58 protein-coding genes and 1 tRNA gene (2 of these 59 cut by a window edge) are annotated in these 55003 nt (G+C 62.1%); 27 read left to right on the forward strand and 32 right to left on the reverse strand.

What is annotated here, in order from left to right; translation table 11 throughout:
• On the reverse strand, window positions 1–14 hold the 5' portion of the coding sequence (locus AK829_RS08770) for a UDP-N-acetylmuramate dehydrogenase (RefSeq protein WP_408606255.1). Its footprint begins 1048 nt before the window's first position; 14 of the gene's 1062 nt are visible here — the first part of the coding sequence; the start codon lies at window positions 12–14; its stop codon lies off the left edge, out of view.
• Between AK829_RS08770 and AK829_RS08775 the strand changes: the two genes are divergently transcribed.
• The 3 genes in view from AK829_RS08775 to AK829_RS08785 are tightly spaced (at most 18 nt apart) and all read left to right on the forward strand, a layout consistent with a single transcriptional unit that may run on beyond the window.
• Window positions 1–467, forward strand: the 3' portion of a protein-coding gene (locus AK829_RS08775) for a DUF2505 domain-containing protein (RefSeq protein WP_052205507.1). The gene continues 25 nt to the left of window position 1, outside the view; only the last 467 of its 492 coding nucleotides appear in the window; its start codon lies off the left edge, out of view; its stop codon occupies window positions 465–467. The genes AK829_RS08770 and AK829_RS08775 overlap by 39 nt on opposite strands.
• 18 nt (window positions 468–485) lie before the next feature.
• Complete coding sequence (locus tag AK829_RS08780) at window positions 486–1295, forward strand: methyltransferase domain-containing protein (RefSeq protein ID WP_052205508.1); 810 nt, start codon at window positions 486–488, stop codon at window positions 1293–1295.
• A 5-nt stretch (window positions 1296–1300) separates the two neighbouring features.
• Complete coding sequence (locus tag AK829_RS08785; RefSeq protein ID WP_052205509.1) at window positions 1301–2089, forward strand: LmeA family phospholipid-binding protein; 789 nt, start codon at window positions 1301–1303, stop codon at window positions 2087–2089.
• Here AK829_RS08785 and AK829_RS08790 read toward each other — a convergent pair.
• The 7 genes from AK829_RS08790 to AK829_RS08820 form a co-directional block, all read right to left on the reverse strand.
• The gene (locus AK829_RS08790; RefSeq protein WP_083279003.1) at window positions 2058–2372 is read right to left on the reverse strand and encodes a DUF2516 family protein; all 315 of its coding nucleotides are present in this window, start codon (window positions 2370–2372) and stop codon (window positions 2058–2060) included. The genes AK829_RS08785 and AK829_RS08790 overlap by 32 nt on opposite strands.
• Window positions 2373–2382: 10 nt before the next feature.
• A complete protein-coding gene (locus AK829_RS08795; RefSeq protein ID WP_052205510.1) occupies window positions 2383–2916 on the reverse strand; it encodes a CGLAU_01105 family protein in 534 nt (177 codons plus the stop codon).
• Window positions 2917–2939: 23 nt separating this feature from the next.
• Complete coding sequence (locus tag AK829_RS08800; RefSeq protein WP_232305712.1) at window positions 2940–4220, reverse strand: DUF445 domain-containing protein; 1281 nt, start codon at window positions 4218–4220, stop codon at window positions 2940–2942.
• An 89-nt stretch (window positions 4221–4309) separates the two neighbouring features.
• Window positions 4310–4681 (reverse strand): hypothetical protein, encoded by a 372-nt coding sequence (locus tag AK829_RS08805; RefSeq protein WP_052205512.1) that lies wholly within the window; start codon window positions 4679–4681, stop codon window positions 4310–4312.
• A 119-nt stretch (window positions 4682–4800) separates the two neighbouring features.
• The gene (locus AK829_RS08810) at window positions 4801–5550 is read right to left on the reverse strand and encodes a succinate dehydrogenase/fumarate reductase iron-sulfur subunit (protein ID WP_052205513.1); all 750 of its coding nucleotides are present in this window, start codon (window positions 5548–5550) and stop codon (window positions 4801–4803) included.
• Entirely contained in the window at window positions 5550–7622 is a 2073-nt protein-coding gene (locus AK829_RS08815) for a fumarate reductase/succinate dehydrogenase flavoprotein subunit (protein WP_083439808.1), read from the reverse strand. Before AK829_RS08815 ends, AK829_RS08810 begins: the two co-directional genes overlap by 1 nt.
• Before the next feature lie 22 nt (window positions 7623–7644).
• On the reverse strand, window positions 7645–8418 hold the full coding sequence (locus AK829_RS08820) for a succinate dehydrogenase cytochrome b subunit (RefSeq protein WP_052205514.1): 774 nt from the start codon (window positions 8416–8418) through the stop codon (window positions 7645–7647).
• Window positions 8419–8676: 258 nt separating this feature from the next.
• Here AK829_RS08820 and AK829_RS08825 point away from each other — a divergent pair, with 258 nt between their 5' ends.
• Complete coding sequence (locus AK829_RS08825) at window positions 8677–9147, forward strand: SRPBCC family protein (RefSeq protein ID WP_052205515.1); 471 nt, start codon at window positions 8677–8679, stop codon at window positions 9145–9147.
• Between the two features lie 230 nt (window positions 9148–9377).
• On the opposite strand, the gene lpdA is transcribed toward AK829_RS08825, so the two are convergent.
• Complete coding sequence (gene lpdA / locus AK829_RS08830) at window positions 9378–10790, reverse strand: dihydrolipoyl dehydrogenase (RefSeq protein WP_232305713.1); 1413 nt, start codon at window positions 10788–10790, stop codon at window positions 9378–9380.
• Window positions 10791–10930: 140 nt separating this feature from the next.
• On the opposite strand from lpdA, the gene AK829_RS08835 reads away from it, so the two are divergent.
• From AK829_RS08835 to AK829_RS08860, 6 genes are all read left to right on the forward strand, one after another.
• A complete protein-coding gene (locus AK829_RS08835) occupies window positions 10931–12406 on the forward strand; it encodes an alpha/beta hydrolase (protein ID WP_052205517.1) in 1476 nt (491 codons plus the stop codon).
• A 289-nt stretch (window positions 12407–12695) separates the two neighbouring features.
• Entirely contained in the window at window positions 12696–13853 is a 1158-nt protein-coding gene (locus AK829_RS08840) for an alpha/beta hydrolase (protein WP_180950505.1), read from the forward strand.
• Between the two features lie 61 nt (window positions 13854–13914).
• Window positions 13915–15174 (forward strand): M1 family metallopeptidase, encoded by a 1260-nt coding sequence (locus AK829_RS08845; RefSeq protein WP_052205518.1) that lies wholly within the window; start codon window positions 13915–13917, stop codon window positions 15172–15174.
• Between the two features lie 14 nt (window positions 15175–15188).
• Window positions 15189–16406: a hypothetical protein gene (locus tag AK829_RS08850; RefSeq protein ID WP_052205519.1), complete on the forward strand. Its 1218-nt coding sequence runs from the start codon at window positions 15189–15191 to the stop codon at window positions 16404–16406.
• Window positions 16407–16412: 6 nt separating this feature from the next.
• Window positions 16413–17405 (forward strand): dTDP-glucose 4,6-dehydratase, encoded by a 993-nt coding sequence (gene rfbB / locus AK829_RS08855; protein ID WP_052205520.1) that lies wholly within the window; start codon window positions 16413–16415, stop codon window positions 17403–17405.
• A 150-nt stretch (window positions 17406–17555) separates the two neighbouring features.
• Window positions 17556–18908 (forward strand): sugar nucleotide-binding protein, encoded by a 1353-nt coding sequence (locus AK829_RS08860; RefSeq protein ID WP_083439809.1) that lies wholly within the window; start codon window positions 17556–17558, stop codon window positions 18906–18908.
• Window positions 18909–19040: 132 nt separating this feature from the next.
• Here AK829_RS08860 and AK829_RS08865 read toward each other — a convergent pair whose 3' ends face one another.
• Window positions 19041–20519: an HNH endonuclease signature motif containing protein gene (locus tag AK829_RS08865; protein ID WP_052205521.1), complete on the reverse strand. Its 1479-nt coding sequence runs from the start codon at window positions 20517–20519 to the stop codon at window positions 19041–19043.
• A 369-nt stretch (window positions 20520–20888) separates the two neighbouring features.
• Between AK829_RS08865 and AK829_RS08870 the strand changes: the two genes are divergently transcribed.
• Genes AK829_RS08870 through AK829_RS08890 form a run of 5 tightly spaced genes read left to right on the forward strand, consistent with a single transcriptional unit; the run spans window position 20889 to window position 24092 of the window.
• On the forward strand, window positions 20889–21323 hold the full coding sequence (locus tag AK829_RS08870) for a hypothetical protein (RefSeq protein WP_052205522.1): 435 nt from the start codon (window positions 20889–20891) through the stop codon (window positions 21321–21323).
• A gap of 13 nt (window positions 21324–21336) precedes the next feature.
• Window positions 21337–22212: a glucose-1-phosphate thymidylyltransferase RfbA gene (gene rfbA / locus AK829_RS08875; protein WP_052205523.1), complete on the forward strand. Its 876-nt coding sequence runs from the start codon at window positions 21337–21339 to the stop codon at window positions 22210–22212.
• An 11-nt stretch (window positions 22213–22223) separates the two neighbouring features.
• Window positions 22224–23021, forward strand: a complete 798-nt coding sequence (locus AK829_RS08880) for a glycosyltransferase (protein ID WP_052205524.1) — start codon at window positions 22224–22226, stop codon at window positions 23019–23021.
• 22 nt (window positions 23022–23043) lie between these two features.
• Window positions 23044–23751, forward strand: a complete 708-nt coding sequence (locus tag AK829_RS08885) for a glycosyltransferase family 2 protein (RefSeq protein ID WP_052205525.1) — start codon at window positions 23044–23046, stop codon at window positions 23749–23751.
• Window positions 23748–24092 carry a DUF2304 domain-containing protein gene (locus AK829_RS08890; protein ID WP_052205526.1) on the forward strand — a complete coding sequence of 115 codons (345 nt, stop codon included), beginning with the start codon at window positions 23748–23750 and terminating at the stop codon, window positions 24090–24092. Before AK829_RS08885 ends, AK829_RS08890 begins: the two co-directional genes overlap by 4 nt.
• Window positions 24093–24097: 5 nt before the next feature.
• Here the strand turns inward: AK829_RS08890 and AK829_RS08895 are convergent, their stop codons facing one another.
• Window positions 24098–24958, reverse strand: coding sequence for a GDSL-type esterase/lipase family protein (locus tag AK829_RS08895; RefSeq protein ID WP_052205527.1), 861 nt, complete (start codon window positions 24956–24958; stop codon window positions 24098–24100).
• Between the two features lie 67 nt (window positions 24959–25025).
• Between AK829_RS08895 and AK829_RS08900 the strand changes: the two genes are divergently transcribed.
• Entirely contained in the window at window positions 25026–26693 is a 1668-nt protein-coding gene (locus tag AK829_RS08900) for an AMP-binding protein (protein WP_052205528.1), read from the forward strand.
• Window positions 26693–27847: an MFS transporter gene (locus AK829_RS08905; protein ID WP_052205529.1), complete on the forward strand. Its 1155-nt coding sequence runs from the start codon at window positions 26693–26695 to the stop codon at window positions 27845–27847. Before AK829_RS08900 ends, AK829_RS08905 begins: the two co-directional genes overlap by 1 nt.
• Window positions 27848–28014: 167 nt before the next feature.
• Here the strand turns inward: AK829_RS08905 and AK829_RS08910 are convergent, their stop codons facing one another.
• From AK829_RS08910 to AK829_RS08920, 3 genes are all read right to left on the reverse strand, one after another.
• Window positions 28015–28293, reverse strand: coding sequence for a hypothetical protein (locus AK829_RS08910; protein ID WP_070494224.1), 279 nt, complete (start codon window positions 28291–28293; stop codon window positions 28015–28017).
• A gap of 120 nt (window positions 28294–28413) precedes the next feature.
• Window positions 28414–28486 (reverse strand) — tRNA-Thr (locus tag AK829_RS08915).
• 98 nt (window positions 28487–28584) lie between these two features.
• The gene (locus tag AK829_RS08920; protein ID WP_052205531.1) at window positions 28585–29799 is read right to left on the reverse strand and encodes a DNA polymerase III subunit delta'; all 1215 of its coding nucleotides are present in this window, start codon (window positions 29797–29799) and stop codon (window positions 28585–28587) included.
• A 36-nt stretch (window positions 29800–29835) separates the two neighbouring features.
• On the opposite strand from AK829_RS08920, the gene AK829_RS08925 reads away from it, so the two are divergent.
• On the forward strand, window positions 29836–31362 hold the full coding sequence (locus AK829_RS08925; protein WP_052205532.1) for an adenylate/guanylate cyclase domain-containing protein: 1527 nt from the start codon (window positions 29836–29838) through the stop codon (window positions 31360–31362).
• A 14-nt stretch (window positions 31363–31376) separates the two neighbouring features.
• Here the strand turns inward: AK829_RS08925 and topA are convergent, their stop codons facing one another.
• Window positions 31377–34259: a type I DNA topoisomerase gene (gene topA, locus AK829_RS08930; protein WP_052205533.1), complete on the reverse strand. Its 2883-nt coding sequence runs from the start codon at window positions 34257–34259 to the stop codon at window positions 31377–31379.
• Window positions 34260–34422: 163 nt separating this feature from the next.
• On the opposite strand from topA, the gene AK829_RS08935 reads away from it, so the two are divergent.
• The gene (locus AK829_RS08935; protein ID WP_232305714.1) at window positions 34423–35046 is read left to right on the forward strand and encodes a DedA family protein; all 624 of its coding nucleotides are present in this window, start codon (window positions 34423–34425) and stop codon (window positions 35044–35046) included.
• 337 nt (window positions 35047–35383) lie between these two features.
• On the opposite strand, the gene AK829_RS08940 is transcribed toward AK829_RS08935, so the two are convergent.
• Entirely contained in the window at window positions 35384–35587 is a 204-nt protein-coding gene (locus tag AK829_RS08940) for a cold-shock protein (RefSeq protein ID WP_052206482.1), read from the reverse strand.
• A 175-nt stretch (window positions 35588–35762) separates the two neighbouring features.
• On the opposite strand from AK829_RS08940, the gene AK829_RS08945 reads away from it, so the two are divergent.
• Complete coding sequence (locus AK829_RS08945; RefSeq protein ID WP_052205534.1) at window positions 35763–38162, forward strand: DEAD/DEAH box helicase; 2400 nt, start codon at window positions 35763–35765, stop codon at window positions 38160–38162.
• Here AK829_RS08945 and AK829_RS08950 read toward each other — a convergent pair.
• The 7 genes from AK829_RS08950 to ssd form a co-directional block, all read right to left on the reverse strand.
• Entirely contained in the window at window positions 38159–38464 is a 306-nt protein-coding gene (locus tag AK829_RS08950) for an Rv3654c family TadE-like protein (protein WP_052205535.1), read from the reverse strand. The genes AK829_RS08945 and AK829_RS08950 overlap by 4 nt on opposite strands.
• On the reverse strand, window positions 38461–38733 hold the full coding sequence (locus AK829_RS08955) for a hypothetical protein (protein ID WP_052205536.1): 273 nt from the start codon (window positions 38731–38733) through the stop codon (window positions 38461–38463). Before AK829_RS08955 ends, AK829_RS08950 begins: the two co-directional genes overlap by 4 nt.
• Window positions 38734–38752: 19 nt before the next feature.
• Complete coding sequence (locus AK829_RS08960; protein WP_052206483.1) at window positions 38753–38944, reverse strand: DUF4244 domain-containing protein; 192 nt, start codon at window positions 38942–38944, stop codon at window positions 38753–38755.
• Between the two features lie 72 nt (window positions 38945–39016).
• Entirely contained in the window at window positions 39017–39595 is a 579-nt protein-coding gene (locus AK829_RS08965; RefSeq protein WP_052205537.1) for a type II secretion system F family protein, read from the reverse strand.
• Window positions 39592–40356, reverse strand: coding sequence for a type II secretion system F family protein (locus AK829_RS08970; protein ID WP_052205538.1), 765 nt, complete (start codon window positions 40354–40356; stop codon window positions 39592–39594). The genes AK829_RS08965 and AK829_RS08970 overlap by 4 nt, the downstream gene beginning before the upstream one ends.
• Window positions 40353–41492: a TadA family conjugal transfer-associated ATPase gene (locus AK829_RS08975; RefSeq protein WP_052205539.1), complete on the reverse strand. Its 1140-nt coding sequence runs from the start codon at window positions 41490–41492 to the stop codon at window positions 40353–40355. The genes AK829_RS08970 and AK829_RS08975 overlap by 4 nt, the downstream gene beginning before the upstream one ends.
• Entirely contained in the window at window positions 41489–42496 is a 1008-nt protein-coding gene (gene ssd / locus AK829_RS08980; protein ID WP_052205540.1) for a septum site-determining protein Ssd, read from the reverse strand. Before ssd ends, AK829_RS08975 begins: the two co-directional genes overlap by 4 nt.
• A gap of 184 nt (window positions 42497–42680) precedes the next feature.
• Here ssd and AK829_RS08985 point away from each other — a divergent pair, with 184 nt between their 5' ends.
• The 3 genes from AK829_RS08985 (at window position 42681) to AK829_RS08995 (ending at window position 44854) form a co-directional block, all read left to right on the forward strand.
• The gene (locus AK829_RS08985; RefSeq protein ID WP_052205541.1) at window positions 42681–43472 is read left to right on the forward strand and encodes an HAD family hydrolase; all 792 of its coding nucleotides are present in this window, start codon (window positions 42681–42683) and stop codon (window positions 43470–43472) included.
• A gap of 77 nt (window positions 43473–43549) precedes the next feature.
• A complete protein-coding gene (locus AK829_RS08990; RefSeq protein ID WP_052205542.1) occupies window positions 43550–44080 on the forward strand; it encodes a phage holin family protein in 531 nt (176 codons plus the stop codon).
• Window positions 44081–44089: 9 nt separating this feature from the next.
• Window positions 44090–44854 (forward strand): alpha/beta fold hydrolase, encoded by a 765-nt coding sequence (locus tag AK829_RS08995; RefSeq protein WP_052205543.1) that lies wholly within the window; start codon window positions 44090–44092, stop codon window positions 44852–44854.
• Between the two features lie 16 nt (window positions 44855–44870).
• Here the strand turns inward: AK829_RS08995 and AK829_RS09000 are convergent, their stop codons facing one another.
• Genes AK829_RS09000 through nth form a run of 4 tightly spaced genes read right to left on the reverse strand, consistent with a single transcriptional unit; the run spans window position 44871 to window position 48156 of the window.
• A complete protein-coding gene (locus AK829_RS09000) occupies window positions 44871–46049 on the reverse strand; it encodes a MarP family serine protease (RefSeq protein WP_052205544.1) in 1179 nt (392 codons plus the stop codon).
• 21 nt (window positions 46050–46070) lie between these two features.
• Entirely contained in the window at window positions 46071–46751 is a 681-nt protein-coding gene (locus AK829_RS09005) for an NUDIX hydrolase (protein WP_052205545.1), read from the reverse strand.
• Complete coding sequence (locus AK829_RS09010; protein WP_052205546.1) at window positions 46752–47357, reverse strand: TlpA family protein disulfide reductase; 606 nt, start codon at window positions 47355–47357, stop codon at window positions 46752–46754.
• Complete coding sequence (nth, locus tag AK829_RS09015) at window positions 47350–48156, reverse strand: endonuclease III (protein WP_052205547.1); 807 nt, start codon at window positions 48154–48156, stop codon at window positions 47350–47352. The genes AK829_RS09010 and nth overlap by 8 nt, the downstream gene beginning before the upstream one ends.
• A gap of 23 nt (window positions 48157–48179) precedes the next feature.
• On the opposite strand from nth, the gene AK829_RS12860 reads away from it, so the two are divergent.
• Both AK829_RS12860 and glxR read left to right on the forward strand, forming a co-directional pair.
• Entirely contained in the window at window positions 48180–48302 is a 123-nt protein-coding gene (locus AK829_RS12860; RefSeq protein WP_256388253.1) for a hypothetical protein, read from the forward strand.
• A 62-nt stretch (window positions 48303–48364) separates the two neighbouring features.
• The gene (glxR, locus tag AK829_RS09020) at window positions 48365–49048 is read left to right on the forward strand and encodes a CRP-like cAMP-activated global transcriptional regulator GlxR (RefSeq protein ID WP_052205548.1); all 684 of its coding nucleotides are present in this window, start codon (window positions 48365–48367) and stop codon (window positions 49046–49048) included.
• A gap of 61 nt (window positions 49049–49109) precedes the next feature.
• Here glxR and AK829_RS09025 read toward each other — a convergent pair whose 3' ends face one another.
• The 4 genes from AK829_RS09025 to AK829_RS09035 are packed head-to-tail and all read right to left on the reverse strand — an operon-like array spanning window position 49110 to window position 50951.
• Window positions 49110–49922, reverse strand: coding sequence for an MBL fold metallo-hydrolase (locus tag AK829_RS09025; RefSeq protein WP_052205549.1), 813 nt, complete (start codon window positions 49920–49922; stop codon window positions 49110–49112).
• A gap of 10 nt (window positions 49923–49932) precedes the next feature.
• Window positions 49933–50406, reverse strand: a complete 474-nt coding sequence (locus AK829_RS09030; protein WP_052205550.1) for a RidA family protein — start codon at window positions 50404–50406, stop codon at window positions 49933–49935.
• Window positions 50406–50561: a DUF4177 domain-containing protein gene (locus AK829_RS12535; protein ID WP_198147759.1), complete on the reverse strand. Its 156-nt coding sequence runs from the start codon at window positions 50559–50561 to the stop codon at window positions 50406–50408. The genes AK829_RS09030 and AK829_RS12535 overlap by 1 nt, the downstream gene beginning before the upstream one ends.
• Before the next feature lie 27 nt (window positions 50562–50588).
• Window positions 50589–50951, reverse strand: a complete 363-nt coding sequence (locus tag AK829_RS09035; RefSeq protein ID WP_083439810.1) for a WhiB family transcriptional regulator — start codon at window positions 50949–50951, stop codon at window positions 50589–50591.
• 144 nt (window positions 50952–51095) lie between these two features.
• Between AK829_RS09035 and AK829_RS09040 the strand changes: the two genes are divergently transcribed.
• Complete coding sequence (locus AK829_RS09040) at window positions 51096–53543, forward strand: penicillin-binding protein (protein ID WP_052205551.1); 2448 nt, start codon at window positions 51096–51098, stop codon at window positions 53541–53543.
• A 5-nt stretch (window positions 53544–53548) separates the two neighbouring features.
• On the opposite strand, the gene AK829_RS09045 is transcribed toward AK829_RS09040, so the two are convergent.
• Window positions 53549–53998 (reverse strand): GatB/YqeY domain-containing protein, encoded by a 450-nt coding sequence (locus AK829_RS09045; RefSeq protein ID WP_052205552.1) that lies wholly within the window; start codon window positions 53996–53998, stop codon window positions 53549–53551.
• Between the two features lie 24 nt (window positions 53999–54022).
• On the opposite strand from AK829_RS09045, the gene AK829_RS09050 reads away from it, so the two are divergent.
• A complete protein-coding gene (locus tag AK829_RS09050; RefSeq protein WP_052205553.1) occupies window positions 54023–54913 on the forward strand; it encodes a metallophosphoesterase in 891 nt (296 codons plus the stop codon).
• Window positions 54914–55003 lie beyond the last annotated feature (90 nt).

The following is a 55003-nucleotide window of genomic DNA, read 5'->3' on the forward strand; positions in this document are numbered from 1 at the left end:
TTACCATCAACCACCCAGCGGAAAAGGTGGCCAAGGCTTACGCCTCCAAGGAGTACTGGGAGTACATTGCTGCAAAGCTCTCCCCGGAACCGGGCTCGGTCAACGAGTTCACCGGTGACACCGTTGTCCTCTTTGAGGTGCTGCCGAAATCCATCATGCCGGCAGCCGCTCAGGCCATGATCTCCCAGGACCTGAAGCTCAAGCGCGTAGTAAACATCGGCGCACTCGATGGTGAGACCGCAACCCACACCTTCACCGGTGACGTCAAGGGCACCCCCGTGGACTTCTCCGGCGAAATCGCACTCAGCGGCGCAGGCGACACCACCACCCTGGCCTATGACAATGAGGTCAAGGTAGACATCCCGTTCATGGGTGCCGCACTGGAGCCGAAGGTGGCTGAAGCGCTCGAGGAGATCGTGGCCAATGAGGCCAAGCTCACCGAGCAGTGGATCACCGAAAACCTCTAACACCTCGGGGTTTATCCTGTGCCCCACTATCACAACCTGCGCTCTACTTCGGGCGCGGGCAAACCATATGGCGTAATCACGCGCGGGACCACCGGCGTGAACCGTCTTCGACGCTCCGACCGCTGGACCAGATACAACCCGCGGGTCGGGGCGTTGCTGCGTTCCGTGGACACTCCCCTTGCGCTCGACGTTGGCTACGGCGCCTCCCACACCACAACCGTGGAGTGGGCGGGCTGGCTGCGCCAAATCAACCCGCGGGTGGAGGTTGTCGGGTTAGAGATCGACCCAGAGCGGGTACTTCCTCCTCGCAGTGGTGTGCGATTTGAGCTCGGCGGTTTCGAGCTTGCCGGCTACCACCCCCACCTGGTGCGCGCGTTTAACGTGCTGCGGCAATACGACGTGGCCGAGGTCCCTTCAGTGTGGTCGGCCGTGTGCTCCCGCCTGGCGCCCGGCGGCCTGTTCATTGAGGGCACCTGCGACGAGCTGGGCCGCCGCGCCGCCTGGGTGCTTCTTGATGCTTCCGGCCCTGTCAGCCTCACCCTTGCCTGGGACCCCTTCGACGTTGAAATGCCGAGCGACATCGCCGAGCGCCTCCCCAAAGCGCTGATCCACCGCAACGTTGAGGGCGAGCCCATCTGGCAGCTGCTTCAAGACGCAGACCGCGCCTACGCCAACGCCGCCGGCTGGGCCCCGCACGGCCCCCGCGTGCGCTGGCGCGAAGCCCACCAGGAGCTCGTTGCGCGCGGCTGGCCGCTTGCTCCTTTGAGGCGCCGCCTGCGCGACAACACCCTCACCGTCGCCTGGCCAGCAGTCGCACCCGTAGACTAGCCCCCATGAAATCAGCGTGGAAAATCCTCATCGGTGTCCTAGCTGCGCTTCTGATCCTGCTTCTCATCGCAGAAGCCGGCCTGCGCATCTTCCTGTCCAAGCAGATCGAAGACGGCTTTGAAGCCCAGTACGCGGCGCAATCCCCCGGCGTTGTCGCGGCGAAACCAGATGTGTCCTTCGGCGCTACCCCGCTGACCATTGGCATGCTCGGCGGCTCACTGCCGCACATGACAATCCAGACGCCATCCACCCTGATGATCAATGACGGCCAAATCACCGGCGAACCCGCCGCCACCATCGCCATGGACAAGGTCCGCCTGGTTGATCAGGAACCGATTGCTGATCACTTGAGCATGCAGGCAGAGCTGCCCTCTGAATTGCTGCAGGCGATCTTGAACCAGGCGATCAGCGAGCAGCTCGGCGGCAACGCCCTGCTGGATACGCTGATCACCGTCTCCTCGGTCACTACCGACCCGGAGGCAGGCACATTCACCCTGTCATTTACCCGCGGCGTGGCCAACGTAGATATCCGCCCCGTCCCCACCGCCGAGGGCGTGCAGTTTGAAACCACCGGCACCCAACTGTTCGGCTTCGACCTGCCAGGCGAGATCACAGACGCCATCACCCAATCACTCCAGGAAGGCCTAGCCAACCAGGAGGCGGGGGCCATGCGGCTTAATAACGTCCACGTCACCCCAGCAGGCCTCGTGCTTGAGATGACTGGTGAGAACGTGAACTTCTACGAGCTGCAGCAGATGTCAGTTACCAGGAGCCACCAGGCTCAAGGCCTTTAAGCTGCGGGCGCACATCAAACCAGTAAATGCCCACCGCAACGGCGCCAAACCACGCCACGAACGGGATCCGCAGCAACAGCGCGGCAGATGAGACAAACAGGATTGCCGCCCACGCCATCTTCGGCTGACGGCCAGCTGCCTCAAACGCGTCGGCGCGGGTGGTGGACGCCAACACCACGCCGACAATGCCTGCCACCCCGACAAGGATGAACAGAAGGCGCTCCGCAATCAGCGGCACGCGCATGATCATAAAAATTTGTTCAACGGTGGCAGAGTCGAGCATGCGTTACACCCTACTTGGTGGAATCCGTATCCTCGACAACCTCGCCGTCGATGACGTCGCCTGCAGCGTCCTGCACTGCTTCCTCTGCCGTCTCCTTCGCTTCGGCGAACTGCTCCTGGACGCGTCGCGCCAGGTTCTCAAAGCGGTCACGCACCTCATTAAACGCCTTCTCTGCGCCTTCGGTGTCCACGTTCTCAAGGCGCTTGTTAAAGCTCTCGCGGATATCGCCGATGGCATCCATCACGGTGTTCTTTGCGTCCTCGGAGAACTTCAGGTCACGCTCGCGGAACGAGTTGAACAGCTTCTCTGCCTCGTTGGCAAAGTTGGTGGCAACAGAGCTAACCTCACCGTCCGTGGTGGCGGTGTTCAGCGTCTCACGAGCCTTCTCGCTAGCGTTAGCCACGCGCTCCGGCAGGCCGTCTACAAACTTGCCCACGGCGGCACCCAGTGCGGAGCCGGCAGACAGCAGGGCGTCGCCGACCTCGCGCAGGTTGTCGCGGATCTCCTGGTTTTCGGTGTTGTTGTTGGTGTTGTTCTCAGTCATTGTTTCCTCCGTAGTTTCAAAATCTAGAAAAACAGCACTTGGCTCACAGTGTAAATAACCAACCCGGCCAGTGCACCGACCAAAGTTCCGTTCAGGCGGATGAACTGCAGGTCTTTGCCCACCATCAGCTCGATCTTGTCCGCGGCCTCCGCGCCGTCCCACGCCTGGATGGTCTCCGCGATGATGCCCACAATCTGGTCGGCACCGTTTTCCGCCGCGAAGTGGACCGCGGTTTCGAGTTTTTGGGTGGCGGTGGCGCGGGTCGACGGGTCGTCGGCAAGCAGCATGCCCCAGTGCTCAATGGAGCTTGTTGCTTGTCGACGCAACGCCGAACCCCCATCCTCCACCATCCCCAACAACGTGGTGGACAGCTGCTCCCACATCTGCCCGGGCGCAGCGGTAACAGCAGCCGAGGCCATTACATCGGCCTTGATGTCCTCGACGCGGCTGATCATCGAGCCGTCAAACTGCAGGTCCTGCGCGAACTGGTTGATGGTGCGGCGGATCGCGCGGCGAGCCTGGTGGTTTTCGTCCTCATCCACATCCGCCACGAACTCCGTCAGCTCCCGGTACACGCGCGCACCGACGAGGTCTTTGGCAAACTGCGGCGCCCACGTGGGCATGCGCTGGTCAATGGTGGTGACAATGGGCTCTTCCATCTCGTCGACCTTTGTGCGCGCCCACGCCAGGATGTCGTCGACGACGGGCTCCACCTTGCCGTCCGCAATAAAGCCCTCCAGCATCCTGCCGAGCGGCGGACCCCAGATCGGCTCAGCGACGCGATCCACCACATAGGTTTGCAGGAAGGCCTCCGCATCCTTCGGGTTGATGCCGCGAATCATGCGCGCCGCAAACGTGCCCAGCTCCGCACTCACCCGCTCCGCGTTCGCTGGCTGCACCAGCCACTTACCCACCCGTTCAGGGATGCGAGCCTCCATCACCTTGCTGGTAATGGTTTGGGCGTTGAGGAAGTTCTCACTGACAAACTCACTCAGCGCGTCCGCAACCTGGTCCTTCTTGTTCGGAATGATCGCGGTGTGCGGGATCGGGATCCGCATCGGATGCTTAAACAGCGCGGTGACAGCAAACCAGTCCGCCAGCCCGCCAACCATGCCGGCTTCCGCCGCGGCGCGCACGTAGCCCACCCAGCCGGGCGCGGTGCCTTGGGATTGCCACCAGGAACACGCCAAAAAGATCACCGCCGCCACCCCGAGCAGGCTGGTGACAAAGATCTTGTGGTTTCGCAGCGTCCGCCGCCGCTGAGCCTCATTGCTTGGCGACGGCATCTCCATCACATGTGACATGCCCTCGATTAAACACAAGCTCCCCGCCTCCAGGTGGAAGCGGGGAGCTGTTTTACGGGGGTTAGTCCGTGTTAGGTTGTTAGTCCGTGTTAGTTCACGCGGCCCGTGGTCTTGCGGTAGTTCTTGTAGTCCTTGCGGCCAATGCCCAAGAGCACTGCTGCGAGGATGACGCAGGCCACCATCTCAATGCCACCGAGGATCATCAGGATGGAGGAGTAATCCTGCGTCTGAGCGCCCCAGCCAACGTACTTGGCGCACAGGCCCCAAACGAAGATGCCCAGGCCGTACAGGAACGCAAGGATGAACGCCATGGACAGCCAGGTGCTGTGGCGCAGCAGCGAGGAGTGCGGAGCGCCGAGGGAAACCGGGTCGTAGCCCTCAATGTAGGAGTCCTGCAGCTGCGTCTGGTAGTCCGGGAACGACTCCGACTGGATGTCTGCAACCGCGTGCTGGGATGCCATGTTCATGTCCTTTGCGTCAGTTTTTCTGGAACAGTTTTCCAGGGGTTTCCAGGTGAAATATCACGGTTCAGTATACGGCATGCGCCCTAGGGCGCATGAACCGTAGCTGAAAGCTGTTTTTAGTCGTCGCCGCCCTTGAACGCTGCGCGTGCGCGCTCTGCGTTGATGGCGCCAACGGCATCCAGCGGGATGCCTGCCGGGCAGACATCGGCGCACTCGCCGTAGAGGGAGCAGTGACCGAAGTTGGTCTCCAGCTCATCCACCATCTTGCGTGCACGACGTGCGCGCTCCTGCTGGCCCAGCGGAAGCAGCTTGAGGTGCTTCAGCTTGGCGCCAGTGAACAGGTGCGCAGCACCGTTCGGGCAGGCAGCCACACAGGCGCCGCAGCCGATGCAGGCTGCGTAATCCAGTGCCAGCTCAGCGTCGTGGTGGTTGACGTGCAGCGTGTCAGCGTCCGGTGCGGTACCAGCGTTGACAGAGACGTAGCCGCCCTGCTGCATAACGCGGTCCAGTGCAGAACGGTCCACAGCCAGGTCCTTGATAACCGGGAACGCCCCGGAGCGGAACGGCTCAATGCGCAGCGTGTCGCCATCCTTGTAGTTGAACAGACGCTGCAGGCAGGCGGTGGTGTTCTTACCAGCGCCGTGCGGGCGGCCGTTCACGTTCAGGCCACAGGTGCCACAGATGCCCTCGCGGCAGTCGTGTGCGAAGGTGAAGGGCTCCTTGCCAGCCTCAACGTACTGGTTGTTGACGTGGTCGAGCAGCTCCAGGATGGACATCTGCTCTACAGCGTCGTCCACCTGGACAGTCTCAAATGCGCCGTCGGTGTCGGGTCCGGCCTGACGCCAGATCTCAAGTGTCAGTTTCATTACTTGTAGTTCCTTGCCATCAGCGGGATCGAATCGAAGAACAGGGGTTCAGCGTGGCGGATGAACTGGCCGTCACCTGCCGGCTCCCACGCCGACACGAAGCACCAGTTTTCATCGTCGCGCTCTGCCTCACCGTCTTCGGTGAGGTGGTCCATGCGGTAGTGCGCGCCACAGGATTCGTCGCGGTCCAGAGCGTCCACACACATCAGCTCGCCCAGGTTGATGTAATCCAGCAGTCGAAGCGCAGCCTCGAGCGTCTGGTTCATATCGTGCTGGCCGCCCGGGATGTGCAGGTTGCGCCAGAAGTCCTCGCGCAGTGCGCGGACCTTCTGAATGCCCTCCTGCAGGCCCTCAACGGTACGGGCAACGCCACAGTGCTCGTAGAGGATTGCGCCGAGCTGCTCGTGGAAGTACTCCGGGCCGTGCGGCTCTACCGGCTCGATGTTCATCAGAGCATCGATGCGGTCCTGGGTGCGGGTCAGCGCTTCCTTCACCTCCGGCGCCTCCAGATCCAGGGCTGCCTCGCCCAGGTGGTGCGCCAGGTAGTTCGGGATGGTGAACGGGAGGGTGAACCAACCGTCAACGGAAGCGGACAGCAGCGAGTTAGCGCCCAGGCGGTTTGCACCGTGGTAGGTCCAGGAGCACTCACCGGCAGCGAACAGGCCGTCGATGGAGGTCATCTCGTTGAAGTCCGTCCACAGGCCACCCATGGTGAAGTGCACGGTCGGAGCAATACGCATCGGCTCCTTGTACGGGTCTGCACCCGTGGAGTCCTCGTACATCTCGAAGAGGTTCGAGTAACGCTCACGGATCGTTTCTTCACCCAGACGCTCAATGGCGTCGGAGAAGTCCAGGTATGCGGAGTTACGCAGCGGGCCCACACCGAAGCCAGCGTTGAGCTGCTGGGAGATCGCACGGGATGCAACGTCACGCGGCACCAGGTTGCCGAACGCCGGGTAGCGACGCTCCAGGAAGTAGTCGCGCTCGTCTTCCGGGATGGTGTTCGGATCGCGATCGTCGCCCTTTTCCTTCGGGGTCCAAATACGACCGTCGTTACGCAGGGACTCGGACATCAGGGTGGTCTTTGCCTGCCAGGACGCGTTGACCGGAAGGCCGGTCGGGTGGAACTGCACGAAGCACGGGGACGCCAGGTAAGCGCCACGCTCGTACGCACGCATCATCGCGGAAGCGTTGGAGTTCTTCGCCAACGTGGTCTTGTGGTACACGTTGCCGTAACCGCCGGTAGCCAGGATGACTGCGTGGCCGGTGAACGCGGCCAGCTCGCCGGTGATCAGGTTACGGGTGACAATGCCGGAGCAGTGCTTCTTGCCGTCCTTCTCCGTGATAATCAGGTCCATCAGGTCGTTGTGGGTGAAGATCTCCACGTTGCCTAGGTGGATCTGACGCTGCAGCGCCGAAGCGGTGGACAGCTGCAGCTGCTGGCCTGTTTGGCCACGGGTGTAGTAGGTACGGGAAACCTGCACACCACCGAAGGAACGGGTGGCCAGGGTGCCGCCGTACTCACGAGCGAACGGAGCGCCGATCGCGTTCATGTGGTCGATCACGCGCACGGACTCAATAGCCAGGCGCCAGCAGTCGGACTCGCGGCAGCGGTAGTCGCCGCCCTTGACGGTGTCCTTGGTGTGGCGGTAAGCGCCGTCGTTGTCCACCTTCTTGCCGCGGGCGGAGTTCACGCCACCCTGTGCAGCAATGGAGTGCGCACGACGCGGTGCGTCGTGGTAGGTGAAGACCTTCACGTTGTAGCCCAGCTCACCGAGTGCGGCAGCAGCTGCGCCGCCGGAGAGGCCGGTGCCCACAACCAAGACGGTGAACTTGCGGCGGTTCAGCGGAGAGACCAGCTCCATGTGGTCCTTCGCGTACTGCCACATGTCCTTCATGCGCACTTCGTCACGGTTCGGCTCGTTGCTGGCCAGGATCTCGCCCGGGGTTACGCCCGGAACGACAGACTCAGGCTGGCGGAAACCCGCGTTGACGTCAGCGCCCTTGGTAGCGGCGAGGGTGTCCTGCGTTTCGCCGGATGCGCCCTGCGTCGCGGAAATTGGGGTAGTCATAGTTTTTCTCCTATTTCAGCCTTTAGCGAGTGAACCCAGGAACGGCGCCGAATGCCAGCGCGATCGGCATCACAATGTTGCCAATGACAACGATGAACGGCAGCACGTACGCCAGAATCACCATCAGGCCCTTGCCGCGCTCGCCCAACCAGCCCAGGTCAGATACCGCGAGATACACACCGTGGGTGAGGTGCAGGCACAGCGCAACCATTGCCAAAACGTAGAACAGCGTGACCGGCCAACGCTCAGGAGCGAAGGTAGCCAGCAGGTTGTCGCGAACAGCGCCGTGTACGAACGCGTCGGACGCAACGACCTGGCCCATGGTCAGATCCAGAATGTGGAAGATCAGGAACAGCAGCAGGATAACGCCCGTAATCAGCATGGAACGGGTCGCCGTCGGCTGCCAGCCGCCCATGAGGTTCGTGCGCTTGAACTTGCCGCGGGAACGCTTGGAACGACCGTGCAGTGCGAATGCGCCCCACACGTGCAGCACCAGGCAGGCAAGCAACACGATGCGGATGATCCACAGGAAGCCCTCACGCGGGAACAGCGGCTCACCCATCGTGCGCAGGAACTCGCCATACTCATCGATGGGGGCGACGCCGTTGGCGTGCAGCGGCATAAAGATCTTCAGGTTACCCACCATGTGACCCAGCACGAACAGGCCAAAGATCAGGCCGGTGATGGCCATGGTGAGCTTCAAAGCCCAAGTTGGGAATGACGGCCGCTCGCGCAGCGGCGTTTCAGTAATTTTTCCGTGACGAATGGCTTCACGGTCTGCGTTTTTTACAGTCATGGCACCTCCAGTGTCGTTTTCACTCTAAGTAACGGACGCCACATGTGTGAACTTTCAGTCGAGAGGTTTGCCAGCCGCTTCCCAGCTTCTTCAGGTTCCCCCCGTTTCATTTACTCCTGCCCCACCTTTACGTAGGGCATTTCCATCTTTACGGCCCCTTTTGTGATCTTGCCCACGTCCCGCCGCCGCTACCCCTTTTAGCGTCATACTTTGGTTGGTAAGCATGCCCTAACCTTGTGTTTTGGTACTCTTGGCGCCATGACTGACGCAAACCAAAACGATCAAAACCAAGTAATCCGTGACATCGACGCACCGGCGAAGGAGATCTTTGACCTTCTTTCCAACCCGGAGCGCCACCCCGAAACTGATGGCTCCGGCATGGTGGTCTCCGCCGACAAGGCTGAGCGCATCAAGGCGGTCGGTGACACCTTCACTATGAACATGACGAAGGAAGATGGTGATTACCAGACCACCAACGAGGTCTTCGCATTCCAGCAGGACCGCATTATTGGCTGGAAGAATGTGGAAAACACCACCGCAGGCGTCCGTGTTGGCGCGAAGTGGCTCTACGAGCTTGAGCCGATCGATGCTGACAGCACCCGCGTCACTCTGACCTACCTGCGCGATGAGATCGAGCTGGACCCGGTTCGTAAGTTCAGCGAGTCCTTCGATGATGCTTTCCTGACCAAGTCTCTCGACTCGCTCGCCGCAGCGGTGTCCGGGAGCTAGCTTGCTTATCGACGTCCACGTCTAACCCCCCAAACGCCACCCCACCTCAGGGTTGGCGTTTTTCTTTCCCCTCCGCCCCCGACCAGCGCCCCCAGCGCCCCCGCGCGATCCCCAAAAAAACGCGTTTGCAGCTACCTAGACCCGGCTACCAAGCGATTTTTTCACTGGTAGCTGCAGGTAGGTAGCTGCAAACTGCGTGGAACCTGCGCCACGCGGCGCAGACGCCAGCGCTACAGGTTGATCATGTGGCCTTCAACGCCGTGCGCGATCTCCTTGACCACCTCGGACAGGGTCGGGTGGATGTGGATGGAGCGTGCGATGTCGCCTGCGGTCAGGTCGAAGCGCTGTGCAAGGACAACCTCCGGCAGAAGCTCGGAGACGTGCGGGCCAACGAAGTGGGCGCCGAGGATCTCGCCGAACTCACCATCAGCGACCAGCTTGGCAAAGCCGTTTGCCTCCGCCAGGCCGACTGCCTTGCCGTTTGCGGAGAACGGGAAGGTAGCAACCTTGATGTCTTTGTCCGGCCACTTCTCCTTGGCCTGCTCTTCGGTATACCCCATGGAGGCAACCTGCGGGTTGCAGAAGGTGGCGCGCGGGGTCATCATGTAGTCCTCGATTTCGAGGGTCTCTGCGCCCGCGATGGTCTCGGCTGCGACGATGCCCTGTGCTTCGGCTACGTGGGCGAGCTGGAGCTTCGCCGTCACGTCGCCAATTGCGTAGATGCCGTCGACATTGGTGCGCATGCGCTCGTCGATAGCGATGGCGCCGCGGTCGGTCAGCTCAACGCCGATGTTCTCCAGGCCGTAGCCTTCGGTGCGCGGTGCGAAGCCGACGGAGATCATGACGCGGTCCACGGTCAGGGTCTCAACGGAGTCGGTGCCGTTCTTCTTTACGTCCACCTCAACGGAGTCTCCGTTGTCGCGCACGGCGGTGGTGGCGTGGCCGGTGAGCAGCTTCACGCCGAGCTTCTTGTAGCGCTTCGCAATCTCCTTGGACACGTCCTTGTCTTCGTTCGGCAGGACGCGGTCCATGTATTCAACAACGGTGACGTCTACGCCGTAGTTGGACAGGACGTAGGCAAACTCCATGCCGATGGCGCCGGCGCCGACGATGACCATGGTCTTCGGTGCATCCGGGTTGAGGATCTGCTCTTCGAAGGAGACAACGTTGTCCGACAGCTCGATGCCGGGCAGGGTGCGGACGACGGAGCCGGTGGCGATAATGCAATCGTCGAAAGTAATGACCTTGCCCTTGTCATCGCCTTCGGTGATCTCGATGGTCTTGGCGTCCGTGAAGGAGCCGAGGCCGTTGACCTCGGTGATTTTGTTCTTCTTCATCAGGTAGTGGACGCCGCCGACGATCTTCTCGGAGACCTTGCGGGAGCGGGTGTGGGCGTCCGTGTAGTCGAACTCCACGTCACCCTTGATGCCGAAGGTCTTCGCCTCGTGGTTGAAGATCTCCGCAACCTCTGCGTTCTTGATCAGTGCCTTGGACGGGATGCAGCCCACGTTCAGGCACACACCGCCCCAGTACTGCTTCTCAATGACAGCAACTTTCTTTCCAAGCTGTGCAGCGCGGATGGCGGCGACATAGCCACCGGGGCCAGCGCCGAGGACAACAACGTCAAAATGTTCTTTAGTCACGCCCAATAGGATACGTCGGTTAGCAAGCTGTGTGGGCGGGAGTGGCGCGTAATGTTTGGCAAGTCTGGCAATATATGTGGAAGTGACAGGGGAGCTGCTGCTTGTTCCCACCATTTTCTAAAGAAAAGCGAGTCATCTGTATGAAGATCACGCGTCCGGCCCTTGCTGCCGTCGCAGCCGTAGCAATTGCCGCAGGCGCTGTCCCTGCGGCCGGCCACTTCCAAGCCGCCGAGTCTTCCCAGGGGCTTGTGACCGTCGAGCGCGTGCAACCCGCAGTGTCTGAGAGCACTTCCAGCTTGCCGACGTCTACGGAAACCACCCCAGCCGCCACCACCAATGCCAGCGCAACTACTACTGCTGCTGCTACTGCCGCTGCAGCAACCACTGGTGAAGTAACGGAGACAACGCAAGCGAAAGAACCGAAGGACGTTGCTGATATTGACGGTGCTTCGGTGCCGGACGGTGACCGCGAGGGTCTGTTGAAGCAGGCAAAGGATGCGTTGAAGCCGGAGGCGACTGGCGAAGAGGCAGACAACATGCCGGAGCCGGCTGAGTCTGACACCGAGTCGGACGCCGAGAATTTCATGGAGATCGCACCGCTCACCGAGGCTCCGGTGGATTACAAGGGCAACCCGCAAGAGTGGTTCGCTGAACTCAAGAACTTCCGTGGCGCTGAGGCTGTCACGGTGTACTCCGAGGCAATGGACCGCAAGATCCCTGTGGCGTTGATCCGCGCAGTAGATAAGGACGGCAACCCAATTAAGGCCCCGACCTACTACCTGCTCAACGGCGCTGGTGGTTCGGAGCAGAACACGGACTGGCTGGCAGTGGCCCCGGAGACCGTGAAGGCGGTACTGGGCAATGAGCCGGTGAACGTGGTCATTCCGATGGAGGGCGCGTTTTCCTACTACGTGGACTGGCTGAGCACCCCAGAGAAGGGCAAGTACTTCAAGGGTGAGCAGAAGTGGTCGACGTTCCTGGCTAAGGAAATGATCCCGTCGGTGGAAAACTACCTGGACGCCAACGGTAAGCGCGCCGTGACTGGTTTCTCCATGTCCGCAACATCCTCGCTGCTTTTGGCAGTACACAACCCGGATATGTTTGACGCTGTCGGTTCCTTCTCCGGCTGCGCTGCCACCTCTACCCCGCTGCCAAACTTCTTTGCGGGTCTGACGGTCAACCGTGGCTCCGCAGGTGCGGGCAACATTACGCCGGAAAACATTTGGGGTCCGCGCGGGTCTGACTACAACCGCTACAACGATGCGTTGGTGATGGCGGACAACTTGGTTGGTGAAAGCGGAGTAACCAAGACCAAGTTCTACCTCTCTGCAGGCACGGGTCTTGCTGGCCAGACGGATATGTTGAGCTACCTGCGTGAGAACTCCGGTTCCACGGAGGCGCTGAGTGCGGCGCTCACGCTGCAGGTTGAGGGTGGCGCAATTGAGGCCGCGATGAACGCTTGCACGCATGACTTCAATACCAAGCTGAACAGCCTGGGCGTGGATACCTACTTTAATAAGCGTCCGGTTGGCACCCACTCCTGGCCGCTGTGGCGCGATGACCTGAAGGTGTCTTGGGAGAAGGTCATCCGCCCGGCACTGTTTGAGAGCGAGTAGGTCAGCGAAAAGCCTTACAAAACAAAAACATCGGGTAGCGGCGCATAACCGCTTACCCGATGTTTTTTTTGCGTTTTAGGGTTTTAGAACATGCCTAGGCCGAAGGCGATCTGGGAGGACGCAGAGGAGCCGAAGTGGAGCAGCTGGCCGAGGAGCTCGTTGATCTGCAGCTGTGCGTTTTCAATGATCATTGTTCACTGTCCTTTTCTTGATGTTTCTTGAGACACGAAGTGGCAATTGTTCATTATTGTTACACAATTTGTCTTGTGTGACCGTAATATAGCCAGTCATGAGCCTGAAGCGCACCGCATCTGCAGTCCTTGCCGCCCTGACCGCGGCTGCAATCACCACGGGTACCGTCACCGCAACTATCCCAGCCAACGCGGCGACTGTTACACCCGCCCAAGTTGCTGGCCAGACGCCGGTGGGCACGATCAAGCTTTGGGACGCTAAGGCGAACCCGCCAATGGTGGTCAACGCGAATCGTCCTCAAGAATGGACCCAGCAGGTAGACCACAAGACGGTGCTGAGCTACCTGGTCCATTCGCCGTCGATGAACAGGGACATCCCTGTTGCCGTTGTGCCGGCGACGAACCCGCAGGGCCAGCGCGTGGCAAACGCGCCGACCATCTACCTGCTCAACGGCGCTGGCGGCGCGGAGCAGAACCAGGACTGGCTGAAGATGGCGCCGGTGAAGGATTTCTTCGCCGGTAAGGGCGTCAACGTGGTTATCCCGCAGGCGGGCGCGTTTTCCTACTACACCGACTGGGTGGAGACGAACCTCAACACCAACTACCTGCGCGGACCGCAGAAGTGGGAGACGTTCCTGACCAAGGAGCTGCCGGGCCCGATTGAGCGCACCTTAAACGCTGACAACCGTCGTGCGATTGTTGGTTTCTCCATGTCCGCCACGTCTTCGCTGTTGCTGCCGCAGCACAATCCGGGCTTTTATGATGCGGCGGCGTCGTTCTCCGGGTGTGCGTCTACAAGCTCGCTGCACGGCTACAACTTCGCCCGCGTGACGGTGAACCGCGGTGGCTACTCTGACTTCAAAACCGTTACCCCGGAGATGATGTGGGGTCCGATGGGCGGGCCGTACAACCGCTGGAACGACGCGCTGCTCAACGCTGAGCGCCTGCGCGGCACCGCGCTCTACATCTCTTCCGCTACAGGCCTTGCGGGCCGCCAGGACCAGGTGAGCTACCTGATTGGCCAGGGCGCTCCTGAGGTTGTTGCGCAGGTTGCTGCCGTAACGCTGCAGGTTGAGGGCGGTGCGATTGAGGCCGCGATCAACCAGTGCACCCATGACCTGAAGACGAAGCTCGACGCGTTGAACATTCCGGCAACGTACGAGATGCGCAATGTGGGCACCCACTCCTGGCCGTACTGGCGTGAGGATCTGGAGAAGTCCTGGTTCACCACCATCGCCCCGGCGTTTGGGATGTAGCCCCGACCCAAGCTAGCGATAACCAGCCCTGTGCCGCGGCGGGCTAGAATGGCCGAACATTATGACTACTCATCGGCTCCGCTCAACCCCGGTCCCCGGGCATCGTGATCAGTACACGGGCGTGGACTTCAACTTGGGGTTCCACGTCACGCATTATGACGTGGCGATGAACTACAAGGTGGGTCCGAACTATGTGGACGCCACCGCCACGTTGACGTTGACGCCGTGGCGCGATTTGAACCACATGACGTTGGATTTGATGGATAACCTGCGGGTGCGCAGCGTCACCACAACGCATGGGGAGATTAAGCGTTTCCGTCATTACCGCAACAAGCTGCGCATCACGTTTACGCAGGATATTGCGGTGGATACGGAGTTCCAGCTGACTATTCGGTACACGGGCACCCCGCGCCCGCGTCGTACGTCTTGGGGCCAGCTGGGGTGGGAGGAGCTGGAAAACGGCGCGTTGACTGCGAACCAGCCGAATGGCGCGCCCACGTGGTTCCCGTGCGATGACACGCCTGATGAGAAGGCCACGTATCGCATTACGCTGCGTCCGGACCAGCCGTATCAGGTCATTGCCACGCAGACGTCTCGCCCGCTGCCCACCTACCTGGCCACTGTGAACGTTGGCCAGTTTGTGCACCACAAACTTGGCCGCAACACCAGCGCGTACCTGCCGCGCGGCCTGCAGTTAGGGGATTTTGCCAAGCAGCAGGAGATGCTGGACTTCTTCGAGACTTGCTTCGGGCCGTACCCCTATGAGCATTACACGGCGATCGTGCACGATGAGACGTTGGAGATCCCGCTTGAGGCGGCCGGCCAGTCCATTTTTGGCCGCAACCACACGCGCGGCAATGAGCGCCTAATTGCCCATGAGCTGGCTCATCAGTGGTTTGGTAACTCACTGGGTATCGCGCAGTGGGATGACATTTGGCTCAATGAGGGCTTCGCTTGCTACGCCGAGTGGCTGTGGGCTGATGCGCAGGGCAGCATGCTTATCGACGCCTCCGTGAACCACCACTACGCCAAACTCCCCACCCCCACCGTGACCCTTGCCAACCCGGGCCCGCGCCACATGTTTGATGACTGGGTGTACAAGCGCGGCGCGATCACCCTGCACGCGCTGCGCGCCGCCATGGGTGATGAGGCGTTCTTTAGCGGGGTGCGCTCCTATGTGGCCAAGTCCACGCACGGCATTGTGGAGCCCTTCGATCTGAGGAATGCGCTGAAGGCGGCCGCACCTAGCGTGGACATCGCCGGGATCATGGACGCATGGTTGAACCACACGGAGCTGCCCGACGTGCCGAAGATCCGATAAGGCTCCGATAGCTCATGAGAAACCTGACGCTGGCCACCGCCTTTTCGGCGCTCGCCGGGTTCGTGCTCATGTGGGTGGCTGGCTGGGCGCTGGACACCGGCAGCGCCTACCGTTACTTCACCGCGTTCTGGGGGTTGTTTTTCGCCTCCGCGGGTCTTATCGACGGGATAACGCACGAAACGACGCGCGCTGTGGCGTCGTCAAGCGAAACGGGCTCTCGCGGCACGGCGAATCCCTGGCGCTTCGGCGCTGCCGCGGCAACGTTTGTGGTGCTTGTGGGCCTAAGCCTTGGCTTGTGGGCGATGCGGGCCTGGGTGCCCATGTCCCCCGGCACGGCCACCACGCTGCTGGTGTTTGGCCTGGTCAGCTATGTTTTCCAGGCGGTACTTTCGGGTATTTTGTCCGGCGCGCAGCTGTGGAACCAGTACGCGGCGCTGGTTGCGCTGGATTCCGGCATCCGCCTGGTGCTTGCCGTGGTCGCGTGGGCGCTGGGCTGGGGCCTGCCTGCGTTCTTGTTAATCACTGTCATCGGCGCGGTGAGCTGGGTGGTGATCCTGGGTGTTTCGCGTGAAGCGCGCTCCCGCATCCGCATCGCGCTGGACGTGGACCGTGAGGCGTTCGTCGGCCGCGTCTTTACCGCCATGCTTGCCTCCGGCGCGTCAGCCGCGCTGATCACGGGGTTCCCCACCGCGGTGTCTGCGGCGTTTCCGGATAATGATGCCTCCGTATCCATCCTGGTTGCCGCCATCAACAACGCTGTGATCCTTACGCGTGCACCAGTGTTGGTGCCCCTGCAGAGGTTTCAGGCGGCGTTGGTTGTGCGCTTCGTCGAAAAGCAAAAGCACATCTACCGTGCACTTTTGGGGCCGGTGGTGGCTGTGCTCGGCCTGGGTGTGGTCGGGTTTGCGCTGGCATGGCTGCTTGGGCCGTGGATTCTGCAGCTGGCATTCCCACCGGAACTGTTCGTGCCTGGGCGCACGCTTGCGCTGCTGACGTTTGCCTCCGCTTTCATGGGCACCCTCATGATCACCGGCGTGGCTGTGCTCGCCCTGCAGCGCCACGGGTGGTACGTGGCCGGGTGGCTCACCGCCTCCGTGGTTGCCTTCGCGGTGCTTTTCGCCGCGCCGTGGGGTGTGGTTACCGCCGTGGTGGTCGCCCTGTTCGCGGGCCCTTTGGTGGGCGCGATTGTGCACGTCATCGGGCTGTGGGGCGCACGGGTTCGAGTAGCATAGCCAGCCATGGGAACAATGCTGGTCACCGGCGGCGCCGGGTTTATCGGATCCAACTTCGTACACATGGTGTGTGGGCGGGGATTGCACGACGTGATCGTGCTGGACAAACTTACCTACGCCGGCAACCGCGACAACCTCGCCGGACTGGACGTGGAGTTTGTCCACGGCGATGTTGCGGACCCGTCTGTTGTTGAGCCGCTGGTTGCTCGCGCGGATACTGTGGTCCACTTCGCCGCGGAATCCCACAACGACAACTCGCTGCGTGACCCCTCCGCGTTCGTGCAATCCAACGTGTTGGGCACTTTTGTACTGCTTGAGGCGGTGCGCAAGTTTGATAAGCGCCTCCACCACATCTCCACCGACGAAGTCTTTGGCGACCTCGCTTTGGGCGGCACCGACGCCTTCCTAGAGACCACGCCGTATAACCCCTCCTCGCCCTACTCCGCCACCAAGGCCGGCTCCGACCATTTGGTGCGCGCGTGGGTGCGTTCCTTCGGCATCGCGGCGACGATCTCGAACTGCTCTAACAATTACGGCCCCTACCAGCACGTAGAGAAGTTCATCCCCCGCCAGATCACCAATATTTTGTGCGGCCAGCCCGCCAAGCTTTACGGCACCGGCGCCCAGGTCCGCGACTGGATCCACGTGGACGACCACAACGACGCCGTACTCACCATCCTTGAGCACGGCGAGATCGGCCAGACCTATAACATTGGCGCAAGTGTTGCTGGCTCCCCGCACGTCACGAACAAGGAGGTCATCGAGACAATCTGTTCGCTGATGGGTGGCACCTTCGAGCACGTCGCCGACCGCCCCGGCCACGACCAGCGCTACACCATGGACGCCACCAAACTGCGCACCGAGCTTGGTTGGCAGCCCCGCTATACCGACCTGCACGCTGGGTTGGGAAGCACCATCGACTGGTACCGCGAGAACGAATGGTGGTGGCGCGACACCAAGCGCGGCGTTGAGGAGGCCTACGCCCAGCGCGGGCAGTAGTGGTGGGTGTCGTTGGGGTTGCGGTTGCGCAGTAATTTGGAAATTGCTGCATTTCGGCCCCCATTCGCCCAGGTGGCTGCACCATCTCGGGAAATTATTGCATCCGATCCCCATTCACTCCCACATAACCCTGGGATACTCTAAGGAGCTGTGTCCGAATTGCCCGAATTGCCCCAAACAACAACCCCGATCGAAGGCCTGAGCGTCCAAACCCTGCCGCTGCACGAAGATAACCGCGGCTGGTTCAAGGAGAACTGGGCTGGTCAGCTGCTGCAGCCGAAGCAGAACAACGTCAGTTTCAACGCCAAGGCTGGCACGACGCGTGGGATGCACGCGGAGCCGTGGGATAAGTGGATCTCGGTTGCCACGGGCAGGGTGTTTGCCGCCTGGGTGGATATGCGTGAGGACTCCTCCACTCTCGGCGAGACTTTCGGCATCGAGATCGGCCCTGGCCAGGCGGTGTTTGTGCCGCGGGGTGTGGCCAACGGTTTCCAGACGTTGGAGGACAACACGGCCTACATTTACCTGGTCAACCAGCGTTACAACCCGAACGGCACCTACGCGTACTGCTCCTACAAGGAGATTGACTGGCCGCTTGCGCCAACAGAGCTTTCGCTTGCCGACGCCACACATCCCCCCTTCAGCGAATCCACCCCCGTCCCGCCAAAGAAGGTCCTAGTCACGGGTGCGAACGGGCAGCTTGGCAGGGCGCTGCGTCAATTGTGGGGCGAGGATCGTGCGGAATATGTCACCCGCGAGGAGTTTGACATCACGGCGATTCCGGAGGGCTTTGACTTCTCGGGCTACAGCGCGATTGTGAATTGCGCTGCGTATAACGACGTCAACGGCGCAGAATCTGACCGCGCGACCGCCTGGGCCGTGAACGCGGATGCGCCGGCGGCGCTGGCCCGGGTGGCCAATGAGCACGACTTGACGTTGGTACACGTGTCCAGCGATTACATTTTCGACGGCACCGTCGAAGTCCACACCGAAGCCGAGCACGCCAGCCCGCTGTCGGCGTACGGGGCTTCCAAGGCGGCGGGCGATACGGCGGCGCAGACCGCGAGGCGCCACTACGTGATCCGCACCTCCTGGGTGTTTGGCGACGGCGCGAACTTCATGGACACCATGGCCAAGCTTGCCCTTGCAGACAAGAGCGTGAACGTGATCATGGACCAGGTGGGCCGCCCCACCTGGACGGAAGATCTGGCCAAGGGCATCGATCACCTGCTACGGACGAAGGCGGAGTTTGGCGTGTACAACCTGTCGTCTGATGGTGATGCGGTGGGTCGGGATGAGATGGCTATGGCGGTTTTCGTGGGCGTGGGTAAGGATCCTGCGGATGTAACACCTGTGACCACCCAGCAGTATGCCGAGATTGCCGGCCCGGAAGCGCCGCGGCCAGTGCACTCCACGCTGGATTTGAGCAAGATCAAGGCGACCGGGTTCCAGCCGATGAATTGGCGTGCGGCACTTGCTATCCACCTTGCTGCGCATCTGTAGTTGCGTTTTTGGCTGACACGTTTCGGAGCTCGTTGCTTGCGAGCGCCCGCATTGCCTGAAGCCACGACAGCCCCGTGCCCCTTCGGAAAAACGGGCTGTTTTTCGGTTCTGAACCTGGCTACCTGCATTCCCTTATTGGGGTCGGGTATCGACCAGTTCTGCTGGGTCGTAGTTTTCCGACCAGCCGTAGGCATCTTCTGGGTCGGGGAATGGTGGTTCGGAAAAATCGGGTTCTTTTGGCAACGGCTCCGGCAACACCGCCTTGATCGGGAAGTGAAGGCCGTATTCTTCCTCCAGCGCTGCGATCTGCGCGTCGGCTTGTTCAAGGTTGTGGTGGTTATCAAAATCGTCCAGTATTTTGTGGCCTTTGGCGTAGAACTGCGCCACTCGGCTGCGACGCTGGCACACTTGCTCAAGGTTGCTCTTCCACCGTGGGGCCGCGGCGTTCGTGTTGTGTGCAATCAAGCTGTCTGGGGTGCAGGTTTCATACGTGCCGTTGGCAAACAGCCACAAGATTTCACCCGTATCCGGGTCCGGGACGTAGAAACCACGCTTATCGGTTTTCAGGTTGTGGTGCTTTTGACACAACGGGTACAGGTTTCCCGGTGTGGTTTTGCCACCCTGGCCAAACGGAATCCGGTGATCCAACTGGCACCTCAGTGACGGGACGTTGCATCCCGGGAACACACAGTGCGTGTGGCGTGCGCAGACGACTCGTCGCATTGCTTCCGTTGGGGTGTAGCTATCCGTATGGGCTTGAAGTTCTGCCCCCATATCCACTTCGGTGACCTTCGCTGACGCCAGCAGGTCATCCAGTACTGCGGTTGCTTCCGGAGTCAGTTCCCCAACCCCTAGTACGTACGCTGGCCCACCAAGTGCGCGGTCCTTCGGGACAAACACGTGCAGGGTCGTTTTCGTTGGGGTGATTTCCCCGGACAGTAGTTTCACCATTGCATCAGCCATCGATGTTTTGTGCTCCCGTGCAGTCGCTAATACATGCTCGCGCACGACCTGTGCCGTCAACGGGTTGGTAGCCAACGTAACCAGTGTTTTGACTGTGCCGGACTGTGCAGACACCTCAAAGGTCACCGCATCATCAGCAGCGTGTGCTTGTGCCATTCGCTGTTGGCGCCTTTTTGGTTGGTAGGCACAGGTTGGGTCAATACGTTTAATCATCTCCCGGATACGACGAGTAATCGTCGTGGTTTGCGGGGTGTTCTGCCCGGCTCGTGTTGGGGTAAACGTAGCAGTCAACATCTCATCGAATTCGGCATACGCTTCCTCGGTAATCTCTGGCCCAAGTTCGGCAAGCACCGTATCGATGGCGCGTAAATGCTGCAGATCCATCACACGCGTCTTGGCCTGGAGGGCACGTAGCTTCGGTAAGTGTTGTAGGCGTGCATGGGAGAAGATCGCTTGTTCTATTTCACCTTTACCCCAGCCTGTTGCTTGCTTGATGGCCACTACTTCTACGTCGAAGTCATCAATATCAATGCTTGCCCCAGGTGTGGTGAAGCGAGCGAATTCATCCCAGTAGGTGTCGCGAATGATCTGACTGCGGATGCTGCGTGCATCTTCTGGTCGCTGTGTGCGGAAGTATGGTTCGCCCACGGTCTACCCCCAGTGTTGTGTTCCCTATGTTCCCGTTGTTTCGTACCCCTAATTATACCCGCCAAACCGTTCTATACGCAAGGGGTAAACCAGCATTTATTGCACTATTTCCGCATGCACATTCACCACACATGCTGGCGGTTGCATTCAGTATAGACTGCCACCCCCACACGCCCTGTCCGTCGATAAGAAAATGCCAAACGAACGTTCGAACCGCACCGCTAAACGAGACCTCACCGAGCCCAACTGGAGACACCCCCGCCCCAAAACCTGTCACCCCAAGAGGTTGAACACCGAGGCACCTGCTTGCCCGTCATGTCGCAACCGATCAGTCAACCATGCGGCGATCGATGACATACACTGTCATGCATGATTCGCACCCGCACCGCAATTGGCCTGGCTACAGCCGCCATGTGCGCCACTGTTTTGGTCAGTAACGCTGACGCTGAAACCGAGACCCCAACCGCAACAGCAACCGCAACCGCAACAGGCACCGAAACGCCAACAGCAACCCCCACCCCGGGCTCGACGGTGACCACCACCGTGACAACCCAGCCAACGGTGACGGTAACCAAGTCCACAAAGACCCCCACCCCGACGACCACGGAGAAGAAGTCCGACACGCTGACAATTCTGCGTGCGTTTTCCTCGGGTGACTTCTCTGAGGTGAGCACGACGGGCATCATCCTGTTTGTCATCGGCATTATCACCGCACTGCTGAATATGGCGTTGCAGATGGATAAGGAGCAGGTGGATAAGATGCTCGCGGACGTCCGCAAGCAACTGCCTGACCTGCCGTTTTAACCCCTAGGCTGCTATGAAGGGCATCATCCTCGCGGGCGGTTCCGGCACCCGGCTATACCCGATTACTCAGGGCATTTCGAAGCAGCTGATGCCCATTTATGACAAGCCGATGGTGTACTACCCGCTGACCACCCTAATCAGCGCGGGCATCCGCGAGATCCTGGTGATCACCACCCCGGAGGATAGGGCCGCATTTGAGCGGCTGCTTGGCGACGGCTCCCAGCTCGGTCTCATGCTCTCCTACGCAGAGCAGCCCTCACCGGACGGCTTGGCGCAGGCGTTCATCATCGGCAAGGACTTTATTGGGGACGACTCGGTGGCCCTAGTCTTGGGTGACAACATCTTCGACGGCTCGGAGCTGACCCGCATCCTGGGCGAGACGCGCGATGTGGATGGCGGCGTGATCTTTGCGTATGAGGTGTCGGACCCGCAGCGCTATGGTGTGGTGGAGTTTGACCCGGATGGCACGGTGTTGTCCATTGAGGAGAAGCCAGAAACGCCGAAGTCCAACTTTGCGGTGGTGGGGTTGTATTTCTACGACAACTCGGTGGTGGAGATTGCAAAGTCAATTACCCCGAGCGAGCGCGGGGAGCTGGAAATCACTGCGGTGAATGACGCATATCTCAAGCGCGGCCAGCTGAAGGTACACCGCCTGCACCGTGGGGATGTGTGGTTGGACACCGGCACGATTGACTCCATGAGTGAAGCCAGCGCGTATGTGGAGGTCATCCAGAAGCGTACGGGCACGGTGATTGGTTCCCCGGAGGTGGCTGCGTACCGGGAGGGTTTTATTGACGCGGCGCAGCTGGAGCGTTTGGCGGAGCCGGTGATGAAGTCCGGCTACGGGCGCTACCTGCTGGACACGGTACGAGACACGATACGGGACTAGGGTTTTGTGACATGGCTTCACTAGCTGTTTTGATGAGCGTGTACCGCGGCACGGATGCGGACGAGTTGGCTGTGTGCTTACAGTCGCTGGCAGCGCAGACACGTCCGGCGGATGAGGTTGTTGTGGTGCTGGACGGCTCGGTTTCTGAAGCGGTGATGGAGGTGTTAGCGGGGTTCCCGGCGCGCCTGGTGCCGTTGAAGCACAACGTGGGGTTGGGCAAGGCGCTCAACGCGGGGTTGGAGACTGTTGACTCGGAGTTTGTTGCCCGCCTTGATTCGGATGATGCGGCGTATCCGCAGCGCTTTGAGCGCCAGCTGGAGTTTCTGGCCCACCACCCGGAGGTGGCCGCCGTTGGCTCGGCGGTGCGCGAGTTTGAGCAGGATATTGATGATGCTGGGCCGGTCCGCGCACTTCCGGAGAACCCAAGGAATTACGCGAAGATGAATTCGCCGTTGAATCATCCGTCCGTAATGTTCCGCGCGGATGCGGTGCGCCAGGTGGGCAGCTACCAGCACGTGCCGTTTATGGAGGATTATGACCTCTGGGCGCGGCTTTTGAGCAACGGGTGGGAGCTGGCGAATTTGCCGGAGCCTTTGACGTATTTGCGGGTCAATGATGCGCAGTTGCGGCGTCGTGCTGCTGGTGAGACGCGTCGTGCGGAGCTGACGATGCAGCGCAATCTGGTGGCGTATGGGTTGGTGTCGCGCCCGCGCGCGGTGTTCAACTTTGCTGTGCGAAATGCGTACCGGATGTTGCCAATCGGGGTGACTAAGCGCGTGTACTCGCGTCTATTCCACCGTGGCAACTAAGGGCGACTAAGGTATCCCTGCGATGGATACGTCGCGCGCACTCACGGATTTCAGCGACACCTGGCTTGTCATTCCTTGTTTCAATGAGGGCCAGGTGATTTTCGACGTCATTGCGAACGCTCGCCAGACGTTCCCCAACATCGTCGCGGTCAATGACGGTTCGCGCGATAACTCGGCGGAAGCCATCCACGCTGCCGGTGCGCATTTGGTGAACCACCCGGTGAACTTGGGCCAGGGCGCGGCAATTCAGACGGGTGTGGAGTACGCACGCGCGCAACCGGGTGCGCAGTACTTTGTCACGTTTGACGCGGACGGCCAGCACCAGGTCAAGGATGTTGTTGCCATGGTTGAGCGTCTGCGCATGGAGCCGGTGGACATCATCGTGGGCACGCGCTTTGCAGGCCAGGATAATTCGCAGGTGCCGTGGATTAAGCGCGTGGTGTTGAAAACGGTGGTGATGCTGTCGCCACGCACGAAGCGCCTGGGTCTTAGCGACGCGCACAATGGCCTCCGCGCATTCAACCGCAAGGTGGCCGAGGAGATGGACATCCGCATGAACGGGATGAGCCACGCCTCTGAGATCGTGGCGATGATTGATAATCACGGTTGGCGTGTGGCTGAGCAGCCGGTGGATATTTTGTACACGGAGTACTCCATGTCCAAGGGCCAGTCCCTGATCAACGGTGTGAACATTCTTGCAGACGGCCTGATGGCGAGGAGGCTCAAGTGATTCAGCTGATCCTAATTGCCGCCACGGTGGCGTTGGCGGTGTATTTCTTCACCAACCGCAAGAAGGCGAATGCCAAAGCGTGGGTGAAGATCGGCTTTGTGCTGATGATGCTCGCCGCCGTGTGGGCGATCCTGCGCCCGGATGATGTCACGGTCCTGGCCAACTGGTTGGGGGTTGACCGTGGCACGGATCTGATGCTGTATGTGCTGATCGTCGCTTTTTTCTTTACGACGATTTCCACGTGGACCCGCTTCCGCGAACAAGAACTGCGCTACGCGCGCCTTGCCCGGGCGGTGGCGTTGCAAAACGCCGTGCCGCCGGAAACAGACTGTGCAGAATGAACAGATTAGGACGCAGCGATGACATTGGCCACGTGCTCGTGGCCACGCTGGTTGACGTGAATCGGCAGGTTGCCGGCACCGCTGTAGAAGTCCACTAGGCCGGCCCACATGCGGGCGTGGTCAGGTGCGCACATGCTGTTGTTCCACGTGGAGGGCTTCAGGTCTAAAAATTCGATGCCGGTTGCTCGGGCCAGGTCTACCTGTGCCCACTGAATGCTGTCTTCCCAATCGGCGACGGCCGGGAACGGCGTGGTGTCGCTGACGTTGGGTGCGACGTGGAAGAGGCACACGTTACCGTTCTGTGTGACCTTGGGGTAGCCAACGATCTGGATGCGTGCGTTGGGGGCGGCGGCACGGATGCGCTGGATTTGGGGTGCCATGGCGGCGACCCAGTCACGGCGGAAAGTGGCGCGATCGCGGCCGTCGTTGTGGTACGTGTCGTTGAACCCGGTGGAGATGATCACGCGGGCGGTGTTGGGGTTCAGGCCACCGTCGTTAACCGCGCGGGTGACCTGGGAGGAAAACTGCGGTCCCTTTTGGATGGACACGGTGCCGGTGCAGGAGTAGTCCCAGGCTGGCAGGCCCAGTTTGGCAGCGGAGCGCTTACCCCAGCTGGTTGGGCTGGTTGGGCACCAGGTGGTGATGTCGGAGGAGCCCTGGCCGCCGATGCCCAGTTTGCCGCCGAGCCACTGGGCCGCATTCGGGTCGGAGACTACGGAGTCACCGAAAACGACCATGTTGCGCTGCTGCGCCTGGGCCATCTGTGGTGTGGTTACAGACTGTGCGAATGTGCCGAGGCACAGCGCAGCAGCGACGAGCGCTTTGGCTTTGTTGCGGGTTTTGTTGCGCCCGGTTTTTCCAAACATTCGCTTTCCTCCCAATTTTCCCACTGGAAACATTTGTAACTTCAGTAACTTACGCTACCGTAGCACTATGCGACCAACCGCACACCCTACGTTTCTACTGAAATCCTTCGCCCGATTCGTCCCGGCCGTTACACGCGCGGGCATCATCAGCGCCGAAGGCGGCCCCCTTGCGGCCCTCAAAGTCCTGCCCAACCTGGCACGTTTCCACTTCACCACCGCCAGGGAGATCGAACAAGGCGCAGCCGCTACGCCTGAGCGCACCGCTCTTATCGACGACTCCGGCGTCCTCAACTACCGCCAACTTCGCGGCCAATCGCGCTCACTCGCCGCCTGGCTCCTTGAGACCAAAGAGGAACGCGGTCTTGATGAGCTACGCATTGGCGTGATGGCGCGCAACGGCCGCGGCATCATCCTGCCGCTAGGCGCCAAAGGCTATGCCGGCGGGCACATCTTCCTGCTCAACATCGGCTCCTCCCCGGAGCAGCTGCGCGGCATCTTCGCAGAAACCGGCATCAACATCTTGTTCATTGATGATGAGTTCCTCCCCCGCCTCCCCGAAACCGACACCATCATGGACAACATCACGGTCGTCCGCGCCTTTGAAGAGGAGGCCGCCCAAGACAGCGCGGGAATGTTGAGGTTGGCGGAGTTGGTGGGTCGGCGTGGCGTCGGCAAGCAACTGCCCATGTGGCCCAAGCACGGCAACATTGTGCTGATGAGCTCGGGCACCACCGGCATCCCCAAGGGCATCGTGCGGCCCGAGCCGAAGCTGCCGTTTGTGGTGGCGGGCTACCTGGAGGCGATCCCGTGGCGCGCCGGCGACACCGTGCAGCTTTCCGCGTCCATCTTCCACACCTGGGGCTGGTCCGCACTCCAGGTAGCGCTGGCAACCCGCTCCACCATTGTCACCAGCCGCGTTTTCGACCCGGAAGTGTGCTTCCAACAGATCCAGAACTACCGCTGCACCGGCCTGATCTCCTCACCGATCTTTTTCAAGCAGATGCTGGACCTGGACGAGAACTACGACACGTCTACCCTGCGCTACCTGGCCACCGCCGGAAACGCCATCACACCGGCGCTGTTGCGTCGCACCACGGAGCGCTTCGGCCCCATCATTGCCAACATCTACGGCTCCACCGAGCTCGCCCTGGCCGCCGCCGCAACACCCGAACAGTTGCAGGCAGACCCAAGCATCGCAGGCAAGGTTCCCCCTGGCACGGTGCTCAAGCTTTTCGACGCCAACGGCAACGAAGTCCCCACCGGCGAAACCGGCCGCATCTTCCTCCACAACGAAACCGCCCTGCGCAGCTACACCAACCCGGCGACCAAGGCCGAAGTAATCGACGGGCTTATCGAGATCGGCGACCTCGGCTACTTCGACGAGGACGGCTTCCTCCACGTCCTGTCCCGCAATGACGACATGATCATCGTCGGCGGCGAAAACGTCCACCCGCAATCCGTCATTGAGGTGCTCGAAGAGATGCCGGGTGTGGACGAGGTCTACGCCCACGGCGTTGATGATGACGTGATGTTTAAACGCATCGCCGTCTGGATCGTCCGCGCTGGTACTGCGGCGGGGGATGCACTCACCGAAGATTCCGTCCGCGACTGGGTGCGCAACCACCTGGCGGACCATTCCATCCCGCGTGACGTGCACTTTGTTGAGGAGTTGCCGCGAAACGCCATTGGCAAGGTCGTGCCGCGCTTGCTGCCGGAAAGCCGCCGGGACAGCTAATGGCACGCGCCACGTACGCGCTCACCCTCGCGTTTTTGATCACCGCCGGGTGGTCCGCGAACCACTTCGCGTCGGTGCTGGTGCTGCTGCGCCGCGACCACGACGTCTCCGCCGTGTTGGCCAACAGCGCCTACGGTATCTACGCGGTTGGACTCTTCCCTAGCCTGCTCATCGGCGGGTGGGTTGCCGACCGCTTCGGTTCGCGTCCCGCCGTGGTTGCGGGCACCGTCATCGCGGCCGCGGGCAACGCCTACCTCATGCTGGGCGTCCCCGGACACGGGTTGCTCCTCGGCCGCTTCATCGTTGGGCTCGGGGTGGGTCTGGTGGTCAGCGCCGGCACCGCCTGGGCAGGCAGGCTCCGCGGCGCGAGTGGCGCCACCGCCGCGGGCATCGCCCTGACCACCGGGTTCATGCTTGGTCCGGTTTCCTCCGGCGTGGTCGCCCACCTGGCCGCGGACGCGGTGAAGATCCCGTTCGTGGTGCCGATTGTGATGGCTGTGGGGGTGATGGTGGCGTCGATACGCATGCGCGACGACGGCGCACCTGCGGTGACGCGGACGGCTGAGACTCGCTCCGCGCACAGCGAGGCCAAGGCGCTCGCGACTGCGGTGCCGATGGGGATCTGGGTCTTCGCCTCAATCACGACGGCGATGGTGGTGCTGGCCGGGCGCACCGACTTTGCCATCGGCGCGGCGTTTATGCCCGGCGTGGCCGCTGTGCTGGGCTTTAGCGTGGCGCTGGCCGTGCAGGCGCTCGCGCGCCGCGGGCAGTGGGGGCCGCGCGCAGGCGTGGTCGGGGCGCTCGGTGCGGCCGGCGGCATGGCGCTCATCGCGGTTGGCGGGGCACGACCTTCTGCCGCCGTGTTCCTGGCTGCTACCGCACTGCTCGGGTTGGCGTACGGGCTGTGCCTGCGCGAGGGGCTTCTCGACGTCGACGAGTACACCCCGCCCGAAAAACGCGGCCGCGTCATCGGGCTGTACTACGTGGCCACCTACATCGGGTTCGGAATCTCGCCGCTGATCGCGTGGATCACGCCGCGCGTCGGGCCGAGCCTGCCGTTTGCGGTGTTCGCCGTGCTCGCCGCGAGCTCCGCGCTCATCCGCAGCGCGCAGATTCAACGCGGGTACCTGGTGCGCGGGGTTGTTGGGGGTTGAGGTTCGGGGTGTGTGGCGTCGTGGGTATGCGGGCCTAGATGGAGCTAGCTCCGTTTAGAGGGCGCGGCGAGACGGCTGTCGATTCCGCATAGTTAGTACTCGTAACGGATTAATCGACGCATCCGGCTATCCGGTACTGCACGCGGTCTCTTTCCCAGTGATCGCCCCTATTCCCGCGCGTTGTTGAAACCATCCGTGATGATGCGCCACAGAGAACTGATGATGACTGCGGTAATTAAGTAACCGCTGACCACGTAATTGAAAAGGCCGCTACACATCTCATCGCTGAGTATGTCGTAGATCAGAAAAACCGGTGCTAGCACAACCATCACGACTAAGAAACGGTATGGAGAAAGCACCTTTCGCTTAGCCGACAGGTGGACTAGGTACCCCATTGCCATGATGCATAACGAGATGAAGAGCGCGACCACTGCGCCAAGAGCCACATAGAGCAAATTTCTCTCCGAGTTCTTTTAGGGGTGGCCACCACAACCGGGGACAACTCGGCAAGCCACACCAACAACGAAACCCCAGCTAAAACTATTGTCTAGCTGGGATTTTAGTTGAGCCACCTGCGAGAATCGAACTCGCGACCTTCTCATTACGAGTGAGATGCTCTACCGACTGAGCTAAGGTGGCCGGACACAACTTCTGCACACGCAGTGTGTACCGGGATGACAGTGTAGTGGACATCACCGAACAAAAGAAACGCACTGGTCAGGGCCAGAAAAACCTCATCAGCGGGCGCCGCAAGCTTTACGGATGTGCCCAAGCATGCCGTTAAACGCCACGGTGGGGTCGACGCTCTGGTGGAGGCGGGCGCGGCACTGGGCGATGGCGTCCTGGCAGGCCACCAGACCTTCAAGGGACACGCGCTTGGCAATCTCCTCCGCCAGGCCAGAAAAGTCCGGGTGGGTCAGGGGCACTTCCGCACCGGACTTGAACACCAGCGCGTCGCGGTAAATACCCGCAAGGTCCACAAGGGAAAGGTCGAGGGCGTCACGTTTGCGTCGAGTAGCACGCGCCTTCTGCGCGGCCTCAAGTTCTTTGAGCTCGCTGGCAGTGCCGGACATTGCTTTGGCGGCACCGCGCCCCTTCGTGCCAACGCCAAGCGCTACTTCAAGCTTTTCGCGCTCCGCGGCATCCGCCTCGGCGTAGTCGTCCACCGCCTCCTTCTGCACGCGCTTGACCAGGGTGGACACCGCCTGGAAGCCTTGGGCGCCGTGGAAGACCAGCTCCGCCAGGTTGATGGCGGCGGCGCGGCGCGACTGCACCGACTCCATGGTCACCAGCTTGCGGGCACGCCCGATGTGGTGCAGGGACGCTGCAGCAGCCAGCTGCGCATCGTGCTCACTGGCGCCCTCTTCCTCCATAAGCACGCGGACCACTTCCCGCTGCGAGGGCGCCGGGATGTAGAGGTGCCTACAGCGTGAGCGCAGCGTCTGCGAGATGTCTTGGGGGTCCGTGGACGGCGCACACAACACGATCACGGTCTGTTCCGGTGGCTCCTCAACGGTTTTGAGGAGCACGTCGGCCGCCTCCTTGGTAAGGCGGTCGGCGTTTTGGATGATGAGGATGCGGTGTGACGCAACCGTCGGCAAGCGGGAAGCTTGAGCAACAATCTCACGCACCGGCTCAACTTTGATGGCAAGCTCGCGCGGCACAACATGCACCAAGTCGGTGTGGGTGCCTGCCAGGGCGTCGCAGCAGGACTTGCAGCGGCCGCAGCCGATCTCAGACGGGTCCTCGCACATGAGCGCCGCGGCGAACGCCAGCGCCGCATTCGAGCGGCCAGCGCCCGGCGGGCCAGTGAACAACCAGGCGTGCGCAAAGGCGTGGGGGTCCGCACCTTCCACTCCGCGTGCGGCTGCGGCGGCGGCCAAAATTGTGTCGCGGACCTTGGGTGCATCAGCAAGTCGCTGTGCAACGCTGCGCGGAGCTACGGTAGTCACAACGGCTAAGGGTACTCGGCGCTAAGGTGATACACCATGAAACGACTTTGGCGCGGCCTCACCTGGCTCATGCGCACATCGTGGCCGCTGTACGCCGCGAGTGTGCTGGGCACCAATGTCGTCGGCGCCATCGCCATCATGCTGTTCGTGCGCTACCTGCTGCCCATGCGCGAGGTTGAAGAGCTCAGCCTGGACCACATGGGCCTGGGGCTCATCGGCGTGATCTACTTCGCCCTGGCCGTGGTTATTGGCCTGATTGTGACGCTGCTGCTCTTCCGCCCGGTACTGGAATGGCAGTTAAGTCCGGACGATCATGACCCGAATATGGTGCGCAACCTGGTACTTCGCCTGCCTATTTTGCAGACGGGCATTGTGGTTGCGGTGTGGCTGGTTGGCATTGCAATCATCACGTTTGTGGCCTCCCGTCTGTCGTGGCAGCTGGCGTTAGTTATTTTCGTAGCCACGTTGCTCACCTGTTTTGTCATGGCGGTGTTGACGTACCTGCAGGCAGAGCGCCTGGTGCGTCCGGTTGCGGCTGAGGCGCTGGCGCGCAGGTTTGAAGATTCCACGCTTGAGCCACCGATCAAGCAGCGCTTGTACATGACGTGGCTGGTCACCTCTGGCGTGCCGCTGCTGGGCATCCTGCTGCTGTTCGTTGCACAGTCCCGCGGCTTTTTCACCCACACCCCCGGCGAGTTGATCCCGGCGGCCCTGGTGCTCACCATCGCAGCGCTGATCACAGGTTTTGTGGGCACCGCCTTTTCCGTGATGAACGTGGTGGACCCGATTAAGGAGCTGCAGGACGCGATTAACCGCGTGCGCCGCGGTGAGCGCAACACGCAGGTGGATATCTACGACGGCTCGGAGATCGGCGTTCTGCAGGCCGGTTTCAACGAGATGATGCGCGGGCTGAACGAACGCCAGCGCGTGCGCGACATTTTCGGCCGCTATGTCGGCGCCGAGGTTGCCCAGAAGGCCCTAGAGGAAAAGCCGGAGCTAGGTGGTGAGGATCGCCGTGTGGCGGTGCTGTTCATCGACGTGATCGGGTCGACCACCTTCGCCGTCGACCACACCCCGGAGGAGGTTGTGGCGGAGCTCAACCGCTTCTTCGAGATCGTCGTGGACGTGGTGCATGAGAACAAGGGCATCATCAACAAGTTCCAGGGCGACGCTGCCTTGGCGGTTTTTGGAGCTCCAGTTTCGCTTCACGACGCTGCGTCACACGCCCTCCAAGCCGCCCGCGAACTCACCGACGAACTGGCTGGCCTTGAACTCCAGGCAGGCATCGGTGTGGCGTCCGGGCACGTAGTTGCCGGCCACATCGGTGGTTCCGACCGTTTCGAGTACACCGTGATCGGCGACGCCGTTAACGCCGCCGCACGCCTGACGGAACTGGCAAAGGACACCCCTGGCAAGGTGCTCACCAACGCGGCGACCCTGCGCGCAGCCAATGAGGTGGAGCAGCAGCGCTGGACGCTGATGAAGTCCGTGGAGCTGCGCGGCCGCAACAAGATGACGCAGTTGGCCCGCCCGGTGCGCTCCACCCTGGCGGACCGCTCCTAGGGGGCGCCTAGCCGCTACTTCCGGCGGGCCTTCACCACACGCTTGGTGGTTTTCTTGACCGTCTTCCGAGTGGTTTTCTTGGCGGCACCACCGTCGGCGGCTTCGCGTGCGCGGCGTGCGGACAGCAGCTCGTTGGCGCGCTCATCCGTCATGGTCTCTGGCGTATCCCCACGCTGCAGAGACGCGTTGGTCACGCCGTCGGTGACGTACGGGCCGAAACGGCCGTCCTTAATGGACATCGGCTTGCCGGTCACGTCATTGTCACCCAGCATCTTCAACGGCGGCTTCGCAGCAGCACGGCCGCGGCGCTTCGGCTCCGCATAAATGCGGCGCGCTTCCTCCAGCGTGATGTTGAAGATCTGGTCCTCGCTGGCCAAGGAGCGCGAGTCGCTGCCCTTCTTCAGGTACGGGCCGTAGCGGCCGTTCTGCGCGGTGATCACCTCGCCATCAGCCGGGTCCACGCCAACCTCACGCGGCAGCGACAACAGCTTCAGCGCCTCCTCCAACGTCACCGTCGCCGGCTCCATGGAGGCAAACAGGGATGCGGTGGCTGGCTTGAGCTGCTCGTCCACCAGCGCTGCGATGCGCTTTTCCTTCTGCGCAGCCGCCGTCTTGGTCTCCCAGTTCTTGGCGCGCTTGCCTTCTTCCGCACGCTGCTTGTCTTCCGCGGCGCGCTCTTCGGCGACAACTTCTTCGGCGTGGGCTTCGGCTTTCACGCGTTCGTCGTCACGCACGAGCTCTGTCACGTACGGACCGTAACGGCCCTCCTTGGCCACAATCATGCGACCGTTGGCCGGGTTTTCGCCCAGCTCACGGCCGGACTGCGGGGTGGCAAAGAGCTTCTCCGCCATCTCAAGGGTGATCTCATCCGGCGTGACGGACTCGGACAGATTCGCGCGCTGGTACTCCGGCTCGCCGTCTGCGGTGGTACCCACCACACGCTCAATGTAGGGGCCGTAGCGGCCAACACGCACGATCACGTCGCGGCCCTCGCTGTCCTCGAACAGCTTCAGCGAGTTCGCCTCCCTGGCGTCAATGGACTCCAGGTTTGCGTCAATCATGTGCTTCAAACCGCCACGGCGCGCAATGGCATCTGCCATGGTGTCGCGCGCATCAGCGTCACCGAAGTAGAAGCCGGTGAGCCACTGCGTGCGGTCCTCATTGCCGTGCGCGATCTCATCCAGCTCATCTTCCATGGATGAGGTGAAGTCATAATCCACCAGCGCGTCAAAGTTGTTCTCCAAAAGGCCAACCACGGAAAACGCAACCCACGTAGGCACAAGCGCGTTGCCGCGGGCAGCCACGTAGCCGCGGTCCTGGATGGTCTTGATAATGCTGGCGTAGGTGGACGGGCGGCCAATGCCCAGCTCCTCCATCTTCTTCACCAGGGAGGCTTCGGTGTATCGCGCCGGCGGGTTCGTGGAGTGCTCATCCGCACTGATGCCGTTAACGTTCAGCGCATCACCCTCGGCTACCTGCGGCAGGTGCGTCTCCTTGTCCTGGTCAGAGTAGGCGCGCAGCCAGCCCGGGAAGGTGATCGTGCGGCCGGTAGCGGCAAACTCAGCGACCTCGCCGGTATTCGCCTCACCGGTCACCGTGATCTTCGTGGAGTTGCCGCGCGCGTCCGTCATCTGGGAGGCAACGGTGCGCTGCCAGATCAGCTCATAGAGCTTGAACTCTTCGGCATCCAGGGAGCCCGCCAGCTGACCCGGCGTTGCAAAGCGCTCACCAGCTGGGCGAATCGCCTCGTGCGCCTCCTGGGAGTTCTTCACCTTGCGCTCATAGACCCGCGGGGAATCCGCCACAAAGTTCGCACCGTAGAGCTCACGCGCCGCAGCACGCGCCGCATCTAGGCCCTGCTTGGACAAAGACGTCGAGTCTGTACGCATATAGGTAATGTGGCCGTTTTCGTACAAACGCTGCGCAATGCGCATCGTGCGCGCGGACGTAAAGTGCAGCTTGCGGCCAGCCTCCTGCTGTAGCGTCGACGTCATAAACGGCGCATAGGGCTTACGCGTGTACGGCTTCTCCTCCACGCTGGTCACCCGCATGGTATCGCCGAACGCACCAGCCAAGCTTTGGGCTTTTTGCTTATCGACGACCACCGCCTCCCCCTTCAACCGCCCCCTATCGTCGAAGTCGCGTCCTTGGGCGATGCGTGCGCCGTCGATAGTAATGAGCTTCGCATCGAAGTTCGTGTTACCGCTCTGCGGGGTAAGCGAGGCCGTGAGATCCCAATACTCCGCAGCAATGAACGCCATGCGCTCACGCTCACGCTCCACAATCACACGCGTAGCCACCGACTGCACACGGCCAGCCGACAGGCGCGGCATAACCTTCTTCCACAAAACCGGGCTGACCTCATAGCCATACAGACGGTCCAAGATGCGGCGCGTTTCCTGCGCATCCACCAAATCCATATCCAACTCGCGAGTGTTTTCGGCGGCCTCACGAATCGCGGACTCAGTAATCTCGTTGAACACCATGCGCTCAACCGGCACCTTCGGCTTCAACGTCTCCAGCAAGTGCCAGGCAATCGCCTCACCCTCACGGTCCGGGTCTGTTGCTAGAAGAAGCTTGTCCGACTCCTTGAGCTTGGCCTTTAAGTCCGAAACCTTCTTCTTTTTATCCGGGCTGACCACATAGATAGGCGCGAAGCTTTCATCCGGGTTCACACCCAGTTTCGCCCACGGCTCATTTTTGTACTTCGCCGGAATATCGGCAGCGCGACTGGGCAGATCGCGGATATGGCCCACCGAGGCCTCCACAATATAATTGTCACCCAAATATTTTTGGATCTTCTTCGCCTTGGTCGCCGACTCAACGATCACCAGGGTCTTGCCGCTCGCAGCCACGCTGATGTGACACCTCACTTCACTTTGCCGAAACTTCCTCATTTGTAGCAGATCACGGCAACACTACCCCTGCAAGGACCCTGCGAACCTTGCCCCCAAGGGTTTGTGGCGCAGAAGACTACACTCGCTGGGGAGCTTATTTTGGGCCTGTATTTGGCCCTGCATTTGGAAGGAGGCTTACGGCGTGGAAGCAATGTCATCACTCATGGACGCATTCATTGCATTCCTGCACATGCTGATGGCAACGCCGTTCTTCTACCCGCTGCTCAGCCTTGTCATTGTGGGCGACGCCATCTGCCCCTTGCTGCCCAGCGAAACCATTCTTAACCTAGCTGGCGCTTTCTCCGCGTCTCAAGGTGTCCCCGACCTGAAATACACCATCATCGCCGCCATCATCGGTGGTGTGGTTGGAGACAATATCTGTTTCGCCCTCGGCGGCCGCCTCATCGGCGTGGTCAACCGCCTCGACCCAGACTCCAAAGCCGGCCAAGCCATCCAATGGGTGCGCCGCAACATGAAACGCAGCGCCGGCATCACCATCCTCGTCGGCCGTTTCCTCCCCTGGGCCCGGTGGGTTGCCACCATTGTTTTTGCTTCCGTTGGCTACAACTGGTTCGCCTTCTTTATTTACGACACCATCGGTGTCATCCTCTGGGCCACCCTCGCCGTGGGCTTGGGCTACGCAGGCGGCTCGCTGCTTGCGGATTACCCCCTGCTTGCCATGATCGTCGGCGTTGCGCTGGGGTCCTTGGTTGGCCTGATCATCCAGCGTGTTCAGAACTGGTTCTTTGAAACCCGCGACATCCGCCGGGGTGTGTCGGAGGTCTAGGGGTTTCGGGCTGGTTTGTGGCTGGTTTGTGGCTGGTTTCGGCGCTTTGAGCGGCGGTCCCTGACAAATCGTGCAGCAGGCCCTTAGTGCTTCGGCAAACGTGCAGGTCGCCGATTTTGCCTCGTCGGATTTGTCAGGATCCGCGGTTCGCCACTGACAAATCTGACATTCCCCCCAGCCCGGTTTTGAAAACCCCCAGGTCGCCAAAATGGCGTTGTCAACTTTGTCAGCGCACCAACCGGGTCACCCCCTCAAACGGCCCACTCCCCCAACGAAAAAGCCCCCACCACCAGGGCGGGGACTATCAAGAGCGGTAAACGCCCGAGGTAACAAAACGCTAGATGACGTTTACCTGCTGGGCCTGCGGGCCCTTCTGGCCTTCGCCAACCTCGAACTCAACCTGCTGGTTCTCTTCGAGGGTGCGGAAGCCGGAGCCCTGAATCTCGGAGTAGTGAACGAAGAGGTCTGCGGAGCCGTCGCTTGGTGCGATGAAGCCGTAGCCTTTTTCTGCGTTGAACCACTTGACAGTTCCAGTTGCCATTGTGTGTTTGGACCTTTCGAAAGACGTGATGTTCTTGGAGTTGTCGTCCACCAGGACTTCGAAAGACCTGGCGCCCGCGTGCACAATCCTCGCGAGCGCCGCCGTAGGGCGCGCACAAAATCTGTGAACGTTTCCCAGTCTGCCACGAATTGGCCTGCGCGGCTACCCTGCTTGCATGGAAGATTTCGGCGACAGTCTCATTGGTTCCCTCAAGCGCCGTCTGCCGCATTCCACCATCACGCATGTTGAGAAGGTGCCGGCGTGCCCGGCGCGTTTCGCCAGCTGGCCGGCGTGGGTTGAGCCGAGTTTGGAGCAGTTGCTTGTTCACGCCGACGTCACCCACCCCTACATCCACCAATCAGCAACCGCAGAGCATGCGTGGGCGGGGCGTGATGTGGTGGTGGCAACGGGGACGTCTTCAGGCAAGTCGCTTGGTTATCAGCTGCCGGTGTTGTCTGCGCTGGCTGCGGATGAGAAGGCGTGTGCGTTGTATGTGACGCCGACGAAGGCGTTGGGCTCTGACCAGTTGCAGGCAACCACGCAGATGGTGCGGGGTGCGGCAGGACTGCGTGCGGCCAATATCAGCCCGGCGCCGTATGACGGGGATACGCCGCAGGAGGCGCGGGCGGGGATTCGGGAGCAGTCGCGGTTTGTGTTCACCAACCCGGACATGTTGCACGCGGGCATCTTGGCTGGTCATCAGCGGTGGGCGCGGCTGCTTCGGCATTTGCGGTACGTGGTGGTGGATGAGTGCCACACCTACCGCGGGGTGTTTGGGGCGAATGTTGCGTTGGTGCTGCGTCGGTTGATCAGGATTGCGGAGGCTTACGGCTCAACGCCGACGTTTATCTTTGCCTCCGCAACCGCTGCGGATCCGGCGGGCCAGGCGTCCAGGTTGTGTGGGCGCGAGGTCATTGCGGTGACGGAGGACGGTGCGCCCACCGGTGAGCGCACCATCGCCCTGTGGGAACCGGGCTTTATCGAGGGCCCGGACGCCCCGACCGCGGACAATGGTGCGCCGGTGCGCTACGCCGCCACCACCGAGGCAGCTGGCATCATGGCGCAGCTGATTGCAGACGGCGCACGTACCCTCACCTTCGTCCGCTCCCGGCGCGCTGCGGAGATCGTGGCCATGCGCGCCCAGGAGGAACTGGTTCTTTTGGGCAGGCCGGATTTTGCCGGGCGGGTGGCCTCATATCGTGCGGGCTATCTTGCGGAGGATCGTCGCAAGTTAGAGCGCGCACTCGATGAAGGCGAGTTGCTCGGCATGGCCACCACCAACGCGCTTGAGTTGGGTATTGACGTTGGTGGGTTGGACGCTGTGGTGATGGCGGGGTTTCCGGGGACGGTTGCGTCGTTTCGTCAACAAGCAGGGCGCGCGGGCAGGCGGGGTCAGCATTCGGTGGCGGTGCTGGTGGCGCGCGATGACCCGATGGATACCTACCTGGTGCATCACCCGGAGGCGCTTTTGCGCAAGCCGGTGGAAAACAGTGTGTTTAATCCCTCCAATCCGTATTTGCTTCGTGGGCATGTGTACTGCGCGGCCGTTGAGCGCCCGCTGACCAGCGCGGACATTGAGACCTTCGGTGCTGCCGAAGTGGTGGACGAGCTGGTCGACGGCGGTTTCCTGCGCAAGCGCGGGGAGCGCTACTTTGCCGTGCCGCAGCTGCAGGGGGAGATCTCCCCGGAGACGGCGCACGCGAACGTGTCGTTGCGCGGCGGGTCCGGCCAGGAGGTGGCGATTGTGGACGTCACCGACGGCCGCCTGCTTGGCACCGTGGATGCGGCGCGCGCGATGAGCCAGGTTCACGACGGCGCCGTGTACATCCACCAAGGCGAGCAATTCGTCGTGGACACGCTGGACCTGGAGGACTACGTGGCGCTTGTGACGCCGGAAACCCCGGACTACACCACGCAGGCGCGCTCCACCACGGACATCACCATCCTGGGCACACCAACCGAGCTGACCAACCCCTCGCCGGGGCTGTGGGTGGCGAATGTGGATGTTGAGGTGGTTGACCGGGTGACGGGCTATGTGGTCCGGCTTGCGGACGGCACCGTCTCCGAACACATCCCGCTCGATCTGCCAGAACAACGCCTGATCACCAGGGCGGTGGCCTACACCATCGATCCCATGGCACTGGACGCGATGGGCATTTCCGCAGGCGAAGTTCCCGGCGCGCTGCACGCCGCGGAACACGCCGCGATTGGCCTGTTGCCGCTGCTTGCAACGTGCGACCGTTGGGACATCGGCGGTGTATCCACCGCACTGCACCCAGACACGATGCTGCCGACCGTGTTTGTCTACGACGGCCACCCCGGCGGCGCAGGTTTCGCCGACGAGGGCTTCCGCCGCTTCCACGAATGGATCACCGCCACCTACGAGGCGGTGCGCGCCTGCGGGTGCGAGGACGGCTGCCCCTCGTGTGTGCACTCGCCGAAGTGCGGCAACGGCAACCAGCCGCTGGACAAACACGCCGCGCTCAAGCTGCTTGGCGCGCTTGTCACCATGACGTCGGGGCAGAGCATGACGTCGGGGCAGAGCCCCTCCGTCATGAAGAAAGAGAAGGACTAGAGCGGGCCTGCCCGGGCGTGGCCGGTGGCTGTGCGGATGGTGCGGGGGATGGCGGTTGTGGTGGTGACGTGGCCGTCGATAAGCAAGCAATGCTCCAAGGTGGCCGAGTTGAGCTCGGCGGTGCGTGCGGCAACCGCGCAGGCGTCCGCACCCTGGTAGAGGGCGGTGGCGCCCGCGACGGCGGCGAGCTCGGCGGCGACCTGGGCGCGGTGGGAATCCGCAACCGCACCGCCGATCGCCGCCACAGACGCGGCCAGGGCGACGACGGCGCTGACGATGCCGGCAGAGGTAACGGTGCTCATTGGTACTCCACGGGGAAGATGGCCTGGGCGCGCATGGTGCCAATGGCTGCGGGGACGCGTGCGGTGGCGGTGACTAGGCCTGCGGATTCGGTAATGGCTACCTCACCGCGCGGGGGTTGGTAGCTCACGCCGATGGCGGCCGAGCGGGCCGCCGCACCCGCGATGTCCACTGCGGAGATAAACGCCGCGATGGTGGCAATACCCCCGATGATGGCTGCGGTGACGGTGACCAGCACGGTCATGGACAGTGCGGTTTCGATGGTGGTCATGGCTCAACCTTGGGTGCGGCTACTTGGGGCGGTCATTGAGCGCGTCCGTGATCACGGACTCAATGGCGCTACTTACGCCGTTGCTGTTGACCACCATGTACAGCACGCCGGCAAGGGCGGCGGCCGCCAAAGAGCCAAAGGCGTATTCGATGGTGGACAACCCTCTATCGTTGCGCAGCTTCTCTGCAGCTTGCGCGAGGTAATCGCCCATTTTCAGCTGTGCGATCAGGGCAAAAGTGTTGATGCGGTTCATGATTGTTCCTTTCACGTTTTTGTTAGTGCATTAATTGAGCATGTCTGCGCCCAGGCTGATCACCACTGGTGCCAGGCCAAGGACGAAGAACGCCGGGAGGAAAAACGCCGTCAAGGGGATGGCGATGAGCACCCCGGCGCGTTCCGCTTTCGCCGTGGCGGCGTCGGCGGAGGTGGATCGGAGGCGTTCGGCGATGCGCGTGCAGCCGTTGGCAAGCGCAGTACCGGACGCGTTGGACAAGGTGACAAGGTCTGCCAGGTCCGCTCCCCCAGGCAGGGGGCGCAGTTCGGACCAGGCGCGCTCGGGGTGTGCCCCAAGCGCCAAAAGTGCGGCCGTGGTGTGCCAGGGACTCGCCCCGGATGGGTAGGTGTCCGCCACTGTTGCCGCCGCGAGCGCAGGGGGAAGCCCCGCGGTGACGCAGGCGGCGAACAGGGCGATGTCGCTGGCACACCGGTTGTGATCCGCCGTCGCGGGGCCATCGCGAGGGCGGTGTTGCGCGGGCTCACCAGTACCCGCCCCAGTTCCAGCTATTTGCACACGCCTGCTTGGCTGCGGCCCACCCACCACCACAGCAAGCGCCATCAACACAAAGGTCAGTGGAGAAATCATGCGGCGGCCCTCCTGATAATCGCCCCGGAGGCCAGCACGCCGCCGCATACGAAGGCGGTGCCCACCACCAGCAGCGCCGAACCTATCCCCGGACCGAGAAGCAGGCCGACGGGGTTAGCACCCATGGCGCTGCCCATGGCAACCCCACCAAGCGGCAACAGCGAGAGCACCGTGGCGGTGGTCTTTGGCCCGGTGAGTGCGGCATCGGTGGCGGCGCGGTGTTGCAGGCGGTTGTCTATCTCATCGCGGGCGGTGGCTAGCAGGCTGGCAATAGGCACACCACGGGTCTGCGCGCAGCGCCACAAACACGCCACCCGTTCTAGCTCAGGGGTGGTCAGGGTCGGTGGCAGGCTGCCTTGGTGGGTGAAGGTGGTGAGCAGGGAGACGTCGTGAAGCAACGCCCGAGGTACCCCGGCGGGGAGGCGTTCTGCGGCACGCGCTGCGGCATCCGCCATGGTCGCACCAGCACTCACGCCTTCGGCCAGGTGCCCAATGAACGTTGCGGCCGCCTGCGCCCCGGCCAACCGAAGGCGCGAGTTTCGACGTTCCTGCAGCGTGTACACCACCACCGCCGCCGCCATAGCCAAGGCAATAACTACGCCCGCGCGCCCAACACTGAACGCGACCAGGCTGACCACGCCCACCCCAACCGGGATCCAGGCGGGGCTGAAAGGGCGAGAAGCAGCATCCACCCGGCTCGCAGGCCTTGGCGGGTGCAGCACCAACGCCGCAGCGCACAGCAGCGCAACCTTGACACTCATGGCGCCACCTCCGCAAAACCGGGGTGTGCGCCGGTGTCGGCGTCCCACACCACGCGCATGCGCACCACGCCATCGGCCGCATCGAGCACACCGATCTGCTGCACACAGCGCTTCCCGCTTGCCAGCCGGCGCACCACCACAACCACATCCACCGCCGCTGCCAGCTGCGCGTGCAACCCGGCGCGGTCCAAACCTCCCAACGCGGCGAGCGCCTCTAAGCGTGCAGGCACTTCCTCGATGGAGTTAGCGTGCAGGGTGCCCGCGCCGCCGTCGTGGCCGGTGTTAAACGCCGCCAGCAGGTCGATGACCTCGGCGCCGCGGATCTCACCAACCACAATGCGATCCGGGCGCATGCGCAGTGCTTGGCGCACCAGGTCTGCAATCGTGATCTCGCCGGCGCCCTCCGTGTTCGCCCCGCGTGTGGACAGGTTCAGCACGTGCGGGTGCGAAGGTGTGAGCTCCAGGGTGTCTTCGATGGCCAGGATCCGCTCGGCTGGGTCCACCTCCGCCAGGAGGGCAGACAGCAGCGTGGTTTTTCCGGAGCCAGTGCCTCCGACAACCAAAAACGTCTTGCGCTCAGCAACGACGGCGCGCAGCACCTCGGCCACGTCTTCGGGCACCGAACCGCGTGAGACCAGGTCGTCCAGGCGAGCGGTGGCGGTGTGGAGGACTCGTAAAGAAATGCAGGTGCCGTGTGCAGACGTCGGCGACAACACCGCATGAAAACGCAGCAACGTGCCGTCTGCGCGGCGCAGGTGGCCGTCCGCAAAGGGGTGCGCGTCATCCAACCTGCGCCCGCAGCGAAGCGCTAGGCGCGTGGCCAAACGCCGCACGTCCTCTTCCGCAGCGAACAACTGCTGGGTGACGCGCTCCAAGCCGTGGCCGGAATCCACAAACACCGCATCCGCACCGTTGACGCAGATATCCGTCACATCCCCGCTGGCCAGCAGCGCCTCCAAGGGGCCGGCGCCCGTCGTATCTTCGCGCAGGCGTCGCATGAGATCCAGCACATCCAAGTCACTGATCACCACCGCCTCTTCGCGGATCAACTGGGCGAGGCGCTGCGCGGTGGGGGCGCCCGGCTCGTCTGCAAGCCTGCGCTGGACCTTCGCCAACACTTCATCGTGTGTGCTCATCGAACACCCCCAACTTCGGCGAGCACCGCTTCCACCGCGCGAGCAAGCGGGCGCGGCAGCCTCGCGGGTAGCCCGGCGCGCTCCACGGTTTTGGTCAGGCCGCGGCAGTCGGCCAGCTCCGCCACCACGTTGGAGTTCGCAATGCGCTCCACCTCGGCGGCGCTCAGGGACTCCCATCCGTGTCGACGAAACGCCAGCCCATGCGGCACACTCTTCGCGGCCAACTGCGCCACAATCCGCGCCGCTGACGCCGCCGCCCGCAGCTGCCCCGGCACCACCACCAGCGCCAAGTCACAACGCTGCGGCACCAGCTCCACCGGCACGTCCAGCACGGTCACGCCCGCAGAACCGAGGGCAGTAGCAACGGCGTCGATGTCGTTGGGTTGGGGCAGTGAAACGTCGGCAAACATGGAGCGCGGAAACGTCAGCACGGCAACATCGTCACTGCTCACGGGTAGCGCGCGGCGTACGTCCGCACGCGCAATCGCCCCCTCGCCAAAGGCTACCTCACCCCAGCGCGCGCCCGGAACATCCTCCAGCCCCAGCAGCAGATCCAGCCCGCCGGAGTGCGCATGCCCGTCCACCAAGGTGGCACCGGGAGCTTTCTTGCTTATCGACGCCCCAAACGTAGACACCCCCACTCCCCCACACGCCCCAACCAGCGCAATCACCTTGCCGCCGCGGCTAGCCGCCGGCGTGCGCTGCGTGAGCTGCGTATACAGTGCGCCTAGCGCCTTGAGCAGCTCCGCCGCCTGCAGCGGCAAGGCAAACGTGCGGGGAGTCGCTGGGTCAACATCGTGCGTGATGTGGAAGGTGTTGGGGGTGGGGTTACACGTGGCGTCTGTAAGCACGGCGAAGGCTCTCTGCTGAATGCGGGCGAGCTGAGCCGGGTCGGGGACCTCAATGATGGGCCGGCCGGTGGCGGCGGCGATGTGGATGGCCTCCGGGTGCAGCAGCGGATCATCCACTGCCACAGCGATAGGTGTTGAGCTGCGCTGATTCATAAAAACAGCGTGCAATCCGTGAAACCAAACATCAACGGCCGCGCAAAAACCTGTGGATAACCCCCGATTTTTGTTGACGCATCAACACGAAATTGTGGATAACTTTTTGAACCACCTGGGAATTCGCCGAAACAAGGCCTGTCCCAGAGTGTTCTCTTTGCGCAAATCAGTACACTCACAAACTATGACTGCTGCGTTCTTTGATCTGGATAAAACGATCATTGCAACGTCATCCGCGTTCGCTTTCGGCAAAGAATTCATGCACAACGGCATGATCACCCGCGCCGAAGCCCTCGAACTCTACTGGGCAAAAGTGTCATACATGCTCGTAGGACAGTCCAGCGAGAAGATGGACTCCACGCGCGACGCACTCGCGCAACTTGTTGAGGGCTGGAAGGTTGAAGACGTTCAGCGCATCACCCAGGAAACGATGCGCACCGTAGTCACCCCTGCCATCTACGCCGAGGCACGCGAGCTGATTAACCAGCACAAAGCCGCAGGCCACGACGTGATTATCATCTCCGCCTCCGCGTCCATCCTGGTGGAGCCAATCGCGCGCGAGCTGGGCATTGACACCGTCGTTGCCACCGAAATGGGTGTCGAAGACGGCCGCCTGACCGGCGAGATCACCAACTACCTCAAGGGCGACGCCAAGGCAGACGCCGTGCGTCGCTTCGCCGAGGAGCACGGCTACAACCTTGCCGAAAGCTACGCGTACTCCGACTCCGCCACGGACATCCCCATGCTTGAGATGGTGGGCAACCCCGTGGCCGTCAACCCAGAGCGCGCGCTGAAGAAGCACGCGGCCGCCAACGGCTGGGAGATCCGCATCTTCAAAAACCCAGAGCCGCTCATCCAAATGCCGAACGCCCGCGAGGTCACCATCGGCGCCAGCGTTGTCGCAGGTATCGCCGCCGTGGCCCTGGCCGCGACGCTACTGACCAGGCAGCTGCTGAAAGATAAGCGCTCGGCGTAGCAGCATGTTTTCAGCGCGGCCAGCTAAATGTGGCTAGTGTTGTATGGGATAAATAAACGTTCAGGAAGGTATAAACAGTGAGCAACAAAGGCCTGTACACCAGCGGCACCGACGCAGTGGACTCCATGGCAGACTCCGTGGTGAATTCCATTCCGCTTTATGAAACCGGCACCACCAAGCCCGGCAATGACTCCATTGGCACGCTGATCTCGAATGCGTCTGAGCAGGTATCCACCCTGGTCCGCGGCGAGATTGAGCTGGCCAAGGCCGAGGTTATGGGTTCTGTAAAGAAGGGCGCGGTAGGCGGTGGCCTCTTCGGCGCCGCCGGCGTTATCGCCCTTTACGCAACCTTCTTCCTCTTCTTCGCTTTCGCTGAGATGTTGGCATCCTGGATGCACCGCGGCTGGGCGTTCCTCATCGTCTTCCTTATCATGATCGCCCTGGCTGGCCTCATGGCGTTGATCGGTTTCCGCAGCGTGAAGAAGATTCAGGCGCCGAAGCGCACCATCGACAGCGTTAATGAGCTTAAGAACCTGGTCCCGGGCCAGGCGCAGGCAAACCTGACCAAGAACGAGGCTGGCCTGTACACCTCGGGCACCTCGCGCTAAACCCCGAACGTGGTTTCCCCCAACGTGGTGGAGCTCGACGGTGAGTTCACCCACCGCATGCTGCACACACGCGGCGTTCGCCTTCACGTGGCGGACGCCGCGTCGGCGTCTTCAGAGTTGATCCTGCTGCTTCACGGCGCGCTCGGCGCATGGGTGGATTTCAAGGATGTCATCGCCCCGCTTGCCTCCCACGGCTACCACGTTGCGGCCCTTGACCTGCGCGGGTACGGCATGAGTGACAAGCCCGCTCATCGCGCGGGCAGCTGGTTGCACATTTTGCTTGGGGACGTCCACGGTGCCATCCACACCCTCGGCCACACAACAGCCACCGTTGTCGGCGCTGACACGGGCGCAATCATCGCCCGCGCTGCCGCTGCACGAAACCCGCAGGTTGTACAGCGCGTTGTTGCGCTTCCTCCCAGCCGCGGCCTAGCTGCTTGTGGTGCCCGTGTGAGCCCACGCCTGCTGGGCGCCAGCGCTCGCGTGAAAGACCACATTTGGCGAGCCAGCCTGGCCGCTGATACCTCCCCCGCCTTCCACAACACCCCACGCTTCGAGGAGTTCCTGCACTTAAGAACCTTGGCGCGCGAGATTGACCACGCCCTGCCCCACATCGTGGAAACCTCCCGGCTGCGGCCAGTGTTGCCTGGCCTGCGGCGTGGTGCTGGCGTTGGTTCTCGCGCTGCTGCCCCTGTCCGCGATTGGTTCAGTGCAGCGCCCCACATCGAGGACCCGGACCGCTTCGTGGAAACGCTGATCAGCACCCTGCGCTAGAGCACCACGCCAGCTGCTACCCGCCGACGCAAGCTTGCGTATCCGCGGGAACGCGAAGCGTGCGCACGTCGCCAATCCGCTCGCGCACCTGCGATGCGGTCAGGGCGTAGCCGGTTTCGGCGTTGTCCATCGCGGCGCCGAAGATCATGCCCACCACGTCACCATCCACGTCAACCAGCGGGCCGCCGGAATTGCCTTGGCGGACGCTGCCGCGGATGGCGTACGCCTCCCTATCCACACGCCCAGCTGCGTAGATGTCAGGCCCGGAGATGTTCAGGCGACCTCGTACGCGGGCGGGGGCAGCTTCGAAGGGTCCGGATTGGGGGTAGCCGAGGATCACGGTGGCGTCGTTAGGCAAAAGCTCCTTCGGGGACCACTGGAGTGGGTCGATGCCCAGCTGCGGGGAGTGGAGGACGGCGATGTCCACATCCGAGTCGTAGAGCACCACCTCGGCCTCTTTCACGCCGATGACGGTGTCCAGCGCGACAACGTTGGTGCCTGCGACAACGTGGGCGTTGGTCAAAACGTAGTCATCGTCGATGACAAAGCCGCTGCCAGTGAGGCGGCGCTGGCACACGCTGGAATCACCCAGCACCTGCACCACGGCCGGGCGGACCTCAGCCAACATGGATTCACGCACACGCGCCGGATCCGGCGCGTCCACCTGCGCAACCCTCGGGCCGAACGGCGGTACCAGCGGCGGCAAACCGGACTGGTCCAGCATCGCGGCCATACGCAGCGGCATCTGGCTAATGCCTGCAGGCGCTACCTGGTCAATCGTCCCAAACACCTTGGAGGCGCGCAGCGTGTCGCCCACCGGACCCTGCACGGATGCCGCCAGCGGGATGGAGATAAACCACAGCACTAGGCTCATCGCCAAAGCCTGGAACGCGGCGCCGAAAAGGGAGTCAACGCGGCGCACCCACCGCCTGCGCACGCTGCCACGTACCTGCGCACCCGCAGCCGAGCCGGCGATGTTGCCCACGGCCACAAAACCGACAACCAGCAGCACCAAGATCGCAATACGCAGCACGCGCGAATCTGTCACGTCAAGCGCAAAGGGTGCGATCGCCAGCGCCACCACAAGCCCGGCCACCACGCCAATGGCAGCGAAGACGGACGCCAGCGCACCAGAGCGCCACCCGCCAATAAGCGAGAGCACAATCAGTGCAACCAGAGTCAAATCCAAAAACATCGGCGTTAGTGTAGCTGGCGTTTAGCGCTCATCGTTGCAGGAACGTGCCAAGGCGTCATCAAGCGGATGGCGTGTTGTGTGGTCCCAGGGGCGGGACCAACCGGCGGCGTCTAGAAGCTTGGCTATCACCCCGGCGGTAAACCCCCACACCAGGTAGCAGCGCGCCCAGAACGCCGGACCGGACCACCTCTGAAACTTCACTTTCAAGCGTTTCGACGGATCCACCAAGTGCGCAATCGGAATGAAGAACACGTCATCGGTTTCAATCTCGCTGGCCGGATACACCTCACCGGGGTCCGCGGCGTAGGCAATCACTGGGCGCACACGCTTGCGCGAGCCACCTGTGGTGATCACGTCTAACACCGCAAGCGGCGTCACGCGGTGGCGTTCAAGGCCGGTCTCTTCGGTTGCCTCGCGCAGGGCGGCATCCACCGGCCCGCGGTCCTCCGGATCAATACGGCCGCCGGGAAACGCCATCTGGCCAGAGTGGTGGCGCATGTTGGGATGGCGGTGGGTGATTAACAACGCGGCGTCTTCAGGCAAGCTCTCAGGCACACTGCCAGGCAAATCACCCTGATCCGCGCCAGTGAACAGCACCAGCACTGCGGCATCAGCCGGCTCGGAAGGATCCGGGTCGCCCAAAGCGTCAATGAGCGGGCGCAGCCAGCTGGGTGCGCGCTCAGGGGTGAGCGCTACGTCCATCTAGTTAACCTGCCCGATCAGCGCCTCAAGCTCTTCCACGCTCGCGTACGTCTGCGGGTATACGCCGACCTGCTCGCCGTCCTTGTACACCAGCAGCAGCGGCACCACGTTCGGCAGCGCCAACTGGCCCGCAAACTTGCCGGAATCATCCTGGTAGCTAGGGTAAGACACGTCCAGCTCATCCAGCAGCGCAATGCCGTTCTCAGCGTTGGCGTCCGCATGCACGCCAACCACGCTGATCTCAGGGTGCTCGCGGGCGAACTGGTCTAGCACCGGCAGCTCCTCGCGGCACGGCACGCACCACCACGCCCAAACGTTGACCAGCGTGACGTCCGCAAACTGGCCCGGATCCTCCGCGCCACCAAGGCACGGCAGATCAACGCCGCCAACACCGCCGGCAACACAGTCCGGGCGGTTGCCGGAATACTCCGCAGCAGGCGCCATAACTTCGGAGCGCTGGACGCTCATCGAGGGGTCGAACGAAGAAGCCAACGACGCGTCTGGGCCCCCATCGGGCCCACCGCGGAGCAGGGCAAACGCCCCAGCAAGGATGAACACTGTAGCCACACCAGCGGCAACCACAGATGCCATTGCTTGCTTATTCACTCGCCTCCTCCAATCCGGGCTCTTCAAATCCGGCCATGCGCAGAATATGTTCGCGTTCTGCGCCTTTGACCAGTGCAGCGGCTTCTTCCGGGTTTATAGGTCCGGCACCGAAGCTTGGACAGTCAAATGCTATCGGACACACCCCACACGCTGGCTTCCGGGCATGGCATACGCGCCGCCCGTGGAAAATAATGCGGTGGGAAAACATGGTCCACTCGCGTTTTTCCAGCAGTTCGCCCGCGGCGTGTTCAATCTTTACCGGGTCAGTTTCCTGCGTAAACATCAGCCGTTTCACCAGGCGTTGGAAGTGGGTGTCCACCGTCAAACCGGGCAGCCCGAAGGCGTTGCCGCGAACCACGTGCGCGGTTTTGCGCCCAACGCCGGGCAGGGTGACCAGGTCTTCCAGCGCCACTGGGACCTCACCGCCGTAATCGCTGACCAGTTTCTGTCCCAGCCCGATGAGGTTGGCGGCTTTGGAGCGGAAGAATCCGGTGGAGCGGATAATTTCTTCAACTTCCGCCTGGTTAGCCACCGCGTAGGCTTCCGCGGTTGGGTACTTTGCAAACAGTGCGGGGGTGACTTGGTTTACGCGCACGTCTGTGGTCTGCGCGGACAGCGCGGTTGCCACCAGCAGCTCAAGCGGGTTGGAGAAGTCCAGCTCAGCGTGCGCATCAGGGTAGGTTTTCGCCAGCGTACGGTTGATTCTCCGTGCGCGCCGCACAAGCCCCAGCCGGGTTTCGGTCCCCTTTGCTGCGGGGTGTTTGCCCCGCCGGTGGGAGCTTTTGCTTATCGACGCCATACGCACACCCTACAATCATCCCCATGACCATCATCGCCGCCATCATTGTTCCGCTATTTCTTGGGCTGTTTACCATTGGCATGGAGCGGATGGAACAGGCCGCGCTAGGCACTACGGGGGATTTGGCCACGAACACTGCCGTGTGATGGTAGTCTCAACATGGTTTAGAGACTGATTACGTCACAGGAATATGTTACAGGAGGTTCCGATGGAAGACGTGCAGGCAATCCTCGCACGGGCAGGCATCTTCCAGGGGGTTGACCCTGACGCCGTTGCTGCCCTGATTGCGGATATGGAGACTGTCACGTTCCCGCGTGGCACCACCATCTTTGATGAGGGCGAACCGGGCGACCGCCTCTACATTATTGTGGACGGGAAAGTAAAGCTCGCCCGCCATGCCCCCGACGGTCGCGAGAACCTGCTCAGCGTCATGGGCCCATCCGACATGTTCGGTGAGCTGTCCATCTTCGACCCGGGTCCGCGCACCTCTTCCGCCGTGTGCGTCACCGAGGTCACTGCGGCAACGATGAACTCCACGATGCTCAAGCAGTGGATTGACACCCACCCGGAGATCTCCCAGCAGCTGCTTCGCGTGCTGGCGCGTCGCCTGCGCCGCACCAACGCGTCGCTGGCAGACCTCATCTTCACGGACGTTCCGGGCCGCGTGGCCAAGACGCTTCTGCAGTTGGCTAACCGCTTTGGCATGCAGGAAGGTGGCGCCCTGCGCGTCAACCACGACCTGACCCAGGAAGAGATCGCCCAGCTTGTCGGCGCTTCCCGTGAGACCGTGAACAAGGCGCTGGCCACCTTCGCTCACCGCGGCTGGATCCGCCTGGAGGGCAAGAGCGTGCTTATCGTGGACACGGAGCACCTGGCCCGCCGCGCACGCTAGATCTGCGCGCTAGCTCCTTAGCTACACCAACGAAAAGGCCGCCCCAAAAGGGGCGGCAGCCCTACTGATCTGCCTGCAGGTAGCGCAGGGCAACGCGGGTGGACTGCTCGGCGGCGCCGCGCAGGACGGGGTCAACGTCGTCATAGATCGCGTCTACAAGCGTGTTAATGTCCGCGTCCTGGCCGTGGGTGGCCAGAGCTTCGCGGATCTGCTCAAGACGCTGGTTACGGCGGTCAATGTACTTGCGTGCGTACGCCGAGAGATCTTCGCCTTCTGGGCCGTGGCCCGGCAGCAGCATGACGCCGCGGCCGTCTTCCTCCAGCTTGGCCAGGGTCTCCAGGTACAGGCCGAGGTTACCGTCAGTCTCAGAAATCATGGTGGTGTGGCGGCCAGCAATGGTGTCGCCGGTGATGATGCCCTCAGGGGCACCTTCAGGCTCACCCGGGTAGACGTACAGGCACACGCAGTCAGAGGTGTGGCCCGGGGTGTGGACAACCTTCAGCTTGGGGGTGACACCGTCAACGGAGATGACCTCCCCGTCCTGCAGCGGCTCAACGCCGTCGGAGCAGTAGTTCGGGTCAAATGCACGCACCGGTGCGCCGGTGAGCTGACGGAAACGCTCCGCGCCATCGGCGTGGTCGTGGTGGCGGTGGGTCAGAATGATCAGGGCGACCTTGTCGGCTTTGGCCTGCAGCACGTTGAGATGACCCTCATCTGCTGGGCCCGGGTCAACAACAATGCTGTACTCATCCTCAGGATCCCGGATTACCCAGGAGTTCGTGCCTTCAAGGGAGCCGTAGCTGGGGTTAGGGGCGAGCACGACGGCGGCGTTCGCCGTCACTGGACGCAACTGGCTATATGCAGGGTGCTTCATGTCTTCTACCCTATGCCTTTGCTGGCGCTTCAGCTAGCTCAACAACCAGCTCTACTTCCACCGGCGCGTCCAACGGCAGGACGGCAACGCCAACGGCGGAGCGTGCGTGCTCGCCTGCGTCACCAAAGATTTCCTTCATCAGGTCCGAGGCACCGTTAATTACTGCGGGCTGGCTAGTAAAGGCAGGGTCAGAGGAAACAAAGCCAACAATCTTCACAATGCGGGCGACGTTATCTAGGCCCACCAAGGCATCTACAGCGGCCAGAGCATTCAGCGCGCACTGGCGGGCATATTCGGCAGCATCGGCTTCGCTGACTGCTGCGCCGACTTTGCCGGTGGCGGGCAGCGCACCGTCCACAAGCGGCAACTGCCCCGACGTCCACACCTGGTTACCCACCTGGATTGCGGGGACGTAGCTGGCCACGGGGGCGGCTACGGAGGGAAGTTCAATGCCCAGCTCAGCTAGGCGAGCTTTCCAAGACATTACTGAACCTCCCGCTTCATGTAAGCCACAACATTGTCCGGGTTCGGGCCCGGGGTGACGGAAACGAGTTCCCACCCGTCTTCACCCCAGGTGTCCAGGATCTGCTTAGTGGCGTGCGAGAGCAACGGTACGGTGGCGTATTCCCATTTAGTCATGGCAACCACCATACCGGGATCCCAGGGTTAAAGACCTTCGATTGCGGCACCGGAAGACAGATACTCTGCCCAGTCCGTCACATGCGGATTCTTGCGAAGAACGGCGCGGCGCTGACGCTCAGTCAGACCACCCCAAACACCAAACTCCACACGGTTATCCAGTGCGTCGGCGCGGCATTCCAGCTGCACCGGGCAACGACGGCACACAACTGCAGCCTTGCGCTGCTCAGCGCCACGGACAAAAAGAGCGTCCGGGTCACCATTTCGGCAGCTAGCTTGCGTTACCCAATCCCCACGGTCAAACACCAAATTGCCGGATGCGTCACATTTCCGCGCAGTTACTCGGGCTGCAGGCTCAGCGTAGGCGGTGCGACTCAACGTGGCGGTCATGGCAAACCCCTTTCAAATTTCTTGCAACACTCTGCATATTGCATGTGTAAGTGTATTCACAGCCCCCTGCAGGTGTCGAATTGATCACAGATTTGGGGGGAGTGGGCTATTCCACCACATCGACGCATCGTTTACTGTAAAAGCGTGTCTGGCATTCGGTCCTTCGGGCAATCTCTTGGAAAGCTGATCACCGCGACGTTGGCGTCTGCGCTGGCAGTGGCGTTGTGTGCTGCCCCGATCGCGGGGCTCGGCGGCATGGCTATTGCGCGTACAGATGAGACGATGCAGTCCAACCTTTCGGACATGTCCGACGGCGCTGTCCCAGGGGTGACCACCATCACAGATGTCAACGGGGACACGATTGCCACGATTTTTAATCAGCGCCGCTACGAGGTGGCAAGCCACCAGATTTCGCAGTACGCCAAGGATGCTCTGGTGGCTACGGAGGATCGTCGCTTTTTCACGCATGAGGGCGTGGATATGCAGGGCTTTGCCCGCGCGATGGTGACCAATATCTTGGCCGGTGGGGTGGAGCAGGGCGCGTCCACAATCAACCAGCAGTACGTGAAGAACTACCTATGGCTGGTGGAGGCCGATTCGGACGAGGACGCCAAGGCCGCAACCGAGCAGTCGATTCCGCGCAAGCTGCGTGAGATGCGCATGGCCTCTGATCTGGACAAGACGCTGGATAAGGATCAGATTCTCACCCGCTACCTAAACCTGGTCAGCTTTGGCAACCACGCCTACGGCATCGAAGCTGCCGCACAGACCTACTTCGGCATCCCGGCTGTGGAGTTGAACCCGGCACAGGCGGCGCTGTTGATCGGCCTGCTGCAGTCCGTTGAGGCGCTCAACCCGTACACCAACCCGGAAGGTGCCACGACGCGCCGCAACATCGTGCTGCAGAACATGGCTGCAGAGGGCTACATCACCCAAGCAGAGGCCGACAGGAATGCAGGCATGCCGCTTGGCATGTTGGAGAAGCCAGCTTTGCTTGCAGACGGCTGCATTGCCGCCGGGGACGCCGGCTTCTTCTGCGATTACGCCCTGCACTACCTGGCGCAGAAGGGCCTGACGCAAGAGGAGCTGGAGCGCGGCTCTTACACCATTCACACCACGCTCAACCCGGCGATTCAGGCGGCAGCAAACGGTGCAGTGCGCAACAACGTTGCGGCGGAAACGCCAGGCGTTGCCAACGTCATGGACATCATCATTCCGGGTACGGAGACGCGTGAGATTGCCGCGATGGCATCTTCCCGCTACTACGGCCTGGACTTAGAGCAGAGTCAGACGATTTTGCCGCAGCCGGCGTCCCTGGTGGGCCATGGTGCGGGTTCCGTGTTCAAGATCTTCACTGCCGCCGCGGCACTTGAGCAGGGCTACGGCCTGGACACCGTGTTGGAGGTGCCCACCCGCTCTGTGGTGTACGGCATGGGTAAAGGCGGTGCGGCCGGCTGCCCGCCGGATGCGTACTGTGTGGAAAACGCCGGCGTGTACCCGCCGCGCATGACGCTGGCGGAGGCGCTCGCCCACTCCCCCAACACCACGTTTATTGAGCTGATCCAGCGCGTGGGCGTCGCCCCGGTGGTGGATACGGCCGTGCGTTTGGGGCTGCGTTCGTACCTTGATGAGGGCTCATTTGGGGACGGCCGTTCAATCGCGCAGGCCGCCAAGGACGAAAACATGGGCGCGTTCACCCTTGGGCCGCTGGCGGTCAACGCCCTTGAGCTTTCCAATGTGGGCGCCACGTTGGCGTCCAAAGGCATGTGGTGCGAGCCCAACCCGATCCGAAGCGTGACCGACAAGGACGGCCACGAGGTGTACATCGAGCGCCCGGCGTGTGAGCAGGCGATTGCCCCGGAGGTCGCCGCCGCATTGTCCCAGGGCATGTCACTGGACGCCATCGAGGGCACCGCACAGCGCGCCGCTAACTTCAACGGCTGGCGCGCGCCGGTTGCCGCGAAGACGGGGACCACGGAGTCCCACCAGTCCTCGGCGTTCCTCGCATTCACCCGAGGGGTATCTGCTGCGCCGTACATTTTCAACGACGGCATCCAGTCCTCCCCGCTGTGTACCGGGCCGGTGCGCCAGTGCTCCTACGGCAACCTCTTCGGCGGCGACGAAGCTGCCGATACGTGGTTCCAAGGCGCCGGCCAAGTGCCGGGTGCGGCCGCTGCTGGCTTGCCAGAGTCCTCCTGGACGTACAAGAAGGGCACGCGCCGCGGCGTGCTGGACGAGGTCATTGGTATGCAGTCCGCCGCCGCCCGCGCCAAGCTGGAGGCCCAAGGCTTTACGGTCACCGTGGTCACCGTCAGCGGCGGCGGCGCGCCCGCAGGCCAGGTGGTGTCCGTGGCGGCAAGTGATCCGAACCTGACGCGCGGCACCATCGTCACCGTCAATATCTCCGACGGCACGGGCGCCACCACAACCTCCCCCACCGGCACGGCAACCACCACGCCGGGCGCCCCCACTACCTCACCCGGCGCGCCGACGGAGCCTGTGCCCGCGCCGAATCCCCCGGTAGACCTGGATGAGCTTGGCCGTCAGTTCGGCGACGTGGCTGACGGCATCCAGAGCCTGTTCAACAACTAGGCCAGCTAGCTCAGGCGCGCCTTTACGGCCTCGGAGATGCGCTTGCCGTCCGCGCGACCAGCGGCGGCAGCGGTGGCTTCCTTCATCACCTGGCCCATCTGGGCCATGGAGGTGGCGCCGGTGGAGTTCACCGCGGCGTCCACAAGCTGGGAAAGCTCCTCGTCCGTCAGCTGCTTCGGCTGGTAGACCTCCAGGATCTCCGCTTCCTTCAGCTCCTGGGCTGCCAGGTCCTCGCGGCCGTTGGTCTGGTAGATCTCGGCGGATTCGCGGCGCTTCTTGATCTCGCGGGCGATGATCTTCTGAATCTCGGCCTCTTCAAGCTCGTGCTTTGCGCCCTCGGTCTCGGCGAGCTGGATGGCGGCAAGCAGCATGCGGATGGTGCCGGTGCGGTCCTTGTCCTTGGCCTTCATGGCCTCTTTCATGTCTGCGCGGATCTGGTCTTTGAATGCACTCATGGTTGCGAGATTACAGTGGTGTGAATGAAGAAGGTCATTGGAGCTTTAGGCTTATCGACGCTCACGTGGGCCATAACCCAAACCACCCACTTTCAGCTGCACGAATACGAACTGCCGTTGCTGCCGCCAGGCACGCTGAAGGATTCACAGCGCGGTAAAGACGACTTCCGCATTCTGCACATCTCGGATCTGCACATGATTCCGGGGCAGAAGAAGAAAGTGTCATTTGTCTCCGGACTTGCGGATTTGGAGCCGGACCTAGTGATCAACACCGGCGACAACCTCTCGGATACGCGCGCCGTGCCGTGGGTACTTGACGCGCTGGGACCGCTTTTGAACGTGCCGGGCGCGTTCGTGTTTGGCACGAATGATTACTGGGCGCCGAAGCCGGTCAACCCGCTGAAGTATTTGACCGGCGGCAAGCGCACCCCGTCTTACGTGGACCTTCCATGGGAGGGCATGCGCGCGGCGTTTATTGAGCGCGGCTGGCATGACGCCACCCACAAGCGCCTGGAGTTCAAGGCCTCCGGCGTTCGCCTGGCCTTGGCGGGTGTGGACGACCCGCACCACGACCTGGACGATTACTCCAAGGTGGCGGGCGCCCCCAACCCCGATGCGGACCTCACAATTGGCCTTCTGCATGCTCCTTACAGGCGTGTCCTTGACGCCTTCGAGTCCGACGGCTACCAACTCGCCCTGGCAGGCCACACCCACGGCGGCCAGATCTGTTTGCCGGGGCGGCGCGCGATTGTGACGAACGCGGACATTGACCGCAAGCGCGCCTCCGGCCTGCACCGTTATGGACGCATGTGGATGGAGGTCTCCCCCGGTTTGGGCCAGTCGAAGTTCGCGCCCGTGCGCCTGTTCTGCCCGCCGACGGCAATGCTGCTGCGGGTGGTTGAGCGCTCAAGCTAGCGCGTGGTTGCGCGCTGGTTGGGTGCTGGTTGCGCGCTGGCTGGCTGGCGATTTTGTCCCTGGCAAAAAGCGGAGTACAGTGTTGCGAGT

Source organism: Corynebacterium riegelii, from assembly GCF_001263755.1.
In the GTDB taxonomy this organism is placed as follows: domain Bacteria; phylum Actinomycetota; class Actinomycetes; order Mycobacteriales; family Mycobacteriaceae; genus Corynebacterium; species Corynebacterium riegelii.

What these genes read in the sequence shown, in the direction of transcription:
- AK829_RS08785 (WP_052205509.1), top strand. Translation starts at nt 1,301, where the DNA reads ATGAAATCAGCGTGGAAAATCCTCATCGGTGTCCTAGCTGCGCTTCTG.
- AK829_RS08790 (WP_083279003.1), bottom strand. Translation starts at nt 2,372, where the DNA reads ATGCTCGACTCTGCCACCGTTGAACAAATTTTTATGATCATGCGCGTG.
- AK829_RS08795 (WP_052205510.1), bottom strand. Translation starts at nt 2,916, where the DNA reads ATGACTGAGAACAACACCAACAACAACACCGAAAACCAGGAGATCCGC.
- AK829_RS08800 (WP_232305712.1), bottom strand. Translation starts at nt 4,220, where the DNA reads ATGTCACATGTGATGGAGATGCCGTCGCCAAGCAATGAGGCTCAGCGG.
- AK829_RS08805 (WP_052205512.1), bottom strand. Translation starts at nt 4,681, where the DNA reads ATGGCATCCCAGCACGCGGTTGCAGACATCCAGTCGGAGTCGTTCCCG.
- AK829_RS08810 (WP_052205513.1), bottom strand. Translation starts at nt 5,550, where the DNA reads ATGAAACTGACACTTGAGATCTGGCGTCAGGCCGGACCCGACACCGAC.
- AK829_RS08815 (WP_083439808.1), bottom strand. Translation starts at nt 7,622, where the DNA reads ATGACTACCCCAATTTCCGCGACGCAGGGCGCATCCGGCGAAACGCAG.
- AK829_RS08820 (WP_052205514.1), bottom strand. Translation starts at nt 8,418, where the DNA reads ATGACTGTAAAAAACGCAGACCGTGAAGCCATTCGTCACGGAAAAATT.
- AK829_RS08825 (WP_052205515.1), top strand. Translation starts at nt 8,677, where the DNA reads ATGACTGACGCAAACCAAAACGATCAAAACCAAGTAATCCGTGACATC.
- AK829_RS08835 (WP_052205517.1), top strand. Translation starts at nt 10,931, where the DNA reads ATGAAGATCACGCGTCCGGCCCTTGCTGCCGTCGCAGCCGTAGCAATT.
- AK829_RS08840 (WP_180950505.1), top strand. Translation starts at nt 12,696, where the DNA reads ATGAGCCTGAAGCGCACCGCATCTGCAGTCCTTGCCGCCCTGACCGCG.
- AK829_RS08845 (WP_052205518.1), top strand. Translation starts at nt 13,915, where the DNA reads ATGACTACTCATCGGCTCCGCTCAACCCCGGTCCCCGGGCATCGTGAT.
- AK829_RS08850 (WP_052205519.1), top strand. Translation starts at nt 15,189, where the DNA reads ATGAGAAACCTGACGCTGGCCACCGCCTTTTCGGCGCTCGCCGGGTTC.
- rfbB (WP_052205520.1), top strand. Translation starts at nt 16,413, where the DNA reads ATGGGAACAATGCTGGTCACCGGCGGCGCCGGGTTTATCGGATCCAAC.
- AK829_RS08870 (WP_052205522.1), top strand. Translation starts at nt 20,889, where the DNA reads ATGATTCGCACCCGCACCGCAATTGGCCTGGCTACAGCCGCCATGTGC.
- rfbA (WP_052205523.1), top strand. Translation starts at nt 21,337, where the DNA reads ATGAAGGGCATCATCCTCGCGGGCGGTTCCGGCACCCGGCTATACCCG.
- AK829_RS08880 (WP_052205524.1), top strand. Translation starts at nt 22,224, where the DNA reads ATGGCTTCACTAGCTGTTTTGATGAGCGTGTACCGCGGCACGGATGCG.
- AK829_RS08885 (WP_052205525.1), top strand. Translation starts at nt 23,044, where the DNA reads ATGGATACGTCGCGCGCACTCACGGATTTCAGCGACACCTGGCTTGTC.
- AK829_RS08895 (WP_052205527.1), bottom strand. Translation starts at nt 24,958, where the DNA reads ATGTTTGGAAAAACCGGGCGCAACAAAACCCGCAACAAAGCCAAAGCG.
- AK829_RS08900 (WP_052205528.1), top strand. Translation starts at nt 25,026, where the DNA reads ATGCGACCAACCGCACACCCTACGTTTCTACTGAAATCCTTCGCCCGA.
- AK829_RS08905 (WP_052205529.1), top strand. Translation starts at nt 26,693, where the DNA reads ATGGCACGCGCCACGTACGCGCTCACCCTCGCGTTTTTGATCACCGCC.
- AK829_RS08925 (WP_052205532.1), top strand. Translation starts at nt 29,836, where the DNA reads ATGAAACGACTTTGGCGCGGCCTCACCTGGCTCATGCGCACATCGTGG.
- topA (WP_052205533.1), bottom strand. Translation starts at nt 34,259, where the DNA reads ATGAGGAAGTTTCGGCAAAGTGAAGTGAGGTGTCACATCAGCGTGGCT.
- AK829_RS08935 (WP_232305714.1), top strand. Translation starts at nt 34,423, where the DNA reads ATGGACGCATTCATTGCATTCCTGCACATGCTGATGGCAACGCCGTTC.
- AK829_RS08940 (WP_052206482.1), bottom strand. Translation starts at nt 35,587, where the DNA reads ATGGCAACTGGAACTGTCAAGTGGTTCAACGCAGAAAAAGGCTACGGC.
- AK829_RS08945 (WP_052205534.1), top strand. Translation starts at nt 35,763, where the DNA reads ATGGAAGATTTCGGCGACAGTCTCATTGGTTCCCTCAAGCGCCGTCTG.
- AK829_RS08950 (WP_052205535.1), bottom strand. Translation starts at nt 38,464, where the DNA reads ATGAGCACCGTTACCTCTGCCGGCATCGTCAGCGCCGTCGTCGCCCTG.
- AK829_RS08955 (WP_052205536.1), bottom strand. Translation starts at nt 38,733, where the DNA reads ATGACCACCATCGAAACCGCACTGTCCATGACCGTGCTGGTCACCGTC.
- AK829_RS08960 (WP_052206483.1), bottom strand. Translation starts at nt 38,944, where the DNA reads ATGGGCGATTACCTCGCGCAAGCTGCAGAGAAGCTGCGCAACGATAGA.
- AK829_RS08965 (WP_052205537.1), bottom strand. Translation starts at nt 39,595, where the DNA reads ATGATTTCTCCACTGACCTTTGTGTTGATGGCGCTTGCTGTGGTGGTG.
- AK829_RS08970 (WP_052205538.1), bottom strand. Translation starts at nt 40,356, where the DNA reads ATGAGTGTCAAGGTTGCGCTGCTGTGCGCTGCGGCGTTGGTGCTGCAC.
- AK829_RS08975 (WP_052205539.1), bottom strand. Translation starts at nt 41,492, where the DNA reads ATGAGCACACACGATGAAGTGTTGGCGAAGGTCCAGCGCAGGCTTGCA.
- ssd (WP_052205540.1), bottom strand. Translation starts at nt 42,496, where the DNA reads ATGAATCAGCGCAGCTCAACACCTATCGCTGTGGCAGTGGATGATCCG.
- AK829_RS08985 (WP_052205541.1), top strand. Translation starts at nt 42,681, where the DNA reads ATGACTGCTGCGTTCTTTGATCTGGATAAAACGATCATTGCAACGTCA.
- AK829_RS09000 (WP_052205544.1), bottom strand. Translation starts at nt 46,049, where the DNA reads ATGTTTTTGGATTTGACTCTGGTTGCACTGATTGTGCTCTCGCTTATT.
- AK829_RS09005 (WP_052205545.1), bottom strand. Translation starts at nt 46,751, where the DNA reads ATGGACGTAGCGCTCACCCCTGAGCGCGCACCCAGCTGGCTGCGCCCG.
- nth (WP_052205547.1), bottom strand. Translation starts at nt 48,156, where the DNA reads ATGGCGTCGATAAGCAAAAGCTCCCACCGGCGGGGCAAACACCCCGCA.
- AK829_RS12860 (WP_256388253.1), top strand. Translation starts at nt 48,180, where the DNA reads ATGACCATCATCGCCGCCATCATTGTTCCGCTATTTCTTGGGCTGTTT.
- glxR (WP_052205548.1), top strand. Translation starts at nt 48,365, where the DNA reads ATGGAAGACGTGCAGGCAATCCTCGCACGGGCAGGCATCTTCCAGGGG.
- AK829_RS09025 (WP_052205549.1), bottom strand. Translation starts at nt 49,922, where the DNA reads ATGAAGCACCCTGCATATAGCCAGTTGCGTCCAGTGACGGCGAACGCC.
- AK829_RS09030 (WP_052205550.1), bottom strand. Translation starts at nt 50,406, where the DNA reads ATGTCTTGGAAAGCTCGCCTAGCTGAGCTGGGCATTGAACTTCCCTCC.
- AK829_RS12535 (WP_198147759.1), bottom strand. Translation starts at nt 50,561, where the DNA reads ATGACTAAATGGGAATACGCCACCGTACCGTTGCTCTCGCACGCCACT.
- AK829_RS09035 (WP_083439810.1), bottom strand. Translation starts at nt 50,951, where the DNA reads ATGACCGCCACGTTGAGTCGCACCGCCTACGCTGAGCCTGCAGCCCGA.
- AK829_RS09045 (WP_052205552.1), bottom strand. Translation starts at nt 53,998, where the DNA reads ATGAGTGCATTCAAAGACCAGATCCGCGCAGACATGAAAGAGGCCATG.
- AK829_RS09050 (WP_052205553.1), top strand. Translation starts at nt 54,023, where the DNA reads ATGAAGAAGGTCATTGGAGCTTTAGGCTTATCGACGCTCACGTGGGCC.